At 45.5% G+C, this 57,671-nt stretch carries 46 protein-coding genes (2 of these 46 only partly in view); 15 read left to right on the plus strand and 31 right to left on the minus strand.

Translation table 11 applies throughout. From position 1 onward, the window contains the following. The 5 genes from hflX to B5D50_RS07685 form a co-directional block, all read right to left on the minus strand. Positions 1 to 1,239, minus strand: partial view of a ribosome rescue GTPase HflX gene (hflX, locus tag B5D50_RS07665; RefSeq protein ID WP_078922005.1) — the 5' portion only. It extends 48 nt beyond the left edge of the window; 1,239 of the gene's 1,287 nt are visible here — the first part of the coding sequence; its start codon is at positions 1,237 to 1,239; the stop codon falls past the left edge of the window. A gap of 8 nt (positions 1,240 to 1,247) precedes the next feature. Beyond that, the gene (gene hfq, locus B5D50_RS07670; RefSeq protein ID WP_078922006.1) at positions 1,248 to 1,475 is read right to left on the minus strand and encodes an RNA chaperone Hfq; all 228 of its coding nucleotides are present in this window, start codon (positions 1,473 to 1,475) and stop codon (positions 1,248 to 1,250) included. A gap of 143 nt (positions 1,476 to 1,618) precedes the next feature. Next, a complete protein-coding gene (gene miaA / locus B5D50_RS07675) occupies positions 1,619 to 2,554 on the minus strand; it encodes a tRNA (adenosine(37)-N6)-dimethylallyltransferase MiaA (protein WP_078922007.1) in 936 nt (311 codons plus the stop codon). Continuing rightward, the gene (mutL, locus tag B5D50_RS07680; protein WP_078922008.1) at positions 2,555 to 4,414 is read right to left on the minus strand and encodes a DNA mismatch repair endonuclease MutL; all 1,860 of its coding nucleotides are present in this window, start codon (positions 4,412 to 4,414) and stop codon (positions 2,555 to 2,557) included. It lies immediately after the preceding gene. Then, positions 4,414 to 6,093: a S1C family serine protease gene (locus tag B5D50_RS07685; RefSeq protein ID WP_078922009.1), complete on the minus strand. Its 1,680-nt coding sequence runs from the start codon at positions 6,091 to 6,093 to the stop codon at positions 4,414 to 4,416. The genes mutL and B5D50_RS07685 overlap by 1 nt, the downstream gene beginning before the upstream one ends. 209 nt (positions 6,094 to 6,302) lie before the next feature. On the opposite strand from B5D50_RS07685, the gene ileS reads away from it, so the two are divergent. The 7 genes from ileS (at position 6,303) to B5D50_RS07720 (ending at position 14,922) form a co-directional block, all read left to right on the plus strand. Further along, positions 6,303 to 9,110, plus strand: a complete 2,808-nt coding sequence (gene ileS / locus B5D50_RS07690) for an isoleucine--tRNA ligase (protein WP_078922010.1) — start codon at positions 6,303 to 6,305, stop codon at positions 9,108 to 9,110. After that, a complete protein-coding gene (lspA, locus tag B5D50_RS07695) occupies positions 9,103 to 9,633 on the plus strand; it encodes a signal peptidase II (protein WP_200807052.1) in 531 nt (176 codons plus the stop codon). The genes ileS and lspA overlap by 8 nt, the downstream gene beginning before the upstream one ends. Before the next feature lie 171 nt (positions 9,634 to 9,804). Next, positions 9,805 to 10,599 carry an ABC transporter ATP-binding protein gene (locus tag B5D50_RS07700; protein ID WP_078922011.1) on the plus strand — a complete coding sequence of 265 codons (795 nt, stop codon included), beginning with the start codon at positions 9,805 to 9,807 and terminating at the stop codon, positions 10,597 to 10,599. Continuing rightward, positions 10,596 to 11,303, plus strand: coding sequence for an ABC transporter ATP-binding protein (locus tag B5D50_RS07705; RefSeq protein ID WP_078922012.1), 708 nt, complete (start codon positions 10,596 to 10,598; stop codon positions 11,301 to 11,303). The genes B5D50_RS07700 and B5D50_RS07705 overlap by 4 nt, the downstream gene beginning before the upstream one ends. 2 nt (positions 11,304 to 11,305) lie before the next feature. Next, the gene (locus B5D50_RS07710) at positions 11,306 to 12,319 is read left to right on the plus strand and encodes a branched-chain amino acid ABC transporter permease (protein WP_078922013.1); all 1,014 of its coding nucleotides are present in this window, start codon (positions 11,306 to 11,308) and stop codon (positions 12,317 to 12,319) included. After that, complete coding sequence (locus B5D50_RS07715; protein WP_078922014.1) at positions 12,316 to 13,713, plus strand: branched-chain amino acid ABC transporter permease; 1,398 nt, start codon at positions 12,316 to 12,318, stop codon at positions 13,711 to 13,713. Before B5D50_RS07710 ends, B5D50_RS07715 begins: the two co-directional genes overlap by 4 nt. 21 nt (positions 13,714 to 13,734) lie before the next feature. Further along, positions 13,735 to 14,922 carry an ABC transporter substrate-binding protein gene (locus B5D50_RS07720; protein ID WP_078922015.1) on the plus strand — a complete coding sequence of 396 codons (1,188 nt, stop codon included), beginning with the start codon at positions 13,735 to 13,737 and terminating at the stop codon, positions 14,920 to 14,922. A 72-nt stretch (positions 14,923 to 14,994) separates the two neighbouring features. Here the strand turns inward: B5D50_RS07720 and B5D50_RS07725 are convergent, their stop codons facing one another. The 16 genes from B5D50_RS07725 to B5D50_RS07795 form a co-directional block, all read right to left on the minus strand. Next, on the minus strand, positions 14,995 to 16,461 hold the full coding sequence (locus B5D50_RS07725; RefSeq protein WP_078922016.1) for a glycoside hydrolase family 32 protein: 1,467 nt from the start codon (positions 16,459 to 16,461) through the stop codon (positions 14,995 to 14,997). Between the two features lie 21 nt (positions 16,462 to 16,482). Continuing rightward, entirely contained in the window at positions 16,483 to 17,556 is a 1,074-nt protein-coding gene (locus B5D50_RS07730) for a LacI family DNA-binding transcriptional regulator (protein WP_078922017.1), read from the minus strand. Further along, positions 17,553 to 18,956, minus strand: a complete 1,404-nt coding sequence (gene melA / locus B5D50_RS07735; protein WP_078922018.1) for an alpha-glucosidase/alpha-galactosidase — start codon at positions 18,954 to 18,956, stop codon at positions 17,553 to 17,555. The genes B5D50_RS07730 and melA overlap by 4 nt, the downstream gene beginning before the upstream one ends. Positions 18,957 to 19,066: 110 nt before the next feature. Continuing rightward, positions 19,067 to 20,368 carry an ABC transporter substrate-binding protein gene (locus B5D50_RS07740; protein WP_078922019.1) on the minus strand — a complete coding sequence of 434 codons (1,302 nt, stop codon included), beginning with the start codon at positions 20,366 to 20,368 and terminating at the stop codon, positions 19,067 to 19,069. A gap of 78 nt (positions 20,369 to 20,446) precedes the next feature. Further along, entirely contained in the window at positions 20,447 to 21,337 is an 891-nt protein-coding gene (locus tag B5D50_RS07745) for a carbohydrate ABC transporter permease (protein WP_078922020.1), read from the minus strand. A 12-nt stretch (positions 21,338 to 21,349) separates the two neighbouring features. Further along, a complete protein-coding gene (locus tag B5D50_RS07750) occupies positions 21,350 to 22,267 on the minus strand; it encodes a carbohydrate ABC transporter permease (protein WP_200807053.1) in 918 nt (305 codons plus the stop codon). 209 nt (positions 22,268 to 22,476) lie between these two features. After that, positions 22,477 to 24,429 carry a beta-galactosidase gene (locus B5D50_RS07755; RefSeq protein ID WP_200807054.1) on the minus strand — a complete coding sequence of 651 codons (1,953 nt, stop codon included), beginning with the start codon at positions 24,427 to 24,429 and terminating at the stop codon, positions 22,477 to 22,479. Continuing rightward, positions 24,426 to 25,286 (minus strand): SMP-30/gluconolactonase/LRE family protein, encoded by an 861-nt coding sequence (locus B5D50_RS07760; RefSeq protein ID WP_078922021.1) that lies wholly within the window; start codon positions 25,284 to 25,286, stop codon positions 24,426 to 24,428. The genes B5D50_RS07755 and B5D50_RS07760 overlap by 4 nt, the downstream gene beginning before the upstream one ends. Beyond that, positions 25,283 to 25,891 (minus strand): 2-dehydro-3-deoxy-6-phosphogalactonate aldolase, encoded by a 609-nt coding sequence (locus B5D50_RS07765; protein WP_078922022.1) that lies wholly within the window; start codon positions 25,889 to 25,891, stop codon positions 25,283 to 25,285. Before B5D50_RS07765 ends, B5D50_RS07760 begins: the two co-directional genes overlap by 4 nt. Next, the gene (locus B5D50_RS07770; RefSeq protein ID WP_078922023.1) at positions 25,879 to 26,811 is read right to left on the minus strand and encodes a 2-dehydro-3-deoxygalactonokinase; all 933 of its coding nucleotides are present in this window, start codon (positions 26,809 to 26,811) and stop codon (positions 25,879 to 25,881) included. Before B5D50_RS07770 ends, B5D50_RS07765 begins: the two co-directional genes overlap by 13 nt. Further along, a complete protein-coding gene (locus B5D50_RS07775) occupies positions 26,808 to 27,599 on the minus strand; it encodes an SDR family NAD(P)-dependent oxidoreductase (RefSeq protein ID WP_078922024.1) in 792 nt (263 codons plus the stop codon). Before B5D50_RS07775 ends, B5D50_RS07770 begins: the two co-directional genes overlap by 4 nt. Before the next feature lie 51 nt (positions 27,600 to 27,650). After that, positions 27,651 to 29,384: an IlvD/Edd family dehydratase gene (locus B5D50_RS07780; RefSeq protein ID WP_078922025.1), complete on the minus strand. Its 1,734-nt coding sequence runs from the start codon at positions 29,382 to 29,384 to the stop codon at positions 27,651 to 27,653. A 90-nt stretch (positions 29,385 to 29,474) separates the two neighbouring features. Next, positions 29,475 to 29,939 carry a carbohydrate ABC transporter permease gene (locus B5D50_RS20485; protein WP_200807055.1) on the minus strand — a complete coding sequence of 155 codons (465 nt, stop codon included), beginning with the start codon at positions 29,937 to 29,939 and terminating at the stop codon, positions 29,475 to 29,477. Next, positions 29,923 to 30,324, minus strand: coding sequence for an ABC transporter permease family protein (locus tag B5D50_RS20490; protein ID WP_200807056.1), 402 nt, complete (start codon positions 30,322 to 30,324; stop codon positions 29,923 to 29,925). Before B5D50_RS20490 ends, B5D50_RS20485 begins: the two co-directional genes overlap by 17 nt. Positions 30,325 to 30,344: 20 nt before the next feature. Next, positions 30,345 to 31,247 carry a carbohydrate ABC transporter permease gene (locus B5D50_RS07790; protein ID WP_078922026.1) on the minus strand — a complete coding sequence of 301 codons (903 nt, stop codon included), beginning with the start codon at positions 31,245 to 31,247 and terminating at the stop codon, positions 30,345 to 30,347. Positions 31,248 to 31,311: 64 nt separating this feature from the next. Beyond that, entirely contained in the window at positions 31,312 to 32,559 is a 1,248-nt protein-coding gene (locus B5D50_RS07795; protein ID WP_078922027.1) for an ABC transporter substrate-binding protein, read from the minus strand. 110 nt (positions 32,560 to 32,669) lie between these two features. On the opposite strand from B5D50_RS07795, the gene B5D50_RS07800 reads away from it, so the two are divergent. From B5D50_RS07800 to ispH, 5 genes are all read left to right on the plus strand, one after another. Beyond that, the gene (locus B5D50_RS07800) at positions 32,670 to 33,458 is read left to right on the plus strand and encodes an IclR family transcriptional regulator (protein ID WP_078922028.1); all 789 of its coding nucleotides are present in this window, start codon (positions 32,670 to 32,672) and stop codon (positions 33,456 to 33,458) included. Between the two features lie 36 nt (positions 33,459 to 33,494). Further along, positions 33,495 to 34,574 (plus strand): ABC transporter ATP-binding protein, encoded by a 1,080-nt coding sequence (locus B5D50_RS07805; RefSeq protein ID WP_078922029.1) that lies wholly within the window; start codon positions 33,495 to 33,497, stop codon positions 34,572 to 34,574. A gap of 470 nt (positions 34,575 to 35,044) precedes the next feature. Next, positions 35,045 to 35,665, plus strand: coding sequence for a LysE family transporter (locus B5D50_RS07810; protein WP_078922030.1), 621 nt, complete (start codon positions 35,045 to 35,047; stop codon positions 35,663 to 35,665). Positions 35,666 to 35,883: 218 nt separating this feature from the next. After that, positions 35,884 to 36,222 (plus strand): DUF3301 domain-containing protein, encoded by a 339-nt coding sequence (locus tag B5D50_RS07815; protein WP_078922031.1) that lies wholly within the window; start codon positions 35,884 to 35,886, stop codon positions 36,220 to 36,222. A gap of 39 nt (positions 36,223 to 36,261) precedes the next feature. Continuing rightward, on the plus strand, positions 36,262 to 37,203 hold the full coding sequence (gene ispH / locus B5D50_RS07820; RefSeq protein ID WP_078922032.1) for a 4-hydroxy-3-methylbut-2-enyl diphosphate reductase: 942 nt from the start codon (positions 36,262 to 36,264) through the stop codon (positions 37,201 to 37,203). A gap of 88 nt (positions 37,204 to 37,291) precedes the next feature. Here ispH and B5D50_RS07825 read toward each other — a convergent pair whose 3' ends face one another. The 9 genes from B5D50_RS07825 to icmF form a co-directional block, all read right to left on the minus strand. After that, entirely contained in the window at positions 37,292 to 38,476 is a 1,185-nt protein-coding gene (locus B5D50_RS07825; protein ID WP_078922033.1) for a lytic murein transglycosylase, read from the minus strand. A 100-nt stretch (positions 38,477 to 38,576) separates the two neighbouring features. Then, positions 38,577 to 41,075 (minus strand): glycogen/starch/alpha-glucan phosphorylase, encoded by a 2,499-nt coding sequence (locus B5D50_RS07830; protein ID WP_078922034.1) that lies wholly within the window; start codon positions 41,073 to 41,075, stop codon positions 38,577 to 38,579. 36 nt (positions 41,076 to 41,111) lie between these two features. After that, the gene (gene glgA / locus B5D50_RS07835; RefSeq protein ID WP_327193012.1) at positions 41,112 to 42,581 is read right to left on the minus strand and encodes a glycogen synthase GlgA; all 1,470 of its coding nucleotides are present in this window, start codon (positions 42,579 to 42,581) and stop codon (positions 41,112 to 41,114) included. Next, a complete protein-coding gene (glgB, locus tag B5D50_RS07840; protein ID WP_234975832.1) occupies positions 42,581 to 44,854 on the minus strand; it encodes a 1,4-alpha-glucan branching protein GlgB in 2,274 nt (757 codons plus the stop codon). Before glgB ends, glgA begins: the two co-directional genes overlap by 1 nt. Before the next feature lie 8 nt (positions 44,855 to 44,862). Then, a complete protein-coding gene (malQ, locus tag B5D50_RS07845) occupies positions 44,863 to 46,272 on the minus strand; it encodes a 4-alpha-glucanotransferase (protein WP_078922036.1) in 1,410 nt (469 codons plus the stop codon). Between the two features lie 3 nt (positions 46,273 to 46,275). Then, positions 46,276 to 48,000 carry a glycoside hydrolase family 57 protein gene (locus tag B5D50_RS07850; protein ID WP_078922037.1) on the minus strand — a complete coding sequence of 575 codons (1,725 nt, stop codon included), beginning with the start codon at positions 47,998 to 48,000 and terminating at the stop codon, positions 46,276 to 46,278. Then, positions 47,987 to 49,324: a glucose-1-phosphate adenylyltransferase gene (gene glgC / locus B5D50_RS07855; protein WP_078922038.1), complete on the minus strand. Its 1,338-nt coding sequence runs from the start codon at positions 49,322 to 49,324 to the stop codon at positions 47,987 to 47,989. The genes B5D50_RS07850 and glgC overlap by 14 nt, the downstream gene beginning before the upstream one ends. 189 nt (positions 49,325 to 49,513) lie before the next feature. After that, entirely contained in the window at positions 49,514 to 50,098 is a 585-nt protein-coding gene (locus tag B5D50_RS07860) for a GspH/FimT family pseudopilin (protein WP_078922039.1), read from the minus strand. 146 nt (positions 50,099 to 50,244) lie between these two features. Next, complete coding sequence (gene icmF / locus B5D50_RS07865; RefSeq protein WP_078922040.1) at positions 50,245 to 53,508, minus strand: fused isobutyryl-CoA mutase/GTPase IcmF; 3,264 nt, start codon at positions 53,506 to 53,508, stop codon at positions 50,245 to 50,247. 266 nt (positions 53,509 to 53,774) lie between these two features. Between icmF and B5D50_RS07870 the strand changes: the two genes are divergently transcribed. The 3 genes from B5D50_RS07870 (at position 53,775) to B5D50_RS07880 (ending at position 56,492) form a co-directional block, all read left to right on the plus strand. Beyond that, entirely contained in the window at positions 53,775 to 54,173 is a 399-nt protein-coding gene (locus tag B5D50_RS07870) for a MerR family transcriptional regulator (RefSeq protein WP_078922041.1), read from the plus strand. Between the two features lie 254 nt (positions 54,174 to 54,427). Next, entirely contained in the window at positions 54,428 to 55,639 is a 1,212-nt protein-coding gene (locus B5D50_RS07875; RefSeq protein WP_143594292.1) for a hypothetical protein, read from the plus strand. A gap of 31 nt (positions 55,640 to 55,670) precedes the next feature. Then, positions 55,671 to 56,492 carry a hypothetical protein gene (locus tag B5D50_RS07880; RefSeq protein WP_078922043.1) on the plus strand — a complete coding sequence of 274 codons (822 nt, stop codon included), beginning with the start codon at positions 55,671 to 55,673 and terminating at the stop codon, positions 56,490 to 56,492. On the opposite strand, the gene B5D50_RS07885 is transcribed toward B5D50_RS07880, so the two are convergent. Next, on the minus strand, positions 56,489 to 57,671 hold the 3' portion of the coding sequence (locus tag B5D50_RS07885; RefSeq protein WP_078922044.1) for an AGE family epimerase/isomerase. The gene runs 17 nt beyond the window's last position; the window shows 1,183 of its 1,200 coding nt (coding positions 18-1,200); the start codon falls outside the window, past its right edge; the stop codon is at positions 56,489 to 56,491. The two genes, B5D50_RS07880 and B5D50_RS07885, sit on opposite strands and share 4 nt — an antisense overlap.

Raw genomic sequence — 57,671 nt, forward strand, 5'->3', positions numbered from 1 at the left:
TTTCAGCTTGCGTTGATCAATCACTAAGTCGAGTAAATACTCGCCTTCCTCGCCAATACTTTCCGTTTGAATCGCTTTATCCGCATAGAGTTGAGCGCGCAAACGCCCGTGGCTTGGTAATAAACGCAGTTTGCCTCGAAAAGTTTGTTGGGCAAAATAAGCGCCTAAATAGTCGAGTAATTGCTCCAAGCCCTGTTTTGTTTGTGCAGATACCCAAGCCGTGGTGGCATGTAAGCCATTACCTTCTTGAATACCCGCAGCATGTTCAGTGAGGTCAATTTTATTCATGATTTCAATTTGTGGCACTGTTTCAGCGCCAATTTCTTCAATCACTTGATTGACTTGATCGCGGTATAAATCACGTTGCTCATCATGGCTATCAATGACATGGAGTAATAAGTCAGCTTCTGCCGTTTCTTGCAGGGTGGAACGAAAGGCTGCAACCAAGTCATGAGGCAAATGACGAATAAAACCCACCGTATCCACAAGAATGATTTCTTGCTGATTGGGTAGGTTAATGCTGCGCAACGTGGGGTCTAAGGTGGCAAATAACTGATCCGCTGCATACACATCCGCTTGAGTTAAAGCATTAAATAAAGTGGATTTGCCTGCATTGGTATAACCGACTAAAGAGACGGTAGGAATCTCTGCTTTTTTGCGGGATTGCCGACCTTGTTCACGTTGATTTTGAACTTTCTCAAGCTTTTTATTAATTTGCTTGATTCTAACCGCTAACAAGCGGCGGTCAGTTTCTAATTGCGTTTCACCAGGGCCACGTAAGCCAATGCCACCTTTTTGACGTTCAAGGTGAGTCCACCCACGCACGAGACGGGTGGACATATGTTTTAGCTGCGCAAGCTCAACCTGTAGCTTACCGTCATGGCTACGGGCGCGCTGGGCAAAAATATCAAGAATCAAGCCAGTGCGATCTATAACGCGACACTCAAATAAGCGTTCTAAATTGCGCTCTTGTGCAGGGCTTAATGAGTGATCAAAAACCACTAAGTCGGCTTGTAAATTGCGGACATAATCACGAATTTCTTCGGCTTTACCTTGGCCTATAAAATAGCGTGAATCAGGTCGCTGTCTAGAACCAGTGACCAGATGCACGATCTGGGCACCGGCTGAACGAACCAGCTCTTTGAACTCTTGTTCATCGTGCGGGATGTCGTCAGTCTTAAAATTTATCTGAACAAGGACAGCATTCTCGCCTGCGGTTGGGCGTTCAAATAATTCCAAGATAAAACTTATTCGGCAGCTAAATTAAGTTTAATAGGACATGCCGGAACAATCGTCGAGATAGCGTGCTTATAAACTAATTGGCTAACGGTATTACCCAATAAAACAACAAATTGGTCAAAAGATTCAACATGCCCTTGCAGTTTAATGCCATTCACCAAATAAATAGAGACGGGAATCCGTTCCTTTCTCAGAGCGTTGAGGAAGGGTTCTTGTAAAGTGTGCCCTTTCGACATTGGGTTTCTCCTAAAAAAATATACTTTGGGTTTGTGGTTGTTTGTGGTCTGGTATTCACTCAGACCCGTCGATTCTTTGACCGACAGGCTAGCCTACCAGCTTCACACATTTGTAAAAACACCAGTTTATCGGACATCTCCGTTTATCCGCCAATAAACGTCGAAATGTTCATGATGACCGATGAAAGGTGGTAGTTCTCGGCGTTATAAAGGCTCAAACCCTGATCTGAGCGGAGCCACGTCATCTGACGCTTCGCAAGCTGCCTCGTTGCCACGATAGCACGATTACGCATCAGATTATAGTCTATTTTTCCATCTAAATAATCCCAAACCTGCCGATAACCGACAGCGCGAATTGCAGGTAAGCTCGGATTTAAATCAGGGCGTGCATACAGCTGTTCAACTTCTTTAATCAAGCCTAGCTCTAGCATAGCATCAAAACGCTGTTCGAGGCGATTATGTAGCCATGCACGATTTTCAGGAATTAAAGCAAGTTTTAATAGCTGATAAGGGCAAGCTTCAAAACGTAGTTTACGCTGTAATCCGGTTAAATTCTCTCCAGTGAGTTCATATACCTCTAAGGCGCGTTGTAAACGCTGGGGGTCATTGGGGTGAATCCGCTGTGCCGCTTCTGGATCAATACGCTGTAAGCGCTCATGTAAGGCCTGCCAACCTAGCTCAGTCGCCTCAGCAATTAAGCGGGCGCGGATTATAGGGTCGGCTGAAGGTAGCTCAGAAAGACCTTGCTCGAGGGCGCGAAAATACAGCATCGTGCCGCCGACTAATAAGGGGATGCGTCCTTTGGCGGTCACTGCAGCCATTTCGCGCAAAGCATCTTCACGAAACTCAGCCGCAGAATAAGCTTGGGCGGGATCAAGAAAATCAATTAAGCGATGCGGTGCTTGTTTTAAGGTGTCGGCATCGGGTTTGGCTGTGCCAATATCCATCGTTTTATACACAAGTGCAGAATCCACACTAATAATCTCAACGGGTAATTGCTGGCGAATAGCCACCGCTAAATCGGTTTTACCCGTTCCTGTTGGCCCCATTAAAAAAATAGCTTTAGGTGGTTGCTGCATTTATTGTCCGCGCATAAATAGTTTATCAATTTGCTCCATGCTCATTTGCAACCACGTAGGGCGGCCATGATTGCATTGCCCGCTACGTTCAGTGCGTTCCATGTCGCGTAATAAAGCATTCATTTCAGGCAAGGTCAGGCGGCGATTTGCACGTACTGAGCCGTGGCAGGCCATCGTGCCTAAGATTTCATTCATCGCATTTTGAATACGCTGGCTGCTGCCATGCGTCATTAAATCGGCGAGGACATCACGTACCAAGCTTTCGGTATCAGAATCCTTGAGCAGGCTGGGTACAGCGCGAATCACGATTTTTTCTAAGCCCATGCGGCTGAGTTCAAAGCCGAGCGCTTGAAAAATAGAGGCTTGTGCTTCGGCTTGATCTGCTTCACGGCGACTCACATGAACTGCTTGTGGCACGAGTAGGGGCTGCGAGCGGATAGAATCCGACTGCATATTGATTTTTAATTGCTCATAGGTGATCCGCTCATGGGCAGCATGCATATCAACTAGCACTAGGCCTTGGGCATTTTGTGCAAGAATATAAACACCATGCAGTTGTGCAAGCGCATAGCCTAAAGGCGGAAAGTCAGCAACTGCTGAGCTGGTTTCAGCCTCAGTAGAACTCGGTTTTAGGGCTGCTGTTTGCCCATAGAGTTGTGCATAAACAGGCAAACTTTCACGGACTGGTAAACCTAACCGAGGCTGTTGATAGTGATAATGGTTAGGAAAGGCCGCTTGGTTCGGCTGGGTATTAGACAACGGCTCGGTTGCGATTGAGAGCGTGGTCTGGGTATCAAACAGATCAGGCCTTGCCAGTGGTTGCACATAAGTGGGGAAATGTGCTGGGCTAGCCGTTTCGGCACTCGGGCGGAGTTCAGCTAGGAGTTGATGTAGGGTGTGAAAAATAAAATCGTGAATTAAACGGCCTTCACGAAAACGCACTTCATGTTTAGTGGGGTGTGCGTTCACATCCACGAGCTGGGGTTCTATTTCTAAATACAGCACAAAGGCGGGGTGGCGACCCTGATAGAGCACATCTTGATAAGCTTGGCGCACAGCATGAGCAATTAGGCGATCACGGACTGCCCGCTGATTCACATAAAAATATTGTAGATCTGCTTGTGAGCGTGAAAAAGTGGGCAAAGCAACCCAACCCCAGAGGCGTAGACCCGAGGCTTCATGTTCCAAATATTGACTTTGTTGAACAAAAGGCTCACCACAAATTTCGGCTAAACGGCGTTCTGAGGCCACACGGTTAGAGGCACTATTTAGCTGCAGCAAGGTTTTTTGGTTATGACGCAAATGAAAGCTAATATCAAAGCGACTGAGGGCTAATTTACGGACTGCTTCCTCAATATGGCTCAATTCGGTTTTTTCCGTTTTGAGAAACTTACGTCGAGCCGGTACATTGAAGAATAAATCATAGACTTCCACCGTTGTACCCGTCGCATGTGCAGCAGGTTCAGGGCTAGGATTGGCTGAGTTAGCCACTAAGCTCCAACCTTGCTCAGCCTCTTGATAGCAAGAACTCAGGGTTAAGCGTGCCACGGAGGCAATACTAGGCAAGGCTTCACCTCGAAAGCCGAGGCTACGCACCTGCTCTAAATCTTCAAGGCTACTGATTTTGCTAGTGGCATGGCGACTCAGTGCTAAGCTGAGTTCATCTTTAGGGATGCCACAGCCATTATCCCGAATCCGAATCCGTTTGATGCCCCCTTGTTCTAAGTCAATATCAATGCGTGAAGCACCAGCATCCACGGCATTTTCTAGTAATTCTTTGACGACAGAAGCCGGCCGCTCGACCACCTCACCGGCGGCGATTTGATTGATGAGATGGTCTGGCAGCGGGCGGATAGGCATTAGATCGGTGCTGCCTTCACCGCAACTGGCAACGCAGGTTGTTCAGCTTCGCTTGAAGACTGCCCTGCCACAGTAGGCGTTGTATTCATAGCATCTGGCAATAAATCTTTAGAGCGGTCAGTGCTAATGCCGTAGCGGGCGAGGATAGAGGGCTGCTTAGTGGCTGCCTCAGTACGATCAATTACCACTTGATAGCCATCATCCGTTTCTAGAACCACAAATTGGGTATTTGCCGCTTGCATCTTTTCATAGAAGGTTTTGAAATCAGGGATGGCTTCACCATTGACTTTGTGGATAATCAAATTGTTATCATGATGATAGTCTTTGTTAATATCAGCGGGTAATACTTGGGTCATTAGAATCACTTCCTTGCGATCCTCACTCGGGGCTTCCTGTGCGAGTGCGGCTAATGCAGAAGGAACAGGATCCATGCTACCTAAAATATCATGGTTCAAAGGCATAAATACAAAGCCACCATAAATATAATAGGTCGGTTGCTTATCAAACTGATTCGGTTTGACCAGTAAAAACTCTTTGCCCGGCCGATCCAGTTTTAAGGTAATGTCCATTGGCTTGTCATCCCGAATGATGCTGAGCTTCATTTCATCCCCTAACTGATGCAAATCAATCCAATGAGTGTAGTTAAGATACTCGCCGTGGCGAAATTCTACTGTGCCATTGTTTTGAATCGGATGCCCATCAATCTGAGTGATGATGTCGCCCACTTTCATAATGCCGTCGGCGGGTGAGTTGGGATAAATTTTGTGAGCTAAGACCCCGGTCTGGTCTTCATCCACACTGTATTTGCGGCGCATGGCGGGATTTTCCATTGATTGGACTAAGAACCCGGGGAAACCAAAGCCTTCGGTTTTGCCATCTTCCACATCTTTTAAGAAATGTTGAATGATCGGGGTGGGAATCATATAGCCAATATTTTCCGTGAAAAAGCCGGATTGCATGACAACCCCGACCACTTTGCCATTAGAAATAACCGGGCCACCGCTATTTCCGAAGTTAATCGCTGCATCAATTTGTACGGCAATCAGATTTTCGTCGGTATGTGCGTAGTTTTGTTTTTCAATCCGTGAGACAACCCCACGAGTAATACTGAGGGTTGTACCTCCAATAGGAAAGCCATACACTTCAACTTCCTGTTGAGTTTGTGGTAAATCACCCAATTCTAAAGGTTGTACATCCTTGAAGGTCGTTGCTTCCTTAGTACGCAGTAAGGCTAAATCCGCTTCGTGAGAGATGTAGACGACTTCGGCTTCATAGCGTTTTGTTTCGCCATGTCGTTGTACTTCAAGGAAGGTAGAGTCAGCGGCGACATGTGCATTGGTCAGAATCAAGCCCCCTTTGATAATTAAACCAGAGCCTGAGCCTTTTTGCGTATTTGAGTTCCAAGGCGAGAGTGCATTATAACTGTGTTTGACCACATAGACATGCACTACAGCGTCTTTGATTACATCGCGTCCTTCAGCGGCGAGTGTTGTTGGCGTGAGCGGTTTGGTGGCTACTGCCTCGGTAGGTACAGGCGGGTTGGTTTCAGCCACCTCAGTTTTTTTAGGACTCACCACTGTCGGTGTAGGTTCGCCGACTTTTTCTGCTAATACTTGAGTGGAAACGCTAAGCCCGATTGTGAAAAGCATTAAGCTCAAGGTGTTTGTTATGTAGTTCATTAAATTAATTCCTGAGAGTATTTCTACCAAAGAGTCTAGATCTCTTGGTAAGGTGTTGTAATTCTAAGTAAAGTTAGCTGCCCATTGCCGATGGAGTATTTTGCATGGAAACAGCCCGCCATGCATTAAGCCTATCGGTTTTTATCTGAAAACTTGGTATTCTTCGCCGATTATGCGCACAGAGTCAACAACATCAATAGGATTGCACGATGACGGATTATAAGCATACGCTCAACCTGCCAACCACCGAGTTCCCAATGCGCGGCGATTTGGCTAAGCGTGAGCCAGAGATGCTAAAGCACTGGGAGCAAGCAGGCCTATACCAAAAACTGCGCCAGAAAGCGCTCGGTAGACCTAAGTTTATTTTGCATGATGGCCCACCTTATGCCAATGGCGCGATTCATTTAGGCCATGCTGTCAATAAAATCCTTAAAGATATTATTGTTAAAAGCCGCACGATGGCAGGATTTGATGCGCCGTATGTGCCGGGTTGGGATTGCCACGGCTTACCTATCGAGAAAAAAGTCGAAGATCAGATTGGGCGTGTGGGCGTGAAAGTTGATGCTGCTGAATTTCGCAAAGCGTGCCGCCAATTTGCCACCGAGCAGATTAAAATTCAGCGCCGTGATTTTAAGCGCTTAGGGGTGCTAGGTGATTGGGATAACCCCTATCTGACCATGAATTTTCATACCGAAGCAGGCATAGTGCGGGCTTTGGGTAAAATTGCCCTCAGCGGACATATGTATAAAGGTGCTAAGCCGGTGCATTGGTGTACCGATTGTGGCTCGGCCTTGGCAGAAGCGGAAGTTGAATACGAAGACAAGCAATCCTATTCGATTGATGTGCGTTTCCGAGTTGTCGATGAAGCGGCCTTATTAGCTAAGCTGCCCACTGCTCAGGGTGCAGGTGGCGTGAGTGTCATCATCTGGACCACGACACCTTGGACCTTGCCTTCTAATGAAGCGGTTGCCTTAAATGCTGACTTAGATTATGTGGTCGTACAAGCCGGTAATGAGCGCGTGATCGTGGCAGAAGGTTTACTCGCTGAGGTCATGAAGCGTGCTGGTATTGAAGCTTATACGGTACTCGCCACTACTAAAGGTGCTGAGTTAGAAGGCTGGTTATTGCACCATCCGTTTTTGGCTAAGCAAGTTCCGATTATTTTAGGCGAGCACGTCACGCTAGAGGCGGGTACCGGGGCCGTACACACCGCGCCTGCTCATGGTCAAGAAGACTTTGTGGTCGGGCAGCGCTATGGTTTACCCGTGGGGAATCCCTTATTAGATGATGGTAGCTTCCAGCCGAGTATTCAGTATTTTGCGGGTGAGTCGGTTCACAAGGTTAATCCCCATGTGATTGAGATTTTAAAAGAACACGGCGCTTTACTCGCTTCTAGCAAATTCAAACACAGTTATCCGCATTGTTGGCGGCATAAAACCCCATTGATTTTCCGTGCGACTCCCCAATGGTTTGTGAGTATGGATAACTTGGGTTTGCGTGACCAAACTTTAAAGTCGATTCAAAAAGTGCAATGGGTACCCGATTGGGGGCAAGCACGAATTGAAGGCATGATTGCCAATCGCCCAGATTGGTGTATTTCGCGGCAACGCACTTGGGGTGTGCCGATTGCACTGTTTATTCATAAAGAAACGGGCGAGTTGCATCCGAATACTGAAGCTTTGATTGAGGAAGTCGCACAGCGTATCGAACAAGGCGGGATTGATGCTTGGTTTGCGCTCGATAAAGCTGAAGTCCTAGGTGCTGAGGCCGATCAATACACTAAAGTACCGGATACTTTAGATGTTTGGTTTGATTCTGGGACTACGCACTTCTCGGTCTTAGAAACCCGTGCCGATTTACGTTTCCCCGCTGATATGTATTTGGAAGGCTCAGATCAGCATCGGGGGTGGTTTCATTCGTCGATCTTAACCTCGGTGGCGATGCATGATTTTGCGCCCTATAAAGCTGTATTGACCCACGGCTTTACAGTGGATGCGAAAGGCGAAAAAATGTCTAAGTCGAAAGGCAATGGCATTGAGCCACAAGATATTATGAATAAGCTGGGTGCCGATATTTTACGCTTGTGGATCGCTTCAGCCGATTACAGCCGCGAAATGACGCTATCGGATGAAATCCTCAAGCGTAATACCGAAGCCTATCGGCGCATTCGGAATACGGCGCGTTTTTTATTGGCGAATTTAGGTGATTTTGATCCTGCGAACGATATTGTCGCGCCGCAGGCTATGCTGGCCTTGGATCGTTGGGCGGTGGATCAGGCGTATCAGTCTCAGCAGCGGATTATTGCTGCCTATGATCGTTATCAGTTCCATTTGGTATCCCAGGAAATTCAACGTTTTTGTGCAGTAGAAATGAGTAGCTTGTTCCTGCACATCACCAAAGATCGCCAATATACCATGCAGGCGAATAGCCTTGGACGGCGTTCGGCACAAACTGCGGCTTGGCATATTTTGCGAGCCATGTTGCGTTGGATGTACCCAATCTTAAGTTTTACGGCGGAAGAAATTTTGAAGTATTTGCCGGGGGAAAGCGAAGAGTATGTGGTGTTCATGCAATGGTATGAGGGGCTATTCCCTTTGGAGGCACATGAAACCGTCACGGCTAGGGATTGGGAGCATATTTTTGCTGCCCGTGAAGCGGTAAGTAAGCAACTCGAAAATCTGCGTATTAATGGTAAAATTGGCTCTAGTTTAGAAGCTGAAGTCGACTTATATGACTCAGGAAACAGTGAGCAAGCCAAGGCTTTGGCGAAGCTGGGTGATGAACTAAAATTTGTCTTTATTACCTCTGCAGCACGTTTGCATCACGGTTTAGCCCCCGCCGAGGCGGAGAGTTTGATGGATACCTTGCAAGCGGTAGTGAGTGTTTCTGCGTCCAGCAAATGTGTGCGCTGTTGGCATCATACCCCTGAGGTTGGAGCGGATTCGAACCATCCTGAGTTGTGTGGGCGTTGTATTGAAAATGTAGCAGGTGCAGGTGAGTGCCGTGAGTATGCGTAGTTTTCGATCTTTATCACGTATCGACGAGCAGCGTGGCATGCTCTCTTGGTTATGGATTGCAGCGGTAGTGGTCGCCATTGACCAATTAACTAAGTGGATGGCAGAAGCCAATCTAGAGTTCGGTATACCCTATTCAGTCTTCCCGCATCTTAATTTTACCCTAGCGTATAATTATGGTGCTGCCTTTAGTTTCCTCGGTGGCCAAGGTGGCTGGCAGCGTTGGTTTTTTGCCGGTTTAGCGATTGTAGTGGTGATTTTTATCATTAACTGGTTACGCAAGCTTTCTAAAGGACGAAACTGGACGGCACTAGGCTTAGTTTTAGTGCTCGGTGGGGCTGTTGGTAATCTGATTGATCGGCTACTATATGGCAAAGTAATTGATTTTATTGACATCTATTTTGACATCCCGTTTGTAATGGAAAATTATCGTTTTGCGACTTTTAATGTCGCCGATATAGCCATTACCTTAGGGGCAGCCATTTTAGTATTCATGAGTTTGTTTGCATCGGATCGAATGGAGTAGGGCGTCACTCTATCCTCTAAGTTTTTGACTAGACGACTGGTTTATTTTAAAGTTAAATATTTTAAGCTTTAAGTATTTTATATATTGCTAGGAGAGAGCAATATATTATAGGTCGTGTCTGCTTGGTGGAGAGTCTAGTGCTTTTCACCAACTCAAGTGGAGGAGTCGAGTATGATTGAAGTTAGCGATGTATCGAAGCATTTTGGCGGCTTAAAAGCGGTTAATCATGCGACACTCACAATAGAAAAAGGCTCGATTACAGGCCTGATCGGCCCGAATGGGGCTGGCAAATCTACTTTATTTAATCTGATTGCGGGCTTATATCCGCCGACTTCGGGGCAAATCTTTCTGGATGGTGAAGAGGTGACCGGCCTTAAGCCACATGAACTCTTCCACAAAGGTCTGCTTCGAACCTTCCAAATTGCCCACGAGTTTTCCAGCATGAGTGTGCTTGAAAACCTCATGATGGTGCCTTCCGGTCAACTTGGTGAAAACTTGTGGAACACTTGGTTTCATCGTAAAAAAATCCGCGAGCAAGAAGAGCAAGTCCGCGAGCGTGCTGAGGATGTGATTCGCTTTTTAAAAATTTCGCATGTCATGCATGAAAAAGCCGGTAATCTTTCCGGCGGCCAGAAAAAGCTGATCGAACTAGGGCGCACGATGATGGTGGATGCACGCATTGTGTTGTTGGATGAAGTCGGGGCAGGGGTGAATCGGACGCTGTTAGGTGAGATTGGCGATGCGATTTTGCGCTTGAATCAAGAACGGGGTTATACCTTCTGCATGATTGAGCACGATATGGATTTTATCTCGCGGCTGTGCAATCCAGTCGTAGTTCTTGCTGAAGGTACGGTGCTCATGCAAGGGACTGCAGATCAAGTAAAAAATGATGAAAAAGTCATTGAAGCTTATTTAGGGCGTGGGCTGAAAAATAAGGGCTTGATGAAAACAGGGGAAGCAGCATGACTTATTTAGTGGGTGAAAATCTAACCGGTGGTTATGGAAGTGGCCCGAGTATTCTGAACGGTTGCAATATCAGCGTGGATAAAGGTGAGATTGCGGTGATTGTCGGCCCAAATGGGGCAGGTAAGTCGACTGCTATGAAGTCCTTTTTGGGTTTGCTGAATCTCAAGGAAGGCAAGGTCACTTTAGATGGCAAAGATATTACTCATTTAGCACCACAAGCTCGAATTGGTGAAGGCATTGCTTTTGTGCCGCAGACTGAAAATGTGTTTGTCAGTATGACCGTAGAAGAAAATTTAGAAATGGGTGCTTTTCTGCGTACTGATGACTATCAGGATACGATGGGGCAAATTTATGATTTATTTCCCATTTTAAAAGAAAAGCGCTATCAATTGGCGGGGCAATTATCAGGGGGGCAGCGTCAACAAGTGGCTGTCGGCCGTGCCATGATGACCAAACCCACGGTTTTGCTGCTGGATGAACCAACCGCTGGGGTTTCGCCGATTGTGATGGACGAATTATTTGATCGGATTTTGGAAGTGAAATCGACAGGTATGGCGGTGTTGATGGTTGAGCAAAATGCACGCCAAGCCTTAGAAATTGCTGATCGTGGTTATGTGCTGGTGATGGGCGAGAATAAGCACACTGGCTCAGGCCAAGCCCTCTTAGCTGATCCTATCGTTCGCAAATCCTTCCTAGGAGGTTAACCATGACGGATTTTTTAAATGCCTTAGTGGTTTTCGCCAATTTCGTCTTTATCCCTGCGTTAACTTATGGCTGCCAATTAGCTTTGGGTTCGCTCGGGGTGACAATGATCTATAGTGTGCTGCGCTTTTCTAACTTTGCTCAGGGCGAAACAATGGCGTTTGGCACCGTTATCACGATTATGATGACTTGGTGGCTACAATCGCTTGGGGTTAGTTTAGGGCCGCTGCCGACAGCATTATTAGCCTTACCTGTCGGGATTTTAGTGACCTCTTGGCTGCTACTGGCGACTGACCGTTATGTGTATCGCTATTACCGAACTCAGCGGAGTAAGTCGATTACCTTTGTGATGGCGTCCTTGGGTGTCATGTTTATTATGAACGGTCTAGTACGCTTATTGCTGGGGCCGAATGATCAAAACTTTGCAGATGGCGAACGCTTTTTTCTCACAGCCGATGCGTTTAGAGCTTGGTCAGGTTTGGATGAAGCCTTAGTGATTCGTACTTCACAAGCACTCACTATTTTGCTGGCTTTAATTTTAGTCGGTTTATTATTTTGGTTTTTGCAGCGTACCAAAACGGGTAAAGCGATGCGGGCTTATGCCGATAATGAAAATCTAGCCTTGCTTTCAGGGATTAATCCAGATCGGATTGTGCGTATCACTTGGATTATTACCGCTGCCCTAGCTACCGTTGCAGGTGTACTCTATGGCTTAGATAAAGGCTATAAGCCGTTGGCTTATTATAATTTGTTGTTGCCGATTTTTGCGGCGGTGATTGTTGGTGGGATTGGTAAGCCGATTGGTGCGGTCGTGGGTGGTTTTATTATTGCCTTTTCTGAAGTGATTGTGACTTATGCTTATAAAAAGGTGCTGACTTATCTTCTTCCACCGGATTTAGCACCGGATGGCTTGGTGCAATTACTTTCCACCGAATACAAATTTGCAGTGTCCTTTGTGATCTTAGTCATCGTTCTATTAGTGAAACCAACAGGTATCTTTAAGGGGAAAGTGCTATGAGTCAGCGTCCATCCAGTCAGCCCCTGCAGGATAATACGGTGCGCGCTAGCATCGCCTTTTTAGTGATGGCGGGTTTATTGATTCTCATCGGGGTTACACAGTCTTGGGCTTTAGCGCTCACTATTCTTAATCTGTGCATTATTTCTGCGTTGATGGCCTTGGGGGTCAATATCCAATGGGGTTATGCAGGTTTATTTAATGTTGGGATTATGGGCTTTGCAGCTTTAGGTGGTTTAGCCATGATCATTATTTCGATGCCCCCGGTGAAGGAAGCGTGGCAAGCGGGCGGTACTCGTGTTTTATTCGCTTTGTTGGCGATACTTGCAACCCTGAGTGCAGCCCTGTTTGTGCATAAGCTCCTAAAAGGTAAACGCTGGCATGGTTGGGCGATAGCCTTGGTGGTGATTCTGGGCGTGGTGCTCAGCCGCTCTATTTTGGATCCTGGGGTGACTGCGATTGAGGCTGTGAATCCAGCCAGTACGGGCTATTTAGGGGGCTTAGGTCTACCCGTGGTCTTGGCTTGGATGGTAGGTGGCTTACTCGCAGCGGCGGCAGCTTGGTTGATTGGTAAAATTGCGCTGGGTTTGCGTTCAGATTATTTAGCGATAGCCACTTTAGGTATTTCTGAGATTCTGGTGGCGGTCATGCGCAATGAGGATTGGCTGACTCGTGGAGTAAAAAATGTGACGGGTTTGCCGCGCCCAGTTCCTTATGAGCTTGAGCTGCAACAAACACCGTGGTTTATCAATTTAGTTGAGCGCATCAATGCAGGTAGTTTAGCCGGACTGAACTCTAACGAGTATGCGACAGTCTTACAGTCACTGGTTGTGGATAGTGCTAGTATTTTTGTAAAACTCTGTTATACAGGCCTGTTTGCTTTAGTGTTAATTATTATCTTGCAATTGTGTGTCCTCGCTCTCGATTCACCGTGGGGACGGATGGTGCGGGCGATTCGGGATAATGAAGTCGCTGCGGATGCGATGGGCAAGGATGTGACAGGTCGCCATTTGCAGATTTTCATTTTAGGCTCTGCGGTGGTGGGAATTGCAGGAGCGATGCTTGCAACCCTAGACGGACAATTTACGCCGGGTTCTTATAGCCCCTTACGTTTCACCTTTTTGATCTGGGTAATGGTGATCGTCGGTGGTTCTGGTAATAATCTAGGTGCTGTGCTGGGTGGCTTCTTAGTCTGGTTGATCTGGGTTGAAGCAGAGCCGGTCGGTTTTTGGTTAATGGATGTTTTGACCTCAGGGATGGGGGATGACAGTGGATTGCGTAAACATTTATTGGATAGTGCGCAATACATGCGGGTTATTATTATGGGGGCGGTATTGCTATTGGTAATGCGCTTTAGCCCATGGGGATTATTGCCTGAGCAAAACAGGCAAGCTTGATTGATAATGAGGAGAACACACATGAAAAAATTACTGTTAGCAACCGCGATTATGGCCAGCCTGAGCAGTGTTGCTGTTGCTGAGGATATTAAGGTTGGAGTCTTGATGGGCTTCACCGGGCCTATCGAATCCTTAACGCCGAATATGGCGGCTTCTGCGGAATTGGCGTTTAAAGAAGTTTCAGATTCAGGTGCATTATTAGATGGCAAAAAAATTGCTGTGGTTCGTGCTGATTCCTCTTGTGTGGATGCGGCAGCAGCGACAGCAGCCGCTGAGCGTTTAGTCACCTCTGAGAAAGTGGCTGCTATTGTCGGTGCTTCTTGTTCCGGTGAAACCACGGCAGTTGTCAATAATGTTGCTGCCCCGAATGGTGTATTAGCGATCTCTCCTTCTGCAACTTCACCCGCTTTGACCGCGATTGCTGACAAGGGCTTTTTCTTCCGTACTGCACCCTCGGATGCACGTCAAGGTGAAGTCCTAGCCCAGATCGTGAAAGATCGTGGGATTAATGAAGTAGCGATCACCTATACCAATAATGACTACGGTAAAGGCTTGAGCGAGTCCTTCTCAAAAGCTTATGAGAAATTAGGTGGTAAGATCGCGATCAACGCAGCTCACGAAGATGGTAAAGCGGATTATGCGGCTGAGGTTGCAGCTTTAGCGGCTTCGGGTGCTAAAGATTTAGTGGTATTTGGCTATCTAGATCAAGGTGGAAAAGGCATCGTTCAAAATGCTTTAGATACCGGTGCTTATAAGCGCTTCATTCTGGCTGATGGGATGGTGGGTGAAAAGTTTGCGGCTGACCTAGGCAAAAATATCGAGGGTTCTTTCGGGACGATGGCGGGTGGTGAGTACGAAGGTGCAGAAGCTTGGAACAAGATTGCCGAAGGTGCCAAGATTGATCCAAAGGGTGGCCCTTATCGTGGTGAATCCTATGATGCAGCCGCTTTAATCTCCCTAGCGATGCAAGCCGCTAAATCATCTGATCGTGCAGCAGTTCAAGCCAAAATTGCCGAAGTTGCGAATGCACCGGGCGAGAAAATTTTCCCCGGCGAATTAGCTAAAGGCTTAAAGCTATTGGCTGAAGGCAAAGATGTCGATTATGTCGGTGCGACTAATGTCGAATTCGATGATGCGGGTGATGTACCCGGTTCTTATCGTGAAATGGAAATTAAAGGTGGCAAATTTGAGTCGTTGAAGATTCATTAAGCCTCAAAGTTGGTCAGGGTTTAAAAAGGGGTGGGTTAATCTCACCCTTTTTTCATGAATTTCTATAGAGTTTTATAGGTTTTTGTTGAGCGTTGAGTTTAATTGATCGACGCTGCCTTTCAACTCGACGGTTGTATGCGATACCACGTTGCAATGTGTTAGCGGTGCTGAGCCAAACCATAAGGCAGTAATCACCACTAAGCCCTGTTCGATAAAAATTTCAATAGAGTTAGTATCCAGTAGGATTTGCAAATTTAGGCTATTAGTTGACCAAGGCAAGCGGGCTATAATATCTTGGCTGAGTTCCGAAGGGAGAGGCAGTTTTGCTTGAGAGTGCCGCTTAAGGATGAACTCCTGAGTGGGAGTTTGGTAAATGAATTCAAGCTGATCACCCGCCTGATTATGTAAGCAAATGGTTAATTCGGTCGGGGTGGTTGACCAGTTGAATTGATAGTGTAAGCAAGCTAAAGGCGGTAACTGCGAAGTTAGATGTTGAGTGCCTTGGATGGTTTGTCGCTCAAGCTGTTGGGTGGAGTTAATCAGTTGCTTGAGTGCATTCAGCGGTGTTTGAGTTAAATACAGCTGGTGTTGATGACGAATGAGCTTGAGTTGGCGCGGTAAAGTCAGGGAACCTAGCCAAGGCGAAGTCGGCAAATCGCGGGCATAATGCCAATTATTAAGCCATGCGATACTGATACAAGCTTGGTCATTCGATAAATTAGACCAGCTTTGCCCCGCATAACAATCGGGCCCCCACTCATTCCAATGCACTTTTGCTAAATGAGCACACAGAAACTGATAGCCGTCAAAATCACCCACTAAATAAAACGTACCATAACCACCGTTAGGTGCTCCGGTTTGTACACCTACTTGTAGTACCCAATAGCGCTCTGAATCCGGTGTGACACTAAGGGACACTAAATCTGGCATTTCTAAGATGCCAAAGGCTTGCCAGCTAGGGTCAGTAATTGCTTGTTGTAACTGCCATTGGATTAAATTAGTAGAGGTGTAAACCCCGATTTGATGGCCTTCCGCTAATACCATGACCCAGTGCTGATAAGGCTGATACCAAAAGACTTTAGGATCTCGATAATCCGGGCTATTTGCTTGAGTGAGTACGGGGTTATGGGCGTATTCTTGCCAAGTGACCCCTGCATCAAGGCTATAGGCTAAACTTTGTACCTGCCCTTGAGCAGAGGCATGAGTAAAGATCGCAACTATTGCAGGATGAGGGTGATCAGGGGGTTGAAAACCTGCACTATTTGTATGATCAACAACAGCAGAGCCAGAAAACACCATGCCTAACCGAGGGTGTGGATAAAGCGCCAGCGGTTGATGTTCCCAATGTAATAGGTCTTGACTGGTGGCATGCCCCCAATGTAAAGCGCCTTGGCCTTGATCGGGTTTGTATTGATAAAACAAATGATAGATGCCCTGATACCAGACTAAACCATTCGGATCATTCATCCAGTGACTCGGCACAGAAAAATGGAATTGCGGGCGATAAGGTTCGTTGTACCGAATTATTGGCTCAGGCATGGTGAATAGAATCCTTAGCGTTTAAGTGCTTGGCCGCTTGGCACCACAGGAAGCACGCACAATCAGCTCAAATGGCTCGCAATAATGCTTACGCTCTAAACGTTCCTTGCCGGCGAGTTGCTGATTTAAGAGTGTCATGGCTAATTGACCGTGCTTAGCGGGGTCCGAGCGAATAGTTGTTAGAGGGGGATCAGCAAAAGCGGCTAAGGGAATATCATCGTAACCGACTAAGGCAATATCATCGGGAATCCGTAACTTAGCTTCGCGCAGTGCTTTCATCGCGCCAAACGCTAGCGTGTCATTACCCGCAAAGAGCGCCGTAAAAGGGATTTGGCGCTGGAGGATTTCCTGCATGGCTCGATAACCACTCTCAGCGCTCAGATCACCATAGGCGACTAATTCATCTAATTGTTTTATCCCCTGAGCCATTAAGGTATCACGCCAGCCTCGGTAACGATTATTAGCCGCCAAAAACTCACTGGAAGCAAACCCAAGATGAGCAATCCGTTGATGCCCCAAGTCGATTAAATGCTGCATGGCCACGCAAGCGGCGGCATAAGTATCATTCCCCAAGGTGACATAAGCCTCTAATTCAGGCTCACCCGCCCCTAAGACCACTAAGGGAATATCCGCATCGGCTAACAGCATTAAATGTTGATGTTCTTCATGCCGTGGATTACACACGATCAAGCCATCAATATGCCGACCTTTGATTAAATTCACAAAACTGCCCGGCTCACGCCCCTCGTCTTCGGTGGATTCAATCAATAGTTTTAAGCCTAAGCGATGGCAAGCCTCATTGACACTCGCCACCAACTGCGCCAAAAACACATCAACATATAAATGGCTTAATTTAGGGATGACTAAGCCAATCGTTGCGGTACTGCCACGTGCTAACATTTGTGCAGCCACATTGGGTGTGTAGCCCAAGACAGCCGCTGCATCGAGTACTTTTTGGCGTGTTGCCTCACTAATCGCCATCCCTTGGCGATTATTTAAGACAAATGACACCGTAGTACGCGATACACCAGCTAATTTAGCCACATCTGCACTAGTAGCGGCTTGAGTAACGATTGGATTAGGTATTACATTCATTGTAAGAAAGAGGGTAAATAATCACGATGGGCTAATAATAACTCATCCACCATCGCACGTATCTGTTGCAGATCCAAAACCGCTGAAGTATGTGGGTCGAGCATTGCCGCATGATAGACATGCTCACGATTCTCAGTGGCTAGAGCCTCGACCACGAGTTCTTGTACATTGATATTAGTCCGCATCAATGCCGCTAATTGTATCGGTAATTTACCGACCCGCGTCGGCTGTACCCCATTGCGGTCCACTAAACAAGCCACTTCGACCGCACAGCCTTGCGGCAAATTATCAATCAAATGTTCATTTAATACATTGCCATGAATCACCCGTGGCTGGCCAGTTACCATCGAATGAATGATGGAGCTACCAAACTCCACTGAGCGCCTGACCTCATGTAAACCATCTAATAAATGGGTTGCATTGGTAATTTCACGCTCCATCACATGAATATTAGCAGCTTGTAGCTCAGCTAATAAAGCAGCTGATTGTTGTGAGTTAGGTCGGTTCAGCTCTTTTTCAATATAAGGCCAAGCATGTTCAAAGACTCGACAGCGCCCTAAATACTCATCCAAAGGGATATTATATTTTTTGAGTAAATCTTCACGCCCTTGCTTAATAAACCAAGGTACATATTCACTAAAATGCTCACTCGATTCGGTAGCAAAATAGCCTAATTGATGCATCATTTCATAACGTACCCGATTCCAGTCGGGCATGGCTTGATTACGATAAATTTCGTTTAACCGTGGATAAAGGTCTTGCCCTTGATGTTCAAATTTAAGGAAAAACGCCATGTGATTAATGCCTGCACATTCAAATAGAATTTCCTCTTCTGGAATACCTAAATCATGGGCTAATTCATGGCGAGTATGTTGGACGCTATGACATAAACCAACGGTGGGGACTCGCTGAGCGGCTTTATTTAAGGCCCAGGTAATCATAGCCATCGGGTTGACATAATTTAGATGAAGTGCATTAGGCGCACATAAGGCATCCATATCCTGCTGCATGGCTTGCATAACTGGAATAGTGCGCAAAGCTCGCATAATGCCGCCAATCCCCAAAGTATCGCCAATAGTTTGCTCTAAGCCATAACGTTTAGGAATTTCAAAATCACGGATCGTCCCCGGACGATAACCGCCGACTTGAATCGTATTAATAACAAATTGTGCACCCTCTAACGCAGCCCGCCGATCCGTGGTAGCAGTGATCTTAGGTTGTGCTTTTACCGTGTCGGCTACGCGCTGAGCGACCATCACTGAGAGTTGCAAACGATGCTCATCAATATCATGTAAAGCGATTTCAGCCTGAGCAAGTTCTGGGTATGATAAAATATCGCCTAGTAAATTGCGGGTAAAAACCGCACTACCCGCGCCTATTAAAGTGATTTTAACAGTCATTTAATTCATTTAATCCTTTTAAACATTAACTAGCAAGTTCTGCTCCTGCCTGATGATAAAGGTATTAATAGCGAGCAATACGAGTGTTACTCGCTATTAACAAGCCTTAATTACTGGCCTAAAGCATTAATCTTGGTATTCGCTTCTTTCAATGCAGTCGCTGGATCGACTTTGCCAATAAAAATAGATTCCAAAGAGATTTTCATTAGATCATCTACTTGTGAGCCATTATCAGCAATCGGGGCAAGGAAAGTTTTTTCTTTAGACATAACAATAAAAGCTGAGGAATCTACTCCCGCTGCTTTTTGTGTTTCCATCGCTTTTTCAGCCATACCTTTAATGGCAGGGAAGACCACACCTTTAGTGGCTACCACAGCTTGGCAATCTGCAGAGCCTAAATATTTAACCCATTTCCACGCTTCTTCTTGCACTTTAGAACCCACCCAAATCGAGTCTGCTAAACCATTAAACATGGTAGCGCGTTGACCACTCGGACCTTTAGGCAAGGGAACCCATGCAGTCGGAAATTTAGCGTTATCTTTAAAATAACTAATCATCCATGAGCCTTGGGGAATCATTGCGGCTTTACCCCCTACAAACATAGCATCAGGGCCTAATGATTTAGTTTGCTCATAAGGAGCAGAGATTCCTTTATCGGGTAAGCTCGCTAAATAGCTAATAGTTTCAACCAGTTTAGGATCATCATAATAATATTTATTGTCCCAAACCTTATCATGGAACTTAAAGCCATTAGAAACAGCAAAATAACTCCACTCGGTTTGACCCATCATGCCACCGCCGCCCGGAGTTTGGAAACCATAGACTTTGACTTCAGACTTATCGAATTTATCACTGCTAGCATTATTACCCGCTTCATCTAAAGTGAGCTTGCGGATAACTTGCTCAAACGAGCCACCATCTTTCGGATTCCACTCCATATTTTGTAGTTCTTCTAAGCTGACACCGGCTTGCTTAGCAATATCCATATTGACGATAAAAGCAATGGTATCCCAGTCTTTGGGTAGGCCATATTGCTTGCCATCACGTCCCCAAACCTCATAAAGCCCTGCCTCATATTGATCATTTGCAACTTTATCACGGGTAATGAGTGGGGCTAAATCAACGAGCTGCTCACTTTTAGCAAATTCAGGGTATTTAGCTAAGTGATTCGTAAAGACATCCGGTGCAGTGCCAGATACAAATCCAGTTGAAATTGCAGTCCAATAATCATTCCAACCTGCTTGAGTAATCTTAATACTAATATCAGGATTTTTAGCTTGGAAGTCTGTTGCACATTGTTGATAAGCAGGAAGTTGATTAGAGTCCCAAAGCATATATTTGACTTCAGCAGCTTGTACCAATTGGCAACTCGTTAGCGCTAAAGTGGTGGTGATTAGATAGTTAAGTTTCATCGCTTTCTCCTCCAGAGTAAAATAGTAAAATTAGGTTGCTAAATTAGAATGCTAAATTCGAGTGTGAAAATATTTAATTTACTTACTCCCACTAAATTGAATGGATTCCACGACATTTCGTCCAAAAATGAGTAGTAGACCAATCGTGGGCAAGACAGAAATAGCGGTAGCTGCCATTAAACCTGTCCAGTCGGGTTGTCCTTGCGGGGTTTGAGATTTAAAACCTTGTAATGCAACCGTGAGTACTTGATGTGCTTCATCTTTAGCTACTAAATAAGGCCACAAAAATTCATTCCACATATTAATTCCGATTAAAGTTGCAATCGTGATCAATGGAGTAATACTTAAAGGAATAGCGATGCGATAGAAAATATAAAAATGGGATGCGCCTTCAATATAAGCAGCTTCTTCTAGTTCTTTAGGTAGAGCAAGAAAGAATTGGCGTAAAAAGAACACGGAAAATCCCTGCATCAGACAAAAGGGTGCGACCATCCCCATCATCGTATTCAGCCAACCTAAGTCCCGAATCAGAATGAAGTTGGGAATAAACGTGACCACTCCCGGAATCATCATCGAGGCCACGAATAAACCAAAAAGAACACTTCTACCCGGAAAGCGTAGGCGAGCGAAGGCATAAGCAGCGGCAGCAGCACTGGCCGTTTGAATAATGACAATAATGCCGGTGAAAATAATGGAGTTAAGCATCGCCAGAGAAAAGTTCACTTTAGCACCTGATCCACCAGCTTTTAAGCTTTCCTCGGTACTCAATAGCCCCAAGACACGCTCAAAATTGACGAGTGTAGGGTTATTTGGCCACCATGAAGTCGAGTAATTAAAGACCTCACTGCTAGGCATTAAGGCGGTTTTGAGCATAATCCATAAAGGTGTGACCGTAATAACTAAAATGACGGCTAAGATTAACCAACAAATAATACAAAACCAGTTTAAGCGTGCAAATAGGTGACTCATTGAGCGGACTCCTTAGGCTAAATCACTTTCTGAGGCTCGCATCATGCGCATTTGAATAAGGGTGTATAACACCATCACTAAACACAATGCCATTGACATTGCCGAGGCATAGCCCATTTTGTAAAAGCTAAAGGCGTTTTGAATAATATAATGCACAATGACATTCGTACTATCATAAGGGTCACCTGCCGTTGTTACTGCAACCGTATCAAAAATCTGGAACGAACCCGTCACACTGGTCACTAATACGAAAACCATTACAGGGCGTAATAAAGGCAGGGTGATATGCCTAAACATTTGCCATTCACTCGCCCCTTCAATGATTGCTGCTTCATATAAATAGCGAGGAATATTTTGTAGGCCGGCTAAGAATAAAATTGCAACTAACCCCATGTGTCGCCAGATATTAATTCCAGCAATAGTCGCTAGTGCTTCTGAGGGGCTACCTAAAAAAGCATGTCGCTCAAAACCTAATGAGGTAATCATTGAATTGACAATGCCTAATAGAGGATCAAGCATCCACAGCCAAATTAAGGCAACTAAAACATTAGATAATAAATAGGGCAAGAGAATCACAGAGCGTACAACAATCGAGCGAGTAAGCCGATCCATTGCAACGGCAAGAAATAAGCCCAGTGCTGTTTGTAACGGGATGTTTAATAATACGTAATAGAGTGACAGTTTCATGCCATTCCAAAAACGCCCGTCATGCCACATTTGAATATAATTATCAAAACCAATAAAGCGTGGAGCACGGAGCATATTCCAGTCAGTAAAACTTAACTCAAAAGCCCGAAATAGTGGCAGTGCATAGAATAATGAAAAACCAATCAAAGCTGGCAAAATCAGCGCATAGCCAGTCAAGGTTTCTGTTCGTCGCCCAGGACTAAACGGTTGCCATAAAAATGACACAGGCGATAATGTTTTCACCAATGGAATCCTCCTCCTTAGTCTTTAACCTGAGTAATTAACGCGGGTTAGTAACTCGTGTTAGTTTTAGTGTAAAAGATTAGCCCCTAGTTATGCAAGTACTTAAGGTTATTAGCTAAAAATTAAATTTTGGTGCTCTCAGCGAGGAGGTACGATCACAGTTCTAACCACAAATGTGATCACGGGATACAGGGCTGTTAGCGCAGATTTCACTTAAGTATCCGTCCAAAGGCTAGATCAGCTGCTTTCACTTCGGTTTTGTCAAAGCTAAAACCAGTTAACAAACTTAAATCATAAGTTTCACTGGCATAGTTAAAAGCAACCACCCCTTGACCCAATTGCCTTAAACGTAAGCCATCCGGTAAGCGGATGGTCGTTAAACCTAACTCATGACATAAAGGCTCTAATAATTGCAGATAGCCTTCTAAATCTAACCATGCCCCACAATAAATAACCTTATTTTGCCGAACAGCAATCGGCTCATGCTTTAAATTACTGAGTAAAATAGAGGTGTCCTGGGGCAGGCTTAAGTACTCGCGCCAGTTTTTAATAAGTCCACCTTGTAATAATTCTTCAGTGTAACTCGGGGGTAAACTTTCCACTTGAGCAATTTTAAGATTAATCAATTCGGGGCAGTCGGGTGCTAAACAGTTGGGGATTTGAAAATCACGAGTTTTCGATCCAGTGCGTGCACCTAATACGACTAAACCTTTGGTGGTTTGTAAGGCTGCTTTTAAACTCTGCGTCCAAGCCATTAAGCCCGGAACGAGTACCAGTGAATAAGCACTAAAATCAGTGGTACTCGGTGGGCAAATATCAATGGATAAACCTAAACGCCTTAAGGCTCGATAGTGCTCGAATACTAAGCGAAAATAGCTGAAGGTTTTACCCTGAGGTTGTGTCGTCCAAGCCCAATCCGACTCATAGTCAAACACTAATGCAACGGGTGCAGGCTTAGTAGTAAAGTCAGGATGTTGTTTTAACTCTTGGGCTAATTGCTTGACTTCGGCTAAAGCACGGCTTGGTTCGCTATCAGGGCGTAGTAGACCCGCATGCATTTGCTCCTGAGCAAAGGGAGCTTGCCGCCAGCGAAAATAAGAAACCACCTCCGCTCCGTGTGCAATCGCTTCCCACCCCCATAATCGCACCATGCCAGCTAACGGCACTGGATTAAATGGTGCCCAATTCACAGGACCGGGTTGCTGTTCCATCACCCACCAACGTCCTTTGCCAACAGCACGGTATAAATCATGGTGCAAGGCTTGAAAATCAGGATCACCTTGGCGCATAAAGGCCAGCTTCCACTCAACCGGATCTTCCGAGCGATCCTCTAAAAACCCCAAGGGATAACTATCCCAACTGGCAGCCTCTAAATCATTACCCACTTTAAAATGATCAAAATCAGTGGTACGTCCCATATAGTTATGTAGTAAGGGGGTATTTTGGTCAAACTCACGAATCGCTTTGACCATAGCTTGATTGAACGCGACCACTTGATCAGAAGCATAACGTCTGAAATCGAGCCAATGGCTAGGATTAGCCTCAGTTACCGTCAGGTTAGGGAGATCAATTTCAGCAAAATCAGCGTACTCCATAGACCAAAACACATTACCCCAAGCTTGATTGAGTGTCTCAATAGTGGAATAGCGTGTTGCTAACCATGCTCTAAATCCAACTAAAGCCGCAGCCGAATAAGAGAGGGTTGTATCATGACAACTATATTCATTATCAATTTGCCAAAAACCCAGATACGGATTTTGCCCATAGCGCTCAGCTAATACACGAGTAATCCGTGCGGCTTCCTCACGATAGCCTAAATGAGAAAAATCATAATGCCGTCTTGAGCCAAAGCCCCGCACCCGCCCGGTTTGATCGACGGGCAACAGATCGGGGTGTTTTTCCAGCATCCAGCGTGGTGGTGTAGCGGTAGGAGTGCCTAAGATAATCTTTAACCCCGCCTGACCCAGTGTAGCAATGGCTCGATCTAGCCATGCGAAATTAAATTGATTAGGTTGAGGTTCAAGGCGACTCCACGCAAATTCACCAATGCGTACCCATTGCAAACCAGTTTCTACCATCCGTTGGGCATCGTCAGCCCACTGCGTTTCCGGCCAATGTTCAGGGTAATAACACACCCCTACACTCGGTTTCATTGGATTCATAGTCTTACCTCCGGCTCAGGTAAACCCGCAATGGATAATGAATAAGCTAATAGGGCTCCCGCTTGAGGTTGTTGACTCAATTCATCAGCGCTCAAGTCAGCGATCGCACTGCTAATAAATAAAGTTTGATAATCAGGTCCTCCAAAAGTAGGGCAGGTAGGACGCGAAACAGGCAGTTTAATGATCTGATCAATCTGACCCTCAGGGTTGTAGCGCACGACTCGAGAGCCGTTCCACTGTGCGTTCCACATAAATCCTTGATGATCAATCACCGCACCATCGGGTTCTATATGAGTACCCGATAAATCCACCCATAAACTAGGCTCGCCCACAGGCCAACCGGCTGAATCTAAAGTCCAACGATAAATATGCGCTAATTTAGAATCAGCAAAATAAGCGTATTCACCGGAGGGGGAAAAGCAAATCGCATTGGGAATAGAAATATTAGCTCGCAGCTGTACTATTTCACCCTGATAATAGCGATAAATAGCTCCCGCTCGATCTTGGGCTTGTTTGCCCATCGTACTCATCCAAAAGCCACCCTGACGATCCGCCCGCCCATCATTGGAGCGTGTCATAGGATTAGCAGCTTCTAAGTCCACCAGCTTTTCAAGCTCACTAGTAAAAGTACTTAAGCGCCATAATCCGGTTTCAGAAGCGAGTAATAAGCCGCTATTTTTTAGCTTAGCAGCCACCGAAAAATACTCATTAAACGAACGCTCTTGCACTGAACGAGTCGCCAGATCACAGCTATAAAAGCGCTTAGCTAAAATATCAAACCAATACAGCGTATCTTCTGTACCTAAAGTGCCTTCACCTAATTGGCAATGGCAGTCTTGAAAAACAGTCACACTCATAGGCTACCTCGCGCTTGATCATAGGCTTGAACTAAGGCAGCGGCTTTTTGCTTAACGCTATCTAGGTTGTCGTTGGGACGGTATAAAGCGGTGCCTATACCAAAGCCTGTAATGCCCGCTTTCAACCAGTCTGAAAAATCAGGTGCATCCACTCCTCCTACTGCAAAGCATTGAGCCTCTTGGGGTAGTACGGCTTTTAAAGCTTTCAATCCACTCAAACCTAATAGAGAAGCTGGAAAAAACTTTAAGCCATTCGCACCTGCTTGTAGGGCTGCAAAACATTCGGTGGCGGTAAATACTCCGGGTAAACTCACCATATTAAGCTCACGAGTACGGCTAATAATAGCGGGGTCACAATTCGGTGAGACGATTAAGCGGCCACCAACTTGGTGTACATGCTCCACTTGCGCGACTGTCAACACCGTACCCGCGCCAATTAGGACTTGTGAACCAAAGACGGTTGCGAGCAATTCAATACTTTTAAACGGTTCAGGTGAATTAAGCGGTACTTCAATTTGGGTAATACCAGCTGCTATTAAACACTCACCTACCGCTAATACTTCACTAGGCTGAATACCGCGTAGAATGGCAACTAATTGACGCATAAACCTAACTCCTGATAAGCCCGATATAAACCCGCTTGTACTAAAGCTTCCCCATCGAACCGAGTTGCCTTCATCCCTAATAGTTGCAAACTGTGGGCATATAACTGCCCCAATCTAGAATTGCCAATTAGAGCCAAGGGTAGCTCAGCTTGGATTAAACCTTGTTCACGCATGGCCGCTATTTCTAAAGCTAAGAGATAAGCAGACAGCTTGGTGCGCAAAGCATCTGCTTTGGTATCCAGTAATAAATGCTCAGCACGCAAACTAAAAAGCCGATAACTCAGTTGCGCCGGTTGTGCTAAAGCAGTTAAAAAAGCAGCATCAAAGGACTCTGCTGCCCATGTTTGAGTAGTTACAGAGTGGCGTAACATGGATTGCTCAGAGAGCAGTTGAAATAACTCTCCGGTCATACAGGTATGAAAGGCTTGAATCACACCTTCTTGTAACCTTACCCACTTAGAGTGCGTACCAGGCAAAATGACCACACCATTAAAATCAGGTTGTTGCGTCAATAAGCCTATGACCTGTGTTTCTTCACCGCGCATCACATCCGGGGGATGCAGCTGCTTTAAGCCAGAAAGAAGATAGACCCGAATACGCGAGTCTTGTGTAACAACAAAGGTTGATTGCGCCTGCTTTGCCCAAGACCAAGGGAGGTTTAAATACGCGGCTTCTTGCCAGCCTTGGCGCGACCCAGCCATACCCGCAATTAATACCGGAACTGATTGATGATTCTCTAACCAAGGTTCGATTAAGTTTAAAAGCGTCGCTTCATACTCAGTGTTTTGCAGGCGATTGGCGCCTTGCGAGCTTTGCTGGGTCGCTACTACCTTGCCCTGTGCATCCATCGCCCAAACCCGCACTAATGATGACCCCCAATCGACGGCGATCCAAGTCATGTTGGGTAGGGCGGTCTTCATCCTGTCACCACCACGCCACCATCCACCACCAAGGCTTGTCCGGTCATAGCTCGAGAGGCTTCTGAGGCTAAAAAGAGAGTGGGGGCAATCATGTCCTCAGGTTGCAAGAGCATGTTCAAGCATTGTTTACCCAGATGTTCATCTAAGGCTTCTGGAGTCACCCATAATTCTTTTTGCCGCTCGGTCATGACCCAGCCGGGGAGTAGGGCATTAACACGAATATTGTCCACCCCTAATTCACGGGCTAAACCGCGTGTTAAACCGACAATCCCGGCTTTGGCTGCTACATAAGCGGGGTAACCCGCGTTACCCATCAGGTAAGAAATTGAGGATAAATTAATGATAGAGCCACCTCCTGATGCTTTCATACCTGCTGCTACCCATTGCGCAGTAAAAAAATGGGGGCGCAGATTCACATTCAGTGATTGATTCCAATCCGTTACTGTATAGTCTTGCAGACTATGACGGTTATCTACAGCGGCATTATTAATCAATACTTTGATCCTACCGTGAGCATCAACCGCTTGTTGTAGAGCGGCTTGCAAGGCTTCAATGTCGATAATGTCACACAGAATAAAGAGCGGGCGTACTCCATATTTAGCCTCCATCGCATCGCAAAATTCGCCAGCATCAGTGCGCTGTACCAAGGCCACTTTTGCGCCTTGCTGCAAAAAACCCTCAGTGAGTGCTGCCCCAATTCCTGAGCCGCCGCCGGTAATAAATACACTGCTACCTTGCAAATCGGCAAACGTATAAGTAGGTGTTGCAGAAGTAAGCTCAGTGGTCATAAAGCCTCCTAGTCCAGATTATTCAGTGAGTTAAATTTGATAGGATTTAATTTAATGGGATTCACGGCTGACTTCACTGCCACTACGCCCCACTAAAAAGTCTAAATCCGCACCTGTATCGGCTTGCATGACATGATCAATATAGAGCTTGTAATAACCACGGGTAAATGGAATGACGGGCGGCTGCCAATTTGCCAAGCGCTGTTCTAACTCGTCTTCGCTAATCAATAAGTTCAGCTCACCCTTAAACACATCTATCCGAATCCGATCTCCGGTTTGAACGATGCCTAAAGGCCCTCCCGCTTGAGTTTCGGGTGTAACATGCAAAATCACCGTGCCAAAGGCCGTACCCGACATACGTGCATCCGAGATACGCACCATATCGCGTACTCCCTGTTCCACTAATTTACGTGGAATCGGCATATTCCCAACCTCGGCCATGCCCGGATAACCTTTCGGGCCACAACCTTTTAATACCAAAATCGTATTTTCATCCACGGGTAAATCAGGGCGGTCAATATTCGCTTTGAGGTCTTCGATGCTTTCAAAGACATACGCCTCGGCTTCATGTTGCAATAAATGCTCGCTGGCTGCAGAGGGTTTAATAATCGCACCGCGTGGCGCAATATTCCCTCGAAGTACTCGAATCCCTGCTGCTGTTCGCAGCGGGTTATTTAGTGGGCGAATCACGTCGGGATTAAAGTTTTCGGCTGCTTGCCAATAACTGCTAATCGCCTGACCCATGATTGTTGGGGCTGCACCTTGTAATAAGTGTTGAATGCTATTTAATAGGGCTGGAATCCCGCCGGCATAGCAAAAGTCTTCCATTAAATACTGACCTGACGGCATACAGTTCACTAAGCACGGTACATCTGCACCATAGGTACTAAAGTCATCTAGGGTTAATGGCACTCCCACACGCCCCGCGATGGCTAGCAAATGCACGACTGCATTAGTTGAGCCACCCATCGCCGCATTAGTGACAATGGCATTTTCAAAAGCCGCACGAGTCAGTACCTTACTTAAACGCAAATCTTCTTTGACCATTTCCACAATGCGTTTTCCAGTCATATGTGCTAGAGCCATCCGCCGTGCATCGACAGCGGGTAGGGCTGCATTATGCGGTAAACTTAAGCCCATCGCTTCGACCAGTCCTGCCATCGTCGAGGCTGTACCCATCGTCATACAGACACCGGGGCTACGTGACATACCACTTTCAGCGGCCATAAAGTCAGCCATTGACATTTCGCCTGCCCGTACCGCCTCGGAAAATTTCCACACATCCGTGCCAGAGCCAATATCTTTGCCACGCCATTTACCGTTTAACATCGGTCCTGATGAGACAACGATAGTGGGTAAATCAACCGAAGCTGCCCCCATCAGTTGTCCCGGAGTGGTTTTATCACAGCCGCCGAGGAGTACCACACCGTCCATCCCATAAGCGCGAATTGACTCCTCAACATCCATCGAGAGTAGATTGCGATACAACATGGCGGTGGGGCGAATTTGAGTTTCCCCTAAAGACATCACCGGAAACTCAACCGGAAACCCTCCAGCTTCCCAAACTCCCCGTTTAACACCCTCGGCTAGAGTGCGTAGATGGCTATTGCAGGGCGTTAATTCTGACCACGTATTGCAAATACCAATCACTGGGCGACCATCAAAAGCATGATCGGGGAAACCCTGATTTTTCATCCAAGAGCGATGAATAAAACTATCTTTATCCGTTTTGCCATACCAATGACGACTCCGTAATACAGGCTTATTAGTGTTGTCAGTACTCATAGTTTAGACTCGCTCACCTTTTAATGATTTTAGAGGAGCAGGGTAAATTAATAATAAAAGAATAGGCTCTAGATTTAATAACTGTTTCATTTATTTAACTGCTCCTAAAGTTAAGCCAGCAATAAAGTGTTTTTGCATTAAAAAGAACATGGCTACTGGAGGAAGCGCAGCGATGATAGAACCAGCGGATACTAAGTGCCATTGGGCAATCCATTGTCCATTTAAGGATTTTAATCCTCCTGTTACTGGCATAGCATTATCACCTTGGACTAAAACAGTAGCCCAAAAATAGTCATTCCATACAAAAGTAAAAATTAATACGGATAAAGCTGCAATCGCAGGTCGTACTAAGGGTAGCACCACATACCAGAAAATTTTAAATTCACTGACTCCTTCTACCCGCGCTGATTCAATTAAATCAAAGGGCAGTGCTTTAATAAAGTTGCGCATAAATAAAGTACAAAATCCAGCTTGAAAAGCAGCATGAAATAAAACCAAGCCTGTAATGGTGTCGTATAATCCGGTTTTAACTGAGAAGTCACGCACCGGAACCATTAAGATCTGCAAAGGGTACAAAATTACCTGCTACAAATAAAAAGAACAGTAATACACTATATTTGAATTTATAAATCGCTAGCGCATAGCCTGTCATACAGCTGATACTTACAGCGATAATCACCGTAGGAATGGTGATTTTAAATGAGTTTAAAATGTAGTGAGCAATCGGTGAGTTGTTAAAAACGGCTGAGTAGTTTTCTAATAAATTAAAGCTAGTTGGCCATCCCCAGTAATTACCCGCAGTAATATCGCCCGGATCACGAATGGAAGTGAGTAGCACTGCCACTAAGGGCAATAACCAAATAATTAGTACGATAGGCAGTGATAATTTATAAATCCATTGCGCTCTAGGCGATAAGCTTTCAATAGGACGTGGAAACATAGCGGGTTAATCCTATAGGGTTATTTTTCTTGCTGGTACATACGCCAGAGAAAAAAGGAGATATAAACCATCATGATTAAAAAGAGTACTACAGCAATAGCAGCCCCATAACCCATACGATAGCCATATTCTGAAAGAGCTGTTTCATACATGTAATACGCTAATACTCTAGATGAACCATAAGGGCCACCTTGAGTCATAATTGAAATCAGATCAAAAGAACGCAATGCTCCGATGACTGTTACTACTATTGCAATAAAAGTAGCCGGACGTAACTGAGGCAAAATGACATGCCAAAGCATTCTAAACCCTTTAGCGCCATCTAAGCGTGCAGCTTCTATTTGTTCCGGCGCAACATTATTTAAACCCGTTAAATATAAAATCATGCAATAGGCGATTTGAGGCCAAAGCCCAGCAGCGATAATGCCGTAAGTGACATAACGCTCATCCGCTAAGATGGCAGGTGGCTTGCCACCAAAGGCTTGATAAATCACCGCTAAAATACCATTGCTAGGATCATAGAACCATGCAAACACTAGCCCTACCACCACTTGACTAATGACAAAAGGAAAAAAGAATAATGATTTATAAAGCCTAATACCAAAAACAGTTTGATTTAGAAATAAAGCAATAGTTAGGCCTGCTGGAATAGCCAGCATGTATAAGATTAACCAAATTAAATTATTCTTCAAGGAAGTGTAAAATGCATCATCTTGCCAAAGCTCATGATAATTTGCTAAGCCAATATACTTAGCTACGGTTAAACCATCCCATTCATAAAAACTGATTAGAATGGATTGAAAAATAGGTAATATGACATATAGCAAAAACATAACTAATCCGGGCAATAAGAAAAGCCACGGGGTCAGGGTTAAGCGATGGCGTTGCCAAAAGGTTTTTTGAGTATTAGTAGATGAAGTCATATTGATTCATAATCCAAAAGTAGAAAGCATCTAATGCTTTCTACTATGTAATACAAACAGAAGTCTAACTGCCTTGTTTACTATTAACCTTCTCTTGTACTTTATCGAGCTGCTTAAGAATCGCTTCACGGCGCTCGGGTTTAATCATATACTCTTGAAATCCATCCATGCCTGCTTTAGCCATTTCAGCATCGGCATCCCGATCATAGAACTGCCCTAAATATTTAGTTTTGGAGAGCATCTCAAAACCTGCCTTGATAAAAGGATCATCATCTACGCTGGCATTTTTATTAATAGGCAACTGACCTAGGGTTTTATTAACCGAGGTTTGCACATCAGGGCTAGCTAAGAAAGCCAAGAACTTGCGAGCATCTTCTTTATTTTTGGCTTTTGAAGAAATATGAAAGGTATCGGTCGGGGCATCTTCGGCTTGTTCAATATTAGGGGTGATTTCAGGAAATTGGAAAAACCCTAGCTGATCATTAGTTAAACCGGCTTCTTTTAAAGGCGCAACTGCAAAGTTACCCATAATATACATGGCAGCTTTACCTTGTACCATAGGGGCTAAGGCTTCTTGCCATGTAAAAGTAGCATGATTTTCTAAGAAATAACCGGGTTTGACTAATTGATCCCAATGATCAAAGGTTTTTTGAATCTGTGGATCGGTGTATTTGATTTTTCCAGCGGTTAAATCCTTATGGACTTCATAACCATTAACCCGCATATTGATATAATCAAATACGCCACCTGTAGTCCAAGTTTGTTTGGTTCCAATGGCGATAGGGGTAATACCATTCTCTTTAAGTTTAGCACAGGCTGCTAAAAACTCATCCCATTTAGTGGGAACAGCAATACCATGCTTGTCAAATAGATCTTTGCGATAATAGATGCCCCATTGATAATAAGTATAAGGTACACCCCATTTCTTACTGTCAATAGTCATGGCATCAGCCGCCGAAGCCATAGCATCATTTAAGCCTTCTTTTTCCCATAGATCAGTAACATCTTCGACTAATCCGGCTTTAACAAACGGCGCCATGCGATTAGCGGCATACCAAGAAAATACATCCGGTGGGTTAGCGGTTAGGAAATTACGTATCGAGGTTTTATAGCCTTCATGGTCAAAAATATTCCACTTCACTTTAATGTCAGGATTAGCGGTTTCAAATTTTTGTATGACTTCTTCAAAGGCTTTTTTCGGTGCGGGATCTGAGCCATCGTAGTTGATCACTAATTCACCTGCCCATGCAGGGATGCTCAGTAGTGTGGTCATAGCGACTGTCAGTGAGAGTTTTTTCAGTGTACTTAACATGTTGTGTCCTCCTAGTGTTTTAGTTCCAAATAATGGAATTGATTTTTATTATTTGGAATGGTTAAATTAATATGCAAAAATGATTTCCATGTCAAGCAGAGAATTTCTTTATGGTGGTGCATAAAAAGCAAATACAAACCGGAACACTAGGCAAAGCATTAGCACTGCTAGACCTCATTGCGACTAGCCGTGAACCCTTGCGTTTTATTGATTTACTCCATCTATCGGGTCAACCGCGTGGCACTTTGCATCGTCAGCTTAGCCATCTGTTGGAAGAGGGGCTGATCTGCCTGAATGATGAAACAGGCACTTATGAGTTAGGGATAAGGCTATTAAATTGGGCTGCACTCACTTGGTCACGCAGTAGTTTGCGCCAAGTCGCAGAGCCTTTTTTGAAAAGTATACATGATCGCACCAATGAGACTGTGCACTTGGCAGTATTGCGAGGAGAACGTGTGGTGTATCTGGATAAGGTTGAAAGTCGTCAAGCAGTGCGTATGCATTCGCAAATTGGTAATACTTCACCCGTTTATTGTACTGGAGTAGGCAAGGCGATGCTGTCGGTTTTAGAGGATAAAACCCTAGAGGAGCTGGCTAAGCGGATTGAGTTTAAGCGTTATACCGAACATACCCTCGCTAATGCATCTGCACTGCTATTGGAAGTCAATGACATCCGTGTACAAGGTTATGCAGAAGATCGTGAAGAGCATGAAGTAGGGATTCGCTGTGTAGCTGCTCCTATTATTTCCGCAAAAGGGCAATTGCAGGGCGGTATTTCAGTAACTGCTCCGGTATTTAGGCTACAAGTGGGGCAACTTGAACAATGGCAGCTATGGGTGAAAGAAACCGCTCAAGCGATTAGCGCTCAGTTAGCTACTCGCATGGGGCCTTATGCCTAAAAGATAAGTCAGGCTTTTAACTAGGAGGAAAGCTAGATGGCAACTGTACAATTAAAAGCCGTTGAAAAAACCTTTGGTTCGATTCAGGTGATTAAAGGGGTGGATTTCACGATTGAGAGTGGCGAGTTTGTAGTGTTTGTCGGGCCATCCGGTTGTGGTAAATCTACTTTATTACGCATGATTGCAGGTTTAGAGTCCACGAGTTCAGGTCATATTTTCATTGACCACCAAGATGTGACACAGGTTGAAGCGGCTGAGCGGGGTATAGCGATGGTATTTCAAACCTATGCACTTTATCCCCATATGACGGTGCGCGAAAATATGGGTTTTGGGCTAAAGATGACGGGTACACCTAAAGCTGAAATTGCAGCACGTACTCTAAAAGCCGCCAAAATTCTCGCCCTTGAACCTTTATTGGAGCGTAAGCCCAAACAATTATCCGGCGGTCAACGGCAGCGCGTAGCGATTGGGCGAGCGATTGTACGTGAGCCAAAAGTATTTTTATTTGATGAACCTTTATCTAATCTGGATGCCGAGTTACGGGTCGCTATGCGGGTAGAAATCGCTAAGCTGCATCATGAGTTAGGGGCCACCATGATTTATGTGACTCATGATCAAGTTGAAGCCATGACCTTAGCCGATAAAATTGTGGTATTACGCTCAGGCAAGGTGGAACAGGTCGGCTCGCCCCTAGATTTGTATGACGACCCAGATAATTTATTTGTAGCGGGTTTTATTGGTTCCCCCAGCATGAATTTTTTAACGGCGGAAGTACTTGCCTCAGAACCGAGTGCTACTACAGTACAATTGAGTGGTCATCATAATATAACCTTTAGCTTACCTCTGACACAGACTGTCCCCTTAGGTAAGAGCTATAAAGTGGGTATTCGCCCAGAGCATTTTGAGAATGAAGCTGCGGTGCAAATGCAGTTACAAGTGGATGTCGCGGAACATTTAGGAGGCACATCCTACTTATATACTAAATCGCAAGCCGGAGAATCTATAGTGATTGAAGCACGGAAAGATCGTCAAACCAGCAGCACGGATACTATTCAAATCGGCTTTAATCCCAAGCAAGCCTATTTATTTGATCCGCAAGGATTAAGAGTACGCTGATTTGCTAATTGGAGCACTTTAACTGAAGCTGCTTCAGCCTGCTAGATTTCTGGTTTACTTAAGTAGCCATTGTTAATAATGAAGCATTACCCCTGAGACGGTAGTATCAATCGTCACTACTGCTTGGTCGCTGGGAGTGGATTAGGTTTACAATAGGCTTTCAAATCTACAATAAAAAACATATAAAATCAATTGGTTATCGTTTTTGTCATGTACAGAGGACTTTGAGTGATATCATCAAGCATTGACTTAATATCTTGATTAATTCGCATATTGAATTGAACTCTTGTCATGTTTAAAGTTCTTGATTTATTTGAAATATGCGCTTAATTGGTAAGCAGATAACTAAAGTTACACAGTGGGCAGTCGACTAAGATTTTTCTACTACTTTTACAAAGGATAGTGACAAGAAACCCAGTTAGAAAACAAACTCCCATTAACAAATAATATAGTATTTAATAACCATTATTATGACATCTTTATTTATAACAGCTTTTTTTCTTGGCTTGGTATTTAATGCAGCTCCAGGAGCTGTTTTTGCAGAATCAATGCGAAGAGGTATAAAAGGAGGATACTATCCAGCACTGTATGTTCAAATTGGATCACTCGTAGGTGACGCCACTTGGGCGATACTGGGATTGTTGGGTGCTGGGTTTTTAATGCAGCTCCCCGCCACAAAAATCCCATTAACAGTAATAGGTGGGATTTATCTTGCCTACTTAGGTATACAATCGCTCAAAGAGTCCTATTCAACTGATATTAAAAAGGAAACCTTAAGTAGTGGTGATAGTAGTGATATGATGGCAGGAGTAACAATATCACTCACAAATCCTGCCAATATTTTTTACTGGGCCGCACTTGGTAGTATTCTTGTCTCACTTGGAGTACAAGAACCAACCTTAGTACACTATGTGGTTTTCTTTACGGGGTTTATGACATCATCAATCATGTGGGGGTTTTTATGTGCTGGCTTTATTCATCTTATGCATAAATCAATGCCAGATTATGTTGTGCGCATTATTAATTTAGTTTGTGGGTTAACATTGATTTTCCTATCTTTTCAAGCTATTTATAACGTTTTAATCAAATAATTGTTCTATCAGTAAAGATAAGTGCCTAGTCATAAGTCAAAAGGGTATTGGCTCAGGTGAGCATTTTCTCACATTCGTGCGGAGTTTAGGGGAGGGGGTTAGAGGCTCCCTTTAGTGAGCTAATGATCGAAAAAACAAGGGTGTGAGGACGAGTGAATTTGCTAAATCCCTCGCTTTCCCTGAGACTGTAGCTCTCTTCAAACGAGAGAAATTAGACTATGGGCATTTTCATTTTCATCGCGGGTTTGCTGGCGCTGGCTTGGTTCTGGCAAGACAGCCTCAAAAGTCGTGAGCGTGCTATACGTGCAGCGGCGATTGCTTGCCGTGAGATTGGCGCACAGTTGCTCGATCAAACTGTGGCTTTAAAAAAAATTAAATTCGCTCGCGCTGAGTCTGGGCAGGTAAATCTGCGCCGGATTTATGAGTTTGAATTTAGTTTAGCGGGTTATGAGCGTTTGCAGGGGCGGGCCTATGTACTGGGGCAAAAGCTCGAGCAAGTACAGCTAGATCGAGCCGAGGGCATGGTAATTGATCTAAAAAGCCATTCACATTCTTGATACAATCTCTGTTCATTCAAATTTAGAAGGCAGCTGCGCATGCAAGTGACACTCGCTAATCCACGCGGTTTTTGTGCTGGAGTGGATCGCGCTATTGAAATAGTCGACCGCGCTTTAGAGGTCTTGGGTGCGCCGATTTATGTGCGCCATGAAGTCGTGCATAACCGCTTTGTGGTGAATAATTTGCGTGATAAAGGCGCTATCTTTGTTCAAGAGCTGGATGAAGTCCCAGATCATGCCACCGTGATTTTCAGTGCACATGGGGTTTCACGCGCCGTGCAAGAGCAGGCCAAACAACGTGGCTTAAAAGTGTTTGATGCCACTTGCCCGTTAGTCACGAAAGTGCATGTGGAGGTCACCCGTTATAGCCGTGAAGGCCGCGAGACGATTCTGATTGGCCACAAAAATCACCCTGAAGTGGAAGGCACGATGGGGCAGTATGAAACCCGTTTTGGTGGGCAGATTTATCGGGTTGACTCACCCGATGAGGTCGCCGCTTTAGATGTACAAAACCCAGAAAAACTCGCCTTCGTGACCCAAACTACCTTGTCAGTCGATGATGCGGCGATTGTGATTGATGCCTTGCGAACTAAATTTCCAGCGATTATCGGCCCGCGTAAAGACGATATTTGCTATGCCACTCAGAATCGGCAAGATGCCCTCAAAATGCTCGCAGAAACTTGTGATTTGGTGTTGGTGGTTGGTTCACCGAATAGTTCCAATTCCAATCGTTTGCGGGAGTTAGCGGAGAAGCGTAATACCCCCGCGTATTTGATTGATGATGCCGCTGATATTCGCCCGGAGTGGTTAGCTGGGGTGCAACGGATTGGTTTAACCGCAGGTGCTTCCGCTCCAGAGGTATTGGTGCATGGCGTGTTAGAGCATTTGCAAGCTTTGGGTGCGACGGTAGAAGTGCAGAATTCGGGGATTACCGAGAATATCTCGTTTGTATTGCCGCGTGAATTGCGGCGAGCTGGATGAAGCACGAAGCTGATACCAAAGAAGACAAAGCAGGTTTATTGCTTTGTCAGTTGTATTTGAGGCATGGTTTTGACGAGCGGGGTTTGCCTTAAAGCTTGCTCAACAAAACCTGATCGGGATAGCCATCCGCTGGCAAGCCCAACTCTTGTTGGACTAGCCGAACGGCTTTGCGGGTATCTTCACCAATAATCCCATCAATTTTTCCGACAGGTAAGCCTCGTGCAGCGAGCTTGGATTGTAATTGCCGTACTTGAGGGATTGAGAGCTTTTGCACAGGAGCATGACCCGCATATAAAGGTTTAGCACCTGCAAAGCGAGTAGCTAAATAAGCGGCTGTGGTCGCATAAACCGTGGATTCATTCCATTGGCGAATCGCGTCAAAATTAGGGAAGGCTAAAAAAGCTGGGCCATTGCGTCCCATCGGCAATAACAAGGCGGCTTGGCCATTTGGACGTAAGGGGTCACCATCGGCTTCCGTAACACCCAGTGCTGACCATTCAGCTAATGGCAAACGATTATCCAAACGCGCTTTTGACCAATCCATTTCGCGTGGGACTTTGACCTCTACCAACCAAGGCTGACCTGCTTGCCAGCCATGATGTCGCAATAAGTTCGCAGCTGAGGCTAAAGCATCGGCTTTAGAGCGAATTAAATCGCGATGCCCATCCCCATCAAAATCCACCCCTTGTTGATTATAACCCGAGGGTAAAAACTGCAATTGCCCCAGTTCACCCGCCCAAGCACCGCGCATGGTTGCGGGCGTTTGATCACCTTTTTGGATTAGCCACAGCGCATGGATTAATTCAGGACGAAACCGCTCAGGTCGACGGCAATCATAAGCGAGGGTCGCTAAAGAACGTAGCGTCGGGAAATCCCCCGTCACTGCGCCTAAATCAGTTTCTAAAGCCCATAAAGCAGTGAGCATCGGGGCAGGCACACCGTATTCCTGCTCAATCCGTTGAAAGAGCTTGGCATTGGCTTGTATTTGCTTGTGGCCATTCGATAAGCGATAGCTAGAGACTTTCTTGCCTGCAAATTCCAAAAAAGTTTGTGCAAAGACTTCTTGAGAGCGATCCCGCTGAATCACGCTTTGATCAAGAGTGAGGCCATTTAAGGCACTATTCACAACTTCAGGGTTGAGACCAGTACCTATGGCTTCTTGCTTGAAATTATTTAGCCAAGTACCAAAATCTTGAGTATTTCGACAATCTGCCCATGCTGTGCTTCCATAGCAAACACTAGCTAGCAGTAAACCGTATGTAAACTGACGCATAGTTAGCCTTTTCTTTATTCATGTCCATTGAGAATAGGATAAGTATAGCAACAGGCGGCTAATCTGCCGCCTGTCATTAACAGACTAACGGGATAGGTGCTTAGTTCTCTTCACCGCACTTTAACTTCCAAATATCACGGTTATATTCGAGCATGGTACGATCAGTGGAGAAGAAACCACTGCTGGCGGTATTGAGAATACTCATTCTTGTCCAACGTTCTTGATCTTGCCAAGCGATAGCGACTTGTTCTTGAGCATCAATATAACTACGGAAATCAGCGAGTGTCATCCAAGGATCGTTCGAGCTGAGCAAGCTATGGATAATAGGATCAAAAATACCGGGTTCGACCGAATTAAAATGCCCACAACTGAGTAGCTGCATCACTGACTTTAAGTCAGCATCCTGATCGACGATTTCCCATGGGCGATAATGTGAGCGTAAATCTTTAACTTCCTGTTCACGCAGACCAAATAAGAAGAAGTTTTCTGCGCCCACGGCTTCGAGAATTTCAATATTCGCGCCATCATAAGTACCGATGGTGAGTGCACCGTTCATCATGAATTTCATATTCCCAGTGCCGGAAGCTTCTTTGCCCGCCGTGGAAATTTGCTCAGATAAATCCGCAGCTGGCGCAATCAACTCCATGCTCGACACCCGATAGTTCGGGATAAACGCGACTTTTAAGCGTTGCCCGACTTCAGGATCATTATTCACCAGATCAGCCACATTATTGATGAGCTTAATAATGCTTTTCGCCATGAAATAACCAGGTGCAGCTTTACCCCCAATCAATACACAACGATTCGCCCAATTATCTACACGCCCTTGCTTAATACGCGCATACAGATGAATAACATGCAAGATATTCAGTAATTGGCGCTTATATTCATGAATCCGCTTCACTTGAATATCAAATAGAGAATGCGGATCAAAATCGACCCCACATTCAGCTTTAACCAGCTGCGCTAGCCGCTGCTTATTGGCCAGCTTCACTTCACGCCAAGCTTGATGGAAAGCACTGTGTTGTGGTTCGGCAAATGGCTTTAATTGTTCAAGCTGCTCCAATTGAGCAACCCAAGTCTGACCAATCGTCTGATTGATTAAGGTCGCTAAACCCTGATTGGCATTGGCTAACCAACGGCGCGGCGTGACTCCATTAGTTTTATTATTGAATTTCTCCGGCCATAATTCATAAAAATCATGGAACAAATCTTTAACTAATAATTCAGAATGCAGGGCTGCCACTCCATTAATCGAGAAGCTGCCAACAATCGCCAGCCATGCCATTCGTACTTGACGCACTGCACCTTCTTCAATAATCGACATCCGCCGTTGACGATCCGTATCGCCCGGCCAACGCATAGAGACGATACGCAAGAAACGGGCATTAATTTCGTAGATGATTTCTAGCAGCCGAGGCAAGAGCTTTTCAAATAAATGTACGGGCCAGCGTTCTAAGGCTTCAGGGAGCAGGGTATGGTTGGTATAGGCCATACATTGTGAGGTGATCTCCCAGGCTTGCTCCCAATTCAGATGCTTCTCATCAATCAATAAGCGCATTAATTCCGCCACCGCAATCGTCGGATGGGTATCATTCATTTGAAAGACATGTTCAGCGGCAAATTCACTGTAATCATGTTCAATATGATCCCGTTCCCAAATCCGAATCGCATCTTGCAAACTAGCAGAGGCTAAGAAATATTGCTGACGTAACCGCAATTCTTTACCATTTTCACTGCTGTCATTCGGATAGAGCACCATTGAAATGTGCTCAGCATTGTTTTTAGCTTGTACGGCTTCGGTATAATCGCCTTCGTTGAATTCTTGCAAGTTGAATTCATCGGTGGCACTGGCTTTCCACAAACGTAGGGTATTAACGGTTTTATTCCGATAACCCGCAATCGGCATATCAAAGGGAATAGCTAGCACATCTTCTGTATCTACCCAACGAGTGCGCGTATTGCCTTCAGCATCACGATAGCTTTCACTGCGCCCACCGAATTTAATCCGTTGTGAATATTCAGAGCGCTCAATTTCCCAAGGATTACCATCGCGTAACCAATGGTCCGGCTCTTCAGTTTGATAGCCATTTTCAATCCGTTGACGGAACATGCCGTATTCATAGCGTATTCCATAACCGACGACGGGTAAGCCTAAACTAGCACAGCTATCCATAAAACAAGCGGCTAAACGCCCTAGGCCACCATTACCTAAGCCTGCATCGGGTTCTTCAGAAGCGACTTCTTCTAAAGAAGTGCAATAATTATACAGAGCCGTTTTAACATTCGCATTCAGCTCCATATTCAATAAGTTATTGCTGAGTGAGCGCCCAATCAAAAACTCAAGAGACATATAATAAGCTCGCCGTGTACCGGGCTTTAGGTGTTCAGCCCAAGTATTGCGCCAGTCGACCATTAAACGGTCACGAATGGTATAAGCTAGGGCATTGTATAAATACACCGAAGGGCAGCCCTGAAAACGCCCTAAATGATAAGAAAGATAGCGCTGAAAATCGCTACCAATCGCTTCTGCATCATTATTCAACGGGTCAAGCTCGACCGGAAGAAATGGAATTTGATTACTTGGATGGGTAGTCATCTACCTGAAACTCCTGTTTGCCTGTCCAAACTCAGATTAGTTATTTCGATAAAGTTCTAAATAGCGCTGTGCACTCTGTTTCCAATCAAACTGAGCTTTGAGTGCATTTCGTTGGAGTGCGCGCCATAATTTGGGTTCTTGAGTAAATAAGCGTAATACCCACCATAAGGTTCCCAATAAGGCTTGGCTGAATGGCTGATAAAAAACAAAGCCATTGGCGGTATCCGCTGCAATATTTTCATCGCTAGCATTGATGACCGTATCGGCTAAGCCACCGGTGTGATAAACAACCGGCAAACTCCCATAATTCAAACTGTACATTTGATTTAAGCCACAGGGTTCAAAGCGTGAGGGCATGAGGAAAATATCGCAGCCGGCCTCCAGCAAATGGGCTAGCGCTTCGTTATAACCGATATACACCATCACGCGCCCCGGATAGTGTGCTGCTAAATCACACAAAGCTCGTTCATAGTGATAATGGCCACTCCCAATCAATACAAAGGCCGCATCGGTTTCTGCTAGGAGAGGATGAATACTCTCCATCACCATATCTACACCTTTTTGCTCTACTAAACGACTCACCATACCTAGCAAAGGTCGTGCCAATTGTTCTGCCGTTGGGTTTTGTCCAAAGCGCTCTAATAAAGCTTGTTTATTGGCAAGTTTGCCTTTACGCACGTCACGGACGCCATAGTTTTGTACCAAGTATTCATCGGATCTAGGATTCCAAATCTCAGTATCAATACCGTTGAGAATACCTTGTAATTTGTAGCTGCGTGAGCGTAAGAAACCATCTAGGCCATAGCCAAATTCGGGGGTACAAATTTCTTTGGCATAAGTCGGGCTAACGGTGGTGACACTATCGGCATAAGCAATCCCCGCTTTGAGCATCGAAAAGCCGCCATAAAACTCTACACCCTCACTCGACCACCAATGCCAAGCTAATTGCAGTTGATCATAAATCGCATGAGAGAAATGCCCACCATAAGCAAGGTTATGAATGGTAAATACACTGCGTGGGCGCGGTTGTACTGTTTCCAGCAAAGCAGGAATTAAGCCGGTTTGCCAATCATGGGCATGCACGACTTCAGGTCGCCAGTTAAGGTTTAAAGCATCATCCGCTAACAGGGCTGCTGTCCGTGAAAAGACGGTAAAGCGCTCCGCGTTATCAGGCCAATCATAACCATCGGGATGCATATAAGGATTGCCAGAGCGCCCGAATAGAGCGGCACATTCCACCACCCAAACTGGAAAGGGGAAGGCCTCATGATAACCTTCAAGCAGGTAGACTTGATGTACTCGCCCCGCGCCTTGCACCTGCAAAGAGCCGAGGCTATGTAAATCCTTCAGCTTGCCGAGCAGGTCATAATAGCCGGGCAAGAGCAGGCGAACATCGGTACCTTCAACATGGAGCGCACGGGGTAAACCATAAGCTACATCAGCAAGGCCACCCGTTTTAATCAAGGGATAGGCTTCGCTGGCAGCGAATAAAACTTTCAATGCCATTAGTTTTTCTCGCGAATAGGTTTCTTACTCAGTAGTTGAGCTTCTTCATCCCCTTCAGTGTTTGCGACCGGTTCTGGGCTTGCAGGTATGGCCTGCAAGAATACGGCTGCTAAAGGTGGAAGGGTTAATTCAATGGAGTGTTCGAAACCCATACAGGGATGATTCTGAACCGCTAATTGACCTGCATTACCGCAATTACTGCCGCCGTAATATTCACTGTCGGTGTTGAGAATTTCTTGATAAGTTTCTGCAGGAGGGACACCGAGGCGATAGCCACCGCGTGGAACCGGTGTGAAATTTAGAGCAATCACCAAGGGTGGCTGCTGATCATTACCATAGCGCACCAAGCTTAATAAGGATTGCTCGGCATTATCACAGTCAATCCAACGGAAACCTCGAGGATCATGATCAAATTGATGTAAAGCAGGATTCGTCCGATAGACTTGATTCAAATCCGTAATCAGTTTGCCCAAAGCTTGATGGGCAGGGAAAGCCAGTAAGCCCCAATCCAATTCGACAGCTTCGTTCCATTCTAGCCATTGCCCAAATTCACCGCCCATGAACAACAGTTTTTTGCCCGGATGTGCGTATTGCCAAGCATAAAATAACCGTAAATTAGCAAAACGCTGCCAATAGTCACCGGGCATTTTGCCTAGCATGCTACGCTTCATATGTACCACTTCATCATGCGATAGAGGCAAGACAAAGTTTTCTGTCCATGCATACATTTGGCTGAAGGTGAGTTTGTTTTGGTGATACTTGCGATAAATTGGGTCTAGGGCAATATAACTGAGGCTGTCATTCATCCAGCCCATATTCCACTTCATGGAAAAACCTAAGCCGCCGCTTTCAATCGGGCGTGATACGGCAGGCCAAGTGGTCGATTCCTCTGCAATCGTAAGTACTCCAGGGAATTGCCCATGTACGACTAGATTAAGCTCACGTAAGAAGGCCACCGCTTCAATATTTTCCCGTCCACCATATTGATTCGGAATCCATTCGCCCGCAGGACGGGAATAATCCAAATACAACATAGAAGCGACTGCATCGACCCTTAAGCCATCCAGATGAAATTCCTCCATCCAATATAAGGCATTGGCAATCAGGAAATTGCGCACTTCATTGCGCCCATAGTCAAAAATCAAGGTGCCCCAATCTTGATGCTCACCTTTGCGGGGGTCGGCATGTTCATACAAGGCTTCGCCTGTGAAGCGTGCTAGGGCAAAATCATCTTTTGGGAAATGTGCAGGTACCCAGTCGAGTAGAATACCCAGATTATTTTGATGGCAAAGATCCACAAAATAGCGCAGGTCATCGGGGCTACCTAAACGGGCTGTGGGTGCATAATAACCTGAAACTTGATAACCCCAAGATTGATCCAGCGGATGCTCAGAAATAGGCAATAGCTCAAGATGCGTATAACCCAAATTCTTCACATAAGGAATTAAAGTGTCCGCCAGTTCGCGCCAAGTGTAAAAGCTATTATCCGCATGGCGCTTCCATGAGCCTGCGTGTAGCTCATACACACTCATCGGCTGATGCAACCAATCAAACTGTTCACGCTGTTGGATCCACGCCGTATCTTGCCAAACATGCTCACTGATTGCAGGAATACAAGCCACCGTTTCGGGGCGTAAAAACATCTGCTGGGCATAAGGATCTGCTTTGCGGATAATGCTACCGAAACGGGTCAGAATTTCGTATTTATAACCCTCACCCGCCGGTAAGCCGGGGATGAATAATTCCCAAATACCGGTCTCGCCCCGCGAGCGCATCGGATAACGGCGTCCATCCCAATCATTAAAATTCCCAACGACACTGACTCGTTGTACACCGGGTGCCCACACGGCAAATAAGCAGCCTTGTACACCATTAATTTCTTTTAGATGTGCACCTAAGACTTTCCATACTTGGCGATGATTACCTTCACCTAAGAGGTGCAGATCAATCTCACCGAGTTGTGGTTCAAAGGTATAGGGGGTAATCGTTTCTAAATACTGCCCTGTCTTTTTATCCAAATAACGCAAAATAGGATGTGCAAAAGGGGCTGCTTTACCAAGTTCACTGCTGGCTTCGGGGCTAAAAACGAAGCAATCCGAGCCTTCTAAACGCTGCAAGGGCGTTTGATTAATGTCGATGCTTTCAGCGGAGGGCATGAAGACTCGCAAAACCCAGTCAGAGCCTTGCTGATGCCAACCTAAAAAGTGAAAAGGATCGTGATGCGTTCCTGCTTGCAGGCGCTGTAACTCGCTCATACTTGGCGAAGTATTCATGACTGATCTCACTGGTTTGCTACTGTGGTGGTATGGTATCGCTGATAGTGTTGTAACTGTGCTTTTAATCGAGCGAGTGTATCGGCTTGAACTTGGTGCCAATCAAAGCGCCAATGCCAATTGCCTTCAATGGTTCCGGGCACATTCATTCGTGCTTCACTGCCTAAGCCCAGTACATCTTGCCAAGGCAACATGACTAAGCCAGCAGAACTTTGGAACACAGTTGCTAACATCAGATCGGTGATTTTACCTGTATTTTGCTCTGTGCTCAAAAAACTGTTTTGTTTTAATAAATCTAAAGACCAAGCTTGTTGTTCTGGACTGAGGGATTGAAACCAGCCGACTAGGGTATCGTTATCATGTGTACCGGTATAGTAGACTGTATTTTCGACTACATTCCACGGTTTATGCGGATTATCTAGGAAGTGATCAAAGGCAAATTGCAGCACTGACATACCGGGCAAATGGTATTTCTTGCGTAAAGCCGTGACTTCAGTCGTGATGATGCCTAAATCTTCCGCTACCAGGGGTAAATCGCCACAAGCTGCTTGTAGGCAAGCTAATAATTCATCGCCCGGAACTTGCGTCCAATAACCTTCAATCGCGGTGGGGCTAGTGGCAGGAATCGTCCATGCCGCTTCTAAACCACGGAAATGATCAATCCTTACCAAATCAAAGCAATCAAAATGATAACGCAAACGCTCCCGCCACCAAGCAAATTGAGTGGCTTGCATTAAGCTCCAATTATAATGCGGATTGCCCCAACGCTGCCCTGTGGCAGAAAAGTAATCGGGTGGTACGCCGGTGACTACGGTGGGTTGACCTTCGCTATCGAGCAGGAATAACTCAGGGTGCGCCCAGACATCCGCACTGTCATAGGCGACAAAGATCGGCATATCACCCAATAAGCGAATACCTCGCTGTTTGGCATAGGCACGTAACTGTTGCCAATAGTGCCAGCAGTAGAATTGTTGGTGAATATGTGCCGTTAAGGCCTCAGTATGGGCTGCAGTGAAGGCGGCTAATGGCTCAGGCTGGCGTTGCCGAAACGCGACCGGCCATTGTGACCATTCAGCGCCATTAAATTGCGCTTTCAATTCCATGAAGAGTGCAAAATTCTCTACCCAGTCCTGATTGTGCTGGTACCAATGGCGATAGGCTGGGGTTTGGCTAAGCTCAGCCGCTGGAATGGGATTAGGAAATAGTGCAGGGTTAAGCGCAAAGGCTGAAACACATTGATAGGGTGAAAGCCCATTCAAAGGTAGACCTAAGGGCAGCATTTGCCAAACACTGATGCCTAGTTCGGCTAATTGATCCAGCCAGCGCCAAGCATCGGTCCCTAATTGCCCAGACGGTAAGGAAGTTGGGTGCAATAAAATACCGGCTTCGAGCCGGTTAGGAAGAATCGCTGTGGTCATTATTTAGGTATTCCTACGCATCGTACCGGCGTTGTCTGCACCCTGACCACCTTGAGACAGAGGAATATCCAGATGGGTTGGTGGCTCTAAGCTCAATAAGTGATATAGCTGCTTAAGTTGGAGACGAAATAAACGCTCAAAGTCACGGACACTTTCCGATGGATTGTAATCACCAAACCACCAAAACCAATCTGAGCCTTCACAGATCGCTAATTGTTGGGTTGCTTGATATTCCTGTTCAGAGCTTAAGCGTTTAGCGGTGATTGCCTGATCATAAGCATGCTTGGCGGCCACTAAATAATCCCAGCCGCGATTTTTATCCTCTGAACCGATCCAAGTAGAAAATGAACCATAAACCCAACTGCCTGCACACAATTTGGCTAAGTCTTTCGATGGCACGCTGTCGTATAAATCCGCAAAACACGCCGTTTTCAGCAGTGCTGATTGATTAAGCTCAGCATACAGTTGGTCTAAAAAGTCAACAGCATTGTTGGGGTAATACTCCCAAGCATTTTCACCATCTAAAATAATTGCAAGCGTATGTTGGCTGGCTTCGGTGTCAAGAAACTGGGCGGTATTTTCTAAATGCTGAATAAAGTCTTTAACCGCGTCATTGGCATTCCAATTGCTATATTTAAAACCGATGAGGTCCGATAAGCCATCATCCCGGAAATGCATCCGCACCTCGCTATCTGGGAGACGATGTGGCTTAAATAAATCCCGTTTAGAGTCAATCGCTTCACCATAATAGCCTGATAGATGACTGCTATTACGCCATACTCCTTCACCTGAGGCGGTCCAACGAATGCCAAATTCGTCTAATAAAGCGACTGCACTAGCGCTAATCCCCCCCTCAGACAGCCAAACGCCCTGAGGGCGGCGACCAAAGTATTTTTCAAAGCACTCTAAGCCCCGTTGCATATGCCAACGAGCGCGCTCACGACCTTCAGGATAAAATTCTGCTTGCGGGCTAGGCGAGCTGGGCAGGGCGCATTTCATATTCGAGAAATCTTGCAGCAAGGGAATAATCGGATGCATATAAGGGGTCATCGACAGTTCCACTTGATCCCGCTCGGCTAATGCACGATAGCGCGGGATGAGTTCACTAAGACAATTTGCAATCACTTCGAGCAGTTGATAACGATCCAGTTGATTAAACAGTTGAGCTTTAGTGATCAGTGCTTGTACGGCCGCTTGTTGCCTGAGCGATTGCCCAAGCCAAGCTAAATGATACCAAGTAATCACATCTAAAAAGTATTGATCACCCAAATAAAGCAAGGGATGCTTATATTTAGGGTGCTTAGCCCCGGCGGCCTCCGCTGCACCGACCATATCCAATAAACTTTGAAAAGCCGTCCACGGCTGAATCATGCGGGGTGCGTGAGCACGTTGGCAATCTTGCAGGATAATACTGCGCCCCGCTTCATCCGCAGGAATAGCTGTGATACCTGCTAGTAGATTTAACAGCGGATCTTTAGTCGGCCGCCCGGTTTGTAGGAGTGCTTGTAATTGCTGGGCATAATCGTCCAATTGCTCTAAGAGGACAGGGGCAAAATTGACCACAGCCCGCATTTCTGGATGCCGCTCCAAATGCATCGCCATATCGCTGTAATCTTTAATCGCATGCAAATACACCCACGGCAGGCGATATTCCCCTTCTAAGCCGTTTCGATACCAAGGCTGATGCATATGCCAACATAAAACCACATTCAGCTTATTCTTTTCCATAACGCTCTCGCCATAATTTATCATAGTCACCCGTGTGTAGTTTCTGTCCAAGCATTTCCGCAGTCACTAAAACAATGCCTTCATCCGACACATAAAAGCGTTTTCGATCTTCTTCAAGATCTATACCAATCTCTGTGTTATCAGGAACGGCACAACCTTTGTCAATCACCGCGCGGTGAATACGGCAGTTTCGTCCAATATTGACTTTAGGCAGAATGACACTCTCAGTGATCTGCGTATAATTCTCGACTCTACAGCTAAAGAACACTACAGAATTTAAAATACTTGCGCCAGAAATAATGCAGCCTGCTGAAATCAGCGAGTCTACGGCTTCTCCCCGTCGCCCTGCTTGGTTAAAGACAAACTTAGCAGGTGGTGATTGTGGTTGATACGTCCAAATGGGCCAATCCCGATCATATAAGTTCAATTCAGGCTCAATCGCACACAATTCCATATTCGCCTGCCAATAGGAATGGACGGTGCCGACATCGCGCCAGTAGCCGGGGTTATCGTGTTGATTACGAAAAGGAAATGCTTTGGCCTGCGCTTGAGCAATGTGATTAGGGATAATATCTTTGCCGAAATCATGCGAAGAATGCATCTTATCGGCATCCTCCATTAAAATACGAAATAGAAACTCACGCGAGAAGATATAAATGCCCATCGAGGCTAAGACCTTATCGGGTTTGCCCGGAATCGTTTCTGGATGTGTGGGTTTTTCGGTGAAGCGAATAATCCGCAAGTTTTCATCGACAGCCATCACCCCAAAGCCATGAGCTTCTTCGACGGGGACCTCCAAGCAAGCGACCGTAAAGTCTGCCTCCGAGTTAACATGGTCTAAGAGCATTTTTGAGTAGTCCATGCTGTAAATATGATCGCCGCCAAGTACTAAAATATATTCAGGATCATGGCGTTGTAGGAGTTCAATATTTTGGAAAAGCGCGTCAGCTGTCCCTTGATACCACTCGCGTTTTTCCGTGCGTTGCTGGGCTGGAATAATTTCAACAAACTCACCGATTTCAACCCGCATAAAGCTCCAGGCCCGTTGGAGATGACGAATCAAGGAGTGTGAGCGGTACTGAGTTAAAATACCGATCCGTCGAATCCCCGAGTTCACACAATTCGATAAGGTAAAGTCGATGATGCGGTATTTACCTCCAAACGGGACAGCGGGTTTAGCGCGCCACCGCGTCAGATCTTTCAGGCGTGAGCCTTCGCCGCCCGCTAAAATTAAGGCCAAGGTTTTATTGGCTAATTCGCTAACTACGCGAGGCTGGGTGTAATAACGATAAAGTTTGGCTTGCTCTTGTGTAGAGAATGTCATGTGGTGATCTCCCTTTATTTAAGCAGTTTCTTAGAATAACGCGAATGCGGGGTCTAATGTGCAGTATAAATAGCTTATAAAGAAGAGTTTAGCCTAAACTTGCTGAAGCAGCGGCGCTACAAACTTGCAGAGCCGTGTCGAAGTGTGTGTCGCAGGACGTTTTGCAGTGTCTATTGAACTGCGTATGGATCAGCAGGTCGTGTCACCCGGTTTAATGATACAAGAGCGCACCCGTCCAGTGGTATTAAAGAAAATTCGAGACAGTGCAGTATTATCCGTAGCCTTGTTAATCGTTAAACTAAAAGCGCGGGGTAGGGTGTCACCTGTGGGACGATAGCTAATCGAGTTAGCTGGTGTGCCATTTGAACTAATGGCAAAACGATCATTTGGAGCTTCACCGATGAGTAAAATTTCTTCGACCTCATTGACTACGCCGTCACCATTAGCATCAAATTTAGTCGTGTTTGAGGTCAGACGCGCATTTTTGTCGTAGTCAGTGAAAATAATCCAACCATTGGCAAAGCTAGTCGCATTAGTGTCACACACGGTTTGAGTGTCATCGCTAGCACATAGACTGATATTAAAGCCGCGCTTGGCTGCTTCACTGCGAGCATAATACAAATTTGCAACCATATTATTGGTTAAGGTCTGTAGTTGGTTGCGTTCAATCATGCTTTGCACGTTAGGTGCTGCGACTGTGGCAAGAATAGCAATGATACTCAGAGTAACCATCAGCTCAATGAGCGTTAGGCCTGCTTGTGGGTGGCGTTTCATGGGGACACCTTGGTATTTTTATAATAATATCCAATTATATAAAAAATACTGATGAAGTGTAAATTGATTCGATCAAGGTCGAGGACGAGAGGATAAGTGGAAAACGAAGACTCCCCAGCGAGAATCTTCGTCAACTGTGTGCAAATTTACATATTCCGGCGATATTGACCACCGACATCAAACAAAGCTTGGGAAATTTGCCCTAAAGAACAGTAGCGTACTGCATTAACCAACTCAGTAAAAATATTTTGATGATGAATCGCCGCATGTTTGACCCGCTCCAAAGCTGCGGAAGTTTGAGCGGCATGGCGGCTTTGAAAATCGGCTAAACGGCTTAGCTGGCTCTGTTTTTCCTCATCCGATGAGCGTGCTAATTCAATTGTGAAGGTTTCACGTCCTTTAGGATTAATGAAGGTATTCACGCCAATAATCGGCAAGCTGCCATCATGCTTTTTATGCTCATAGTACATGGATTCATCTTGAATTTTGCCCCGTTGATAGCCGGTTTCCATCGCACCTAATACACCCCCGCGCTCAGCAAGGCGCTCAAATTCTTGCAGTACAGCTTCTTCCACGAGGTCAGTGAGTTCATCAATAATAAACGCACCTTGCAGGGGATTTTCATTTTTGGCTAAGCCCCATTCGTTATTGATAATCAGCTGAATGGCTAGAGCGCGGCGTACTGAATTTTCAGTCGGCGTGGTAATGGCTTCATCGAAGGCATTCGTATGGAGACTATTGCAGTTATCATAAATCGCAATCAGTGCTTGTAGCGTGGTGCGAATATCATTGAAATCCATTTCCTGGGCATGCAGCGAGCGCCCTGAGGTCTGGATATGATATTTCAGCTTTTGGCTACGCTCATTGCCACCGTATTTAAAGCGAATGGCCGTCGCCCAAATGCGGCGTGCAACTCGACCCATTACCGTGTATTCAGGATCCATGCCATTACTGAAGAAGAAAGACAAATTCGGTGCAAAATCATCAATATGCATCCCTCGGGCTAAATAAGTTTCTACATAAGTGAAACCATTAGAGAGCGTAAAGGCAAGTTGGGAAATCGGGTTGGCTCCTGCTTCTGCAATGTGATAACCCGAAATCGACACCGAATAGAAATTACGTACTTGATGTTGGACAAAATATTCTTGAATATCGCCCATCATTTTTAGGGCAAATTCAGTGGAGAAGATACAGGTATTCTGGCCTTGATCCTCCTTAAGAATATCTGCTTGAACCGTACCACGCACATTTTCTAAAGCCCAAGCCCGAACTTTTTCAATTTCCTCATCGGTAGGATGGCGAGCATTATCCTGCTCGAATTTAGCGATTTGTTGATCAATCGCGGTATTGATGAACATCGCCAAAAGCATGGGGGCAGGGCCATTAATCGTCATTGAGACTGAGGTGGTAGGGCTGCACAGATCAAAGCCATCATAGAGGGCTTTCATATCGTCTAGGGTGGCAATTGACACGCCAGAATTGCCGACTTTGCCATAAATATCGGGGCGTAAGTCAGGGTCACAACCGTATAAAGTCACGGAGTCAAAGGCGGTGGATAATCGCTTGGCGACCGAATGCTCAGATAAGCGTTTGAAGCGCCGATTAGTACGGAAGGGATCACCTTCACCGGCAAACATTCGAGTTGGATCTTCATTTTCACGTTTAAAAGCAAAGACCCCTGCTGTGTAAGGGAAGCTACCGGGGAGATTTTCTAGCAATAACCATTTCAGTAGTTCGCCGTGATCTTCAAAGTGTGGCAAGGCTACCTTGGGAATCTTAGTGCCAGAGAGGGTAGTGCGCTTGAGAGGGGTACGAATTTCCTTATCACGGATTTTCACCACATACTCATCACCTGAATAACTAGCGCGCACTTGTGGCCAAATCTCTAAGAGCTTCCGTGCTCGGCTATCGAGTTGTGCATCGCGCTGGGCAATCAGCTCATCTAAAGCAGTTATCTCCGTGGCAGCTGCACCTAACATACGCTGAGTGGCTCGTAATTGCTGGCGTTCTCGCGCAATTTGGGCTTGTTCCTGCACCGTTTTATGATAGCCACGCACGGTATCAGCGATTTCGGCTAAATAGCGCACGCGCTCAGGTGGCACAATCACTGAGTTGCCGGAGGATTTGCGTACTGTGACTGCAGGCAACTGGTTATGCTGAATGAATAAACCCGCTAGTTCCAATTGTGCCAATAGGTTTTGATAGAGAGCAGTCACACCATCATCATTAAAGCGGGCTGCAATCGTGCCAAACACTGGCATTTCCTCGGGGGTTTGCCCAAAAGCTTCACGATTGCGCTGGACTTGTTTGCAGACATCACGATAGGCATCTTCTGCCCCTTTACGGTCGAATTTATTAATGGCGACTGCATTTGCAAAGTCAAGCATGTCGATTTTCTCCAGCTGGCTTTGTGCACCAAATTCTGGGGTCATCACATACAAAGACACATCCACCAAGGGTACAATGGCTGCATCACCTTGGCCAATACCGGGGGTTTCAACAATAATTAAATCAAAGCCAGCGAGTTTAGTCGCAGCTACTACCTCTTTAATGACCTCAGGTATTTCACCGATGGCTTCACGGGTAGCAATCGAGCGCATGAAGATATTGGGGTGATTAATCGCATTCATTCGAATCCGATCCCCTAGCAAAGCACCGCCCGTCTTACGGCGGGTTGGGTCAACGGCAATAATGGCGATCTTAAGTTGATCTTGTTGACCTAAACGGAAGCGGCGAATGATTTCATCAGTGAGTGATGATTTACCTGAGCCGCCGGTACCCGTAATACCAAGGACAGGAACTTTTTTCGGTATATTGGCTGCCTGCTCAAGAAGCTCTGCACGTAATTCTGGTGATAAGGTATTGTTTTCTAAAGCAGTGATAGTATGGGCTAGGGCGCGCCAATGACCAGCTAAAATCGGCTCAAGACTGGTGGGCGCAGCTGCACCGGGGTCAAAGTCACAGCGGGCAATGATGTCTAAAATCATCCCTTGTAAGCCCATTTGCTGACCATCTTGCGGGGAATAGAGGCGAGTGACCCCATACTCTTGCAGTAATTGGATTTCTTCAGGAATAATTACGCCACCACCGCCACCAAAGATACGAATATCAGCACCCTCTTGGGCACGCAGCATCTCCACCATGTATTTTAGGTATTCGACATGCCCACCTTGGTAAGAGCTAATCGCAATTCCATGCACATCTTCTTGCAAGGCCGCATTAACAATTTCAGCCACCGAGCGATTATGTCCAAGATGAATAACTTCAACACCGTTTGCTTGCAAGATACGGCGCATAATATTAATAGCGGCATCATGGCCATCAAATAGGCTAGCAGCCGTCACAAAGCGGACAGGGTAGGCTCGTTTATTCGCGGCATTGGCGGACTGAGCGGAACTATTCACAGACATGGATGAGATCCCTTAGCGGTGTTGAGGGTCGTTTCGGATATTTATTATCCTGAAATCCTGAAGGCAAGTTGTTAACATATATTACGTTAACGTAAGCGTCAATTATCAAACATAGAAAAACATCACAAAAGCCCAAGCAGAAAACCAAACAAAAAACCAACGAGTTTGTCGATCTTTCAACAGAGTCATGATTGCTATGATTGTCATGCAGACCCGCAGGAAAGCATAGACACCAACCCAAGAGCCGTGAAAAAATACTTTTCAGTATGGAACAGAAAACTTACACAATATCGGACTTAGCCAAAGAGCATGAAGTCACTCCTCGCACGATTCGGTTATATGAAGAAATCGGCATTGTTGCACCGCAGCGCGATGGGAATAAGCGTATTTATGCAGAACGCGATCGAGTACGCTTGCGTTTGGCGATTCGTGGCAAAGGTTTAGGGATGAGCCTAGCCGAAGTCAAAGAGCTGATCGACATGTACGACAATACAGGTCGTGACGAAAAAAAACAGCTCAAGCGCTTGCTAGAAAAACTGCAAGAGCGACGTGATATTTTATTAACACAACGACGTGATATTGAATTGACGCTTGCAGAAATTGACCGCATTGCAGATAAAGCCCGCTCAACTTTAGCCGAATTAGAGCGAGCTAAAGTAAATTAAAGTGAAATAAACAACCTCTAGGTTTAAGTTTGGGCGTGAAAATTCACTAAGTCGGCACAAATAGATTGATTTATTTGTGCCGATTCATTTAAATTGGCTTAACTAAGCCCGATTAGTCTTTTTAGAGTATAGCTTTCTCAAATCACTCCTCTTATACCCATTTAGAGTTATCTTTTATGCTAAATAAACAGCATGTTATCGGTATTCGTTGCCAAGATTTCGGTGAGTCAGAGCGATTTTTATATCAAACTTTGTTGGCTTATTTTCATAAAGATGCCATTTTTTTCATAGTTGACGAGCTAGAAAAAACCAAAAACTTCCCAGAGAACCTACATAAGCTTGCTTTAAGCGCTCACTTTATTGAGGCGCAGGGTCTTTATAATAAAGGTAGGATCGCATGGGCTTGTGGGGATTATTTTTACTATGTATTTTACAAAGCAGTTGCTGCTGATTTTTATTGGCTGATTGAGCCAGATGTTCTACTCAACTTAGATTCGGTAGTCAAGTTTTTCGAGTTTTTTGCTAATCAACCCGATGAGGCTTTAGTTACACATTTTTCGCCAGCAGATGCGGGGTGGTGTTGGTATGAAAGTGCAAAAATTTTATTAGATCCACCTTATCGCTGTTTTTTTCCACTCACTCGGTTGTCAAAAAGATCAATTGAGATTTTATATACGAAACGTCAAAGTCTGAGCGCAGATTTTTTTGCAGGTAAGTATACAGGTTCTTTCCCTAATGATGAGGCGCTGCTAGCGAATGCCTTAATGGCGGTTGGCGTCCGGCCTGTGAATCTATCGGATTACTTTCCTGAGCAGTTTAATTTCTTTTCAATACATCCCTTTAAGCATAAAGATTTGTCAATTCGTTATCATAAAGATCAAATTCTGCATCCAGTCAAGCAAGTTGATTTTTATAAAAATCTCATTAAAGTTCAGCTTGAGGCACTGTTTGAGCAGCGCCTGCCTAGAACGCTTAGACAAGCTATTTTAGATGAGGCAGAGCTACAAGACTTACGGTCTTATGCGAATAACTTGTTTAGTCAATGGATGGATGACAGCTTTTACACGCCAGCTAGGCTCAATTTTATACTCAAAAAACTCGTTCTTTACTGTAGGCAGGATACTAACCTGCATTTTAAAAAGGCTAAGGTCGTGGGCAACGAACTAAGTTTTTTCATGGGACAGGTGAAGGCGATTGTATTTGTCTTTGAGTCTCAAACCATCAAGGTTTATAAAAGATTGCATAGTCAGGACTTGAACGAGTCGAACCTACCGACTGAAACTCTATTACAAGTTTGGCCTATTCAATTATTGGATTCATTTGAGCGACTCCAAAAGCAAGTAGCACAGATTTTGCAGGTTCATGAAAATAAACAAGCTGCTCTGAAGAAACGATTATTGCCAGACAGACAGACAGACAGACAGACAGACAGCCATTTTAAGCTATTTGCATCAGTAAATTATTGAAAAAAATTATTGAGATCAAAACGTATTTATTATGTATTGTTTAGCTAACTCAAGTTTACAAATTGAGATCCTCGACCCGATCACCGATCGAAATAAGTTCGGTGTCCGCTATTGTACCGGAGGCTATATTTATCAAGTTTCTGATCTTAAGCACGGCCATTTGCTGTCAGGCCCTACTTATCCTGATAGCTTTAATTGGTTTGATGGGCAGGGAATACCGGATGCTTTCAATTGGATGCCATTACGCTCTCCACAAAAAAATGATAGTGAGGTACTGATAATTGGTGTGGGTCTTTGTGATCTATTGGCAAAACAAGTCACCCGGTTTTGTGATTGGCAGATTGAAGAGCAACCTTACGAGCTTCGCTTCACGACCGAGCAAAGTTTTGACGCTTATGCTTTGCAGTTAATCCGTACTCTGACTTTAAATGGGCGCAGTTTGCGTTCGCATACGCAGCTCACTAATCGAGGTGCAGCTTTTATTCCGATTAGTTGGTTTCCGCATCCGTTTTATCCACAGCCACAACGAACCGCAGAGTTATGCCATTTCAATATTCCTTTTCAGTTACCAGCGGGGAATTTGGGTTATGAATTGGCAGCGAATAGCTTTATTCAGCGCAAAACTCAAGCACAGCAACAGGGTTTTTATTTGCCGTTGAATCATCAGGCACAACAGCCTTTAACGATTTTGCAGCGCCATGATCAATTAGGTTTGATTGGCGCTAATTGTTCCTATGTGCCGAGCTATTTTCCAATTTGGGGCAATCAGCATTGTTTTTCATGGGAGCCTTTTTTCCAAACCATCATCGCTCCTCAACACAGCTCGAGTTGGTGGCTGGATTATCATTTTTAAACGAAACCCGAGCGTAGCACTTCATAACAAGCTCCCATCGTATGATAGTCAGTTTTGCCTGCGGGTGATTTGTGATCGTCATAACGTTGATTCTCTCGGCTGAGAATACGAAACCAAGCGCCGTATTGATGATCAATCAGATGCTGCCAACTGTAAGTCCAAATGCGCTGATACCAATCCCGATAAGTTTGCTTGCCCGTCGCTTGCGCGAGTAAAGCTGCGGCTGCCAAGCTTTCTGCCTGCACCCAGAAGTATTTATCGCCATCGCAAATCGAGCCATCAGGGGCAAAGCCATAGCAAATACCGCCATAGTCATAATCCCATGCCCGCTCTAAAGCTTGGTTAAATAAGGCTTCTGCCCATTCTAAATGCCAAGGCGCAGGTTGATGACGATCGAGGATTAAGAGTAGTTTTGCCCACTCTGTTTGATGTCCCGGTTGAAAGCCCCAAGGTCGGAATAAATGTTTAGGGTCATCGAGGTTATATTGCCAGTCAATTTGCCAGTTAGCATCGTAATGCTCCCAGATTATGCCATTGGCTTGGCTAGCTAATTGATGGATCACTGCCTCCGCTAAACAGGCCGCACGCTCTAAAAAGCGCGACTCTTGGGTCGCTTCATAAGCCCAGAGCATCGCTTCACAGGCATGCATATTGGCATTCTGCCCACGATAAGGAGCAAGCAGGCTGAAGTCTGCATTGGCCTCGTCGCGGTATAAGCGGTGAGCTTCATCCCAATAGTAGCGCTCAAGCAGTTGCCAAGCTTGCTCAAGGCTCTTGCGGCCTTCCTCGACACCCGCTAAGAGCGCAGTAGACCCTGCCACTATTACAAAAGCTAGGCCATAACAGTGATTGGTCGCATCGGTCACTTTGCCAGTCTCTAATAGCCAAGCATAGCCTCCGGTTTCAGCTTGGCGGTGGACATTTTCCAGATAAGCTAAACCATGCCGAATCCAATCCCTGTAATTCAAATCAGGGAAATAGCGGGTTGCCATTGCATAATTAAACACAAAACGTGTGCTGCTGACCAAATGCCGAGTGCTGGCGTTATAAATACTGCCATCATCCCGAAAGAAATGCTTAAAGCCCCCAGTTGGATCAAAAACCTTAGGCTGATAAAAGTCTAAAGTTGTACGGATATGCTGCTCTAAAAACTCTCGACTAGCGAATTGAGCGGAGGTT

The organism is Thiothrix eikelboomii, assembly GCF_900167255.1.
GTDB classification, from domain to species: Bacteria; Pseudomonadota; Gammaproteobacteria; order Thiotrichales; family Thiotrichaceae; genus Thiolinea; species Thiolinea eikelboomii.

Coding starts and splice junctions, on each gene's coding strand:
- icmF (WP_078922040.1), bottom strand. CDS start 53,508: ATGTCTGTGAATAGTTCCGCTCAGTCCGCCAATGCCGCGAATAAACGA.
- B5D50_RS07860 (WP_078922039.1), bottom strand. CDS start 50,098: ATGAAACGCCACCCACAAGCAGGCCTAACGCTCATTGAGCTGATGGTT.
- ileS (WP_078922010.1), top strand. CDS start 6,303: ATGACGGATTATAAGCATACGCTCAACCTGCCAACCACCGAGTTCCCA.
- B5D50_RS07725 (WP_078922016.1), bottom strand. CDS start 16,461: ATGCCTGAGCCAATAATTCGGTACAACGAACCTTATCGCCCGCAATTC.
- malQ (WP_078922036.1), bottom strand. CDS start 46,272: ATGACCACAGCGATTCTTCCTAACCGGCTCGAAGCCGGTATTTTATTG.
- B5D50_RS07700 (WP_078922011.1), top strand. CDS start 9,805: ATGATTGAAGTTAGCGATGTATCGAAGCATTTTGGCGGCTTAAAAGCG.
- B5D50_RS07830 (WP_078922034.1), bottom strand. CDS start 41,075: ATGACTACCCATCCAAGTAATCAAATTCCATTTCTTCCGGTCGAGCTT.
- B5D50_RS07705 (WP_078922012.1), top strand. CDS start 10,596: ATGACTTATTTAGTGGGTGAAAATCTAACCGGTGGTTATGGAAGTGGC.
- B5D50_RS07780 (WP_078922025.1), bottom strand. CDS start 29,384: ATGAGTACTGACAACACTAATAAGCCTGTATTACGGAGTCGTCATTGG.
- B5D50_RS07800 (WP_078922028.1), top strand. CDS start 32,670: ATGGTGGTGCATAAAAAGCAAATACAAACCGGAACACTAGGCAAAGCA.
- B5D50_RS07740 (WP_078922019.1), bottom strand. CDS start 20,368: ATGAAACTTAACTATCTAATCACCACCACTTTAGCGCTAACGAGTTGC.
- lspA (WP_200807052.1), top strand. CDS start 9,103: ATGCGTAGTTTTCGATCTTTATCACGTATCGACGAGCAGCGTGGCATG.
- hfq (WP_078922006.1), bottom strand. CDS start 1,475: ATGTCGAAAGGGCACACTTTACAAGAACCCTTCCTCAACGCTCTGAGA.
- miaA (WP_078922007.1), bottom strand. CDS start 2,554: ATGCAGCAACCACCTAAAGCTATTTTTTTAATGGGGCCAACAGGAACG.
- glgA (WP_327193012.1), bottom strand. CDS start 42,581: ATGGCATTGAAAGTTTTATTCGCTGCCAGCGAAGCCTATCCCTTGATT.
- B5D50_RS07825 (WP_078922033.1), bottom strand. CDS start 38,476: ATGCGTCAGTTTACATACGGTTTACTGCTAGCTAGTGTTTGCTATGGA.
- glgB (WP_234975832.1), bottom strand. CDS start 44,854: ATGAATACTTCGCCAAGTATGAGCGAGTTACAGCGCCTGCAAGCAGGA.
- B5D50_RS07730 (WP_078922017.1), bottom strand. CDS start 17,556: ATGAATGTAATACCTAATCCAATCGTTACTCAAGCCGCTACTAGTGCA.
- B5D50_RS20490 (WP_200807056.1), bottom strand. CDS start 30,324: ATGTTTCCACGTCCTATTGAAAGCTTATCGCCTAGAGCGCAATGGATT.
- B5D50_RS20485 (WP_200807055.1), bottom strand. CDS start 29,939: ATGGTTCCGGTGCGTGACTTCTCAGTTAAAACCGGATTATACGACACC.
- B5D50_RS07850 (WP_078922037.1), bottom strand. CDS start 48,000: ATGGAAAAGAATAAGCTGAATGTGGTTTTATGTTGGCATATGCATCAG.
- B5D50_RS07880 (WP_078922043.1), top strand. CDS start 55,671: ATGTATTGTTTAGCTAACTCAAGTTTACAAATTGAGATCCTCGACCCG.
- B5D50_RS07715 (WP_078922014.1), top strand. CDS start 12,316: ATGAGTCAGCGTCCATCCAGTCAGCCCCTGCAGGATAATACGGTGCGC.
- B5D50_RS07765 (WP_078922022.1), bottom strand. CDS start 25,891: ATGCGTCAATTAGTTGCCATTCTACGCGGTATTCAGCCTAGTGAAGTA.
- melA (WP_078922018.1), bottom strand. CDS start 18,956: ATGACTGTTAAAATCACTTTAATAGGCGCGGGTAGTGCGGTTTTTACC.
- B5D50_RS07795 (WP_078922027.1), bottom strand. CDS start 32,559: ATGTTAAGTACACTGAAAAAACTCTCACTGACAGTCGCTATGACCACA.
- B5D50_RS07775 (WP_078922024.1), bottom strand. CDS start 27,599: ATGACCACTGAGCTTACTTCTGCAACACCTACTTATACGTTTGCCGAT.
- B5D50_RS07810 (WP_078922030.1), top strand. CDS start 35,045: ATGACATCTTTATTTATAACAGCTTTTTTTCTTGGCTTGGTATTTAAT.
- ispH (WP_078922032.1), top strand. CDS start 36,262: ATGCAAGTGACACTCGCTAATCCACGCGGTTTTTGTGCTGGAGTGGAT.
- mutL (WP_078922008.1), bottom strand. CDS start 4,414: ATGCCTATCCGCCCGCTGCCAGACCATCTCATCAATCAAATCGCCGCC.
- B5D50_RS07720 (WP_078922015.1), top strand. CDS start 13,735: ATGAAAAAATTACTGTTAGCAACCGCGATTATGGCCAGCCTGAGCAGT.
- B5D50_RS07870 (WP_078922041.1), top strand. CDS start 53,775: ATGGAACAGAAAACTTACACAATATCGGACTTAGCCAAAGAGCATGAA.
- glgC (WP_078922038.1), bottom strand. CDS start 49,324: ATGACATTCTCTACACAAGAGCAAGCCAAACTTTATCGTTATTACACC.
- B5D50_RS07770 (WP_078922023.1), bottom strand. CDS start 26,811: ATGAAGACCGCCCTACCCAACATGACTTGGATCGCCGTCGATTGGGGG.
- B5D50_RS07710 (WP_078922013.1), top strand. CDS start 11,306: ATGACGGATTTTTTAAATGCCTTAGTGGTTTTCGCCAATTTCGTCTTT.
- B5D50_RS07685 (WP_078922009.1), bottom strand. CDS start 6,093: ATGAACTACATAACAAACACCTTGAGCTTAATGCTTTTCACAATCGGG.
- B5D50_RS07760 (WP_078922021.1), bottom strand. CDS start 25,286: ATGAGTGTGACTGTTTTTCAAGACTGCCATTGCCAATTAGGTGAAGGC.
- B5D50_RS07790 (WP_078922026.1), bottom strand. CDS start 31,247: ATGACTTCATCTACTAATACTCAAAAAACCTTTTGGCAACGCCATCGC.
- B5D50_RS07745 (WP_078922020.1), bottom strand. CDS start 21,337: ATGAGTCACCTATTTGCACGCTTAAACTGGTTTTGTATTATTTGTTGG.
- B5D50_RS07805 (WP_078922029.1), top strand. CDS start 33,495: ATGGCAACTGTACAATTAAAAGCCGTTGAAAAAACCTTTGGTTCGATT.
- B5D50_RS07755 (WP_200807054.1), bottom strand. CDS start 24,429: ATGAATCCAATGAAACCGAGTGTAGGGGTGTGTTATTACCCTGAACAT.
- B5D50_RS07815 (WP_078922031.1), top strand. CDS start 35,884: ATGGGCATTTTCATTTTCATCGCGGGTTTGCTGGCGCTGGCTTGGTTC.